The organism is Olsenella profusa F0195, assembly GCF_000468755.1.
Classification (GTDB): domain Bacteria; phylum Actinomycetota; class Coriobacteriia; order Coriobacteriales; family Atopobiaceae; genus Olsenella_F; species Olsenella_F profusa.
Window position 1 is genome coordinate 1 of record NZ_AWEZ01000017.1, and the last position, 57,376, is coordinate 57,376.

At 66.0% G+C, this 57,376-nt stretch carries 51 protein-coding genes (1 of these 51 cut by a window edge); 20 read left to right on the plus strand and 31 right to left on the minus strand.

What is annotated here, in order from left to right; all coding sequences use genetic code 11:
• Positions 1–76: 76 nt before the first annotated feature.
• The 13 genes from HMPREF1316_RS02135 to HMPREF1316_RS02195 form a co-directional block, all read right to left on the minus strand.
• Entirely contained in the window at positions 77–823 is a 747-nt protein-coding gene (locus tag HMPREF1316_RS02135) for a ComF family protein (RefSeq protein WP_021725273.1), read from the minus strand.
• A 315-nt stretch (positions 824–1,138) separates the two neighbouring features.
• Entirely contained in the window at positions 1,139–1,453 is a 315-nt protein-coding gene (locus HMPREF1316_RS02140) for a hypothetical protein (protein WP_232204395.1), read from the minus strand.
• Between the two features lie 295 nt (positions 1,454–1,748).
• Entirely contained in the window at positions 1,749–2,759 is a 1,011-nt protein-coding gene (locus HMPREF1316_RS02145; RefSeq protein ID WP_040650939.1) for a TatD family hydrolase, read from the minus strand.
• A complete protein-coding gene (gene rsmA, locus HMPREF1316_RS02150) occupies positions 2,752–3,606 on the minus strand; it encodes a 16S rRNA (adenine(1518)-N(6)/adenine(1519)-N(6))-dimethyltransferase RsmA (RefSeq protein WP_021725347.1) in 855 nt (284 codons plus the stop codon). Before rsmA ends, HMPREF1316_RS02145 begins: the two co-directional genes overlap by 8 nt.
• A 9-nt stretch (positions 3,607–3,615) precedes the next feature.
• Positions 3,616–5,229, minus strand: coding sequence for a methionine--tRNA ligase (metG, locus tag HMPREF1316_RS02155; protein WP_021725301.1), 1,614 nt, complete (start codon positions 5,227–5,229; stop codon positions 3,616–3,618).
• Between the two features lie 178 nt (positions 5,230–5,407).
• Positions 5,408–6,589 (minus strand): iron-containing alcohol dehydrogenase, encoded by a 1,182-nt coding sequence (locus tag HMPREF1316_RS02160; RefSeq protein WP_021725269.1) that lies wholly within the window; start codon positions 6,587–6,589, stop codon positions 5,408–5,410.
• 322 nt (positions 6,590–6,911) lie between these two features.
• Positions 6,912–9,035 carry an ABC transporter permease gene (locus HMPREF1316_RS02165; protein WP_021725271.1) on the minus strand — a complete coding sequence of 708 codons (2,124 nt, stop codon included), beginning with the start codon at positions 9,033–9,035 and terminating at the stop codon, positions 6,912–6,914.
• Positions 9,025–9,840, minus strand: a complete 816-nt coding sequence (locus tag HMPREF1316_RS02170; protein WP_021725349.1) for an ABC transporter ATP-binding protein — start codon at positions 9,838–9,840, stop codon at positions 9,025–9,027. Before HMPREF1316_RS02170 ends, HMPREF1316_RS02165 begins: the two co-directional genes overlap by 11 nt.
• 120 nt (positions 9,841–9,960) lie before the next feature.
• Positions 9,961–10,998, minus strand: a complete 1,038-nt coding sequence (locus HMPREF1316_RS02175; protein WP_021725309.1) for a sensor histidine kinase — start codon at positions 10,996–10,998, stop codon at positions 9,961–9,963.
• Positions 10,995–11,663 (minus strand): response regulator transcription factor, encoded by a 669-nt coding sequence (locus HMPREF1316_RS02180; protein WP_040650943.1) that lies wholly within the window; start codon positions 11,661–11,663, stop codon positions 10,995–10,997. The genes HMPREF1316_RS02175 and HMPREF1316_RS02180 overlap by 4 nt, the downstream gene beginning before the upstream one ends.
• A 216-nt stretch (positions 11,664–11,879) precedes the next feature.
• The gene (locus HMPREF1316_RS02185) at positions 11,880–12,764 is read right to left on the minus strand and encodes a hypothetical protein (RefSeq protein WP_021725295.1); all 885 of its coding nucleotides are present in this window, start codon (positions 12,762–12,764) and stop codon (positions 11,880–11,882) included.
• A gap of 156 nt (positions 12,765–12,920) precedes the next feature.
• A complete protein-coding gene (locus tag HMPREF1316_RS02190; RefSeq protein WP_021725336.1) occupies positions 12,921–13,973 on the minus strand; it encodes a Gfo/Idh/MocA family protein in 1,053 nt (350 codons plus the stop codon).
• A 3-nt stretch (positions 13,974–13,976) separates the two neighbouring features.
• Positions 13,977–15,137: a pyridoxal phosphate-dependent aminotransferase gene (locus tag HMPREF1316_RS02195; RefSeq protein ID WP_021725260.1), complete on the minus strand. Its 1,161-nt coding sequence runs from the start codon at positions 15,135–15,137 to the stop codon at positions 13,977–13,979.
• 210 nt (positions 15,138–15,347) lie between these two features.
• Here HMPREF1316_RS02195 and HMPREF1316_RS02200 point away from each other — a divergent pair, with 210 nt between their 5' ends.
• The 16 genes from HMPREF1316_RS02200 to leuB all read left to right on the plus strand — a co-directional run bounded on the left by HMPREF1316_RS02200 (position 15,348) and on the right by leuB (position 33,812).
• A complete protein-coding gene (locus HMPREF1316_RS02200; RefSeq protein ID WP_021725310.1) occupies positions 15,348–16,079 on the plus strand; it encodes an amino acid ABC transporter ATP-binding protein in 732 nt (243 codons plus the stop codon).
• Between the two features lie 9 nt (positions 16,080–16,088).
• On the plus strand, positions 16,089–16,973 hold the full coding sequence (locus HMPREF1316_RS02205) for a transporter substrate-binding domain-containing protein (RefSeq protein WP_021725297.1): 885 nt from the start codon (positions 16,089–16,091) through the stop codon (positions 16,971–16,973).
• An 18-nt stretch (positions 16,974–16,991) separates the two neighbouring features.
• A complete protein-coding gene (locus HMPREF1316_RS02210) occupies positions 16,992–17,753 on the plus strand; it encodes an amino acid ABC transporter permease (RefSeq protein ID WP_021725341.1) in 762 nt (253 codons plus the stop codon).
• A 3-nt stretch (positions 17,754–17,756) separates the two neighbouring features.
• Positions 17,757–18,407, plus strand: a complete 651-nt coding sequence (locus HMPREF1316_RS02215; RefSeq protein ID WP_021725268.1) for an amino acid ABC transporter permease — start codon at positions 17,757–17,759, stop codon at positions 18,405–18,407.
• A gap of 41 nt (positions 18,408–18,448) precedes the next feature.
• Positions 18,449–19,132 (plus strand): cytidylate kinase-like family protein, encoded by a 684-nt coding sequence (locus HMPREF1316_RS02220; protein ID WP_021725323.1) that lies wholly within the window; start codon positions 18,449–18,451, stop codon positions 19,130–19,132.
• 477 nt (positions 19,133–19,609) lie between these two features.
• On the plus strand, positions 19,610–21,148 hold the full coding sequence (locus tag HMPREF1316_RS02225) for a 2-isopropylmalate synthase (protein WP_021725335.1): 1,539 nt from the start codon (positions 19,610–19,612) through the stop codon (positions 21,146–21,148).
• 10 nt (positions 21,149–21,158) lie between these two features.
• Complete coding sequence (gene ilvB, locus HMPREF1316_RS02230; protein WP_021725288.1) at positions 21,159–22,850, plus strand: biosynthetic-type acetolactate synthase large subunit; 1,692 nt, start codon at positions 21,159–21,161, stop codon at positions 22,848–22,850.
• Positions 22,851–22,852: 2 nt separating this feature from the next.
• Complete coding sequence (ilvN, locus tag HMPREF1316_RS02235; protein ID WP_021725320.1) at positions 22,853–23,359, plus strand: acetolactate synthase small subunit; 507 nt, start codon at positions 22,853–22,855, stop codon at positions 23,357–23,359.
• Between the two features lie 71 nt (positions 23,360–23,430).
• Positions 23,431–24,450, plus strand: a complete 1,020-nt coding sequence (gene ilvC, locus HMPREF1316_RS02240) for a ketol-acid reductoisomerase (RefSeq protein ID WP_021725298.1) — start codon at positions 23,431–23,433, stop codon at positions 24,448–24,450.
• A gap of 125 nt (positions 24,451–24,575) precedes the next feature.
• The gene (gene ilvB, locus HMPREF1316_RS02245) at positions 24,576–26,279 is read left to right on the plus strand and encodes a biosynthetic-type acetolactate synthase large subunit (RefSeq protein ID WP_021725291.1); all 1,704 of its coding nucleotides are present in this window, start codon (positions 24,576–24,578) and stop codon (positions 26,277–26,279) included.
• Positions 26,280–26,363: 84 nt separating this feature from the next.
• Positions 26,364–27,563, plus strand: a complete 1,200-nt coding sequence (ilvA, locus tag HMPREF1316_RS02250; RefSeq protein ID WP_021725329.1) for a threonine ammonia-lyase — start codon at positions 26,364–26,366, stop codon at positions 27,561–27,563.
• A 71-nt stretch (positions 27,564–27,634) separates the two neighbouring features.
• Positions 27,635–29,290 carry a dihydroxy-acid dehydratase gene (ilvD, locus tag HMPREF1316_RS02255; protein WP_021725262.1) on the plus strand — a complete coding sequence of 552 codons (1,656 nt, stop codon included), beginning with the start codon at positions 27,635–27,637 and terminating at the stop codon, positions 29,288–29,290.
• Positions 29,291–29,407: 117 nt separating this feature from the next.
• Positions 29,408–30,622, plus strand: coding sequence for an ATP-binding protein (locus HMPREF1316_RS02260; protein WP_021725331.1), 1,215 nt, complete (start codon positions 29,408–29,410; stop codon positions 30,620–30,622).
• An 80-nt stretch (positions 30,623–30,702) separates the two neighbouring features.
• Complete coding sequence (leuC, locus tag HMPREF1316_RS02265) at positions 30,703–31,950, plus strand: 3-isopropylmalate dehydratase large subunit (RefSeq protein ID WP_232204396.1); 1,248 nt, start codon at positions 30,703–30,705, stop codon at positions 31,948–31,950.
• A gap of 217 nt (positions 31,951–32,167) precedes the next feature.
• Positions 32,168–32,671, plus strand: a complete 504-nt coding sequence (locus HMPREF1316_RS02270; protein ID WP_021725307.1) for a 3-isopropylmalate dehydratase small subunit — start codon at positions 32,168–32,170, stop codon at positions 32,669–32,671.
• Position 32,672: 1 nt separating this feature from the next.
• Entirely contained in the window at positions 32,673–33,812 is a 1,140-nt protein-coding gene (leuB, locus tag HMPREF1316_RS02275; protein ID WP_021725287.1) for a 3-isopropylmalate dehydrogenase, read from the plus strand.
• 82 nt (positions 33,813–33,894) lie between these two features.
• On the opposite strand, the gene HMPREF1316_RS02280 is transcribed toward leuB, so the two are convergent.
• The 6 genes from HMPREF1316_RS02280 to HMPREF1316_RS02305 all read right to left on the minus strand — a co-directional run bounded on the left by HMPREF1316_RS02280 (position 33,895) and on the right by HMPREF1316_RS02305 (position 40,980).
• On the minus strand, positions 33,895–34,518 hold the full coding sequence (locus HMPREF1316_RS02280) for a hypothetical protein (RefSeq protein ID WP_021725348.1): 624 nt from the start codon (positions 34,516–34,518) through the stop codon (positions 33,895–33,897).
• A gap of 249 nt (positions 34,519–34,767) precedes the next feature.
• Positions 34,768–36,381, minus strand: a complete 1,614-nt coding sequence (locus HMPREF1316_RS02285) for a peptide chain release factor 3 (protein ID WP_021725353.1) — start codon at positions 36,379–36,381, stop codon at positions 34,768–34,770.
• A 571-nt stretch (positions 36,382–36,952) separates the two neighbouring features.
• Complete coding sequence (locus HMPREF1316_RS02290) at positions 36,953–37,426, minus strand: flavin reductase family protein (RefSeq protein ID WP_021725330.1); 474 nt, start codon at positions 37,424–37,426, stop codon at positions 36,953–36,955.
• A gap of 250 nt (positions 37,427–37,676) precedes the next feature.
• The gene (locus HMPREF1316_RS02295) at positions 37,677–38,864 is read right to left on the minus strand and encodes an ABC transporter permease (RefSeq protein ID WP_021725340.1); all 1,188 of its coding nucleotides are present in this window, start codon (positions 38,862–38,864) and stop codon (positions 37,677–37,679) included.
• Complete coding sequence (locus HMPREF1316_RS02300; protein ID WP_021725313.1) at positions 38,857–40,020, minus strand: ABC transporter permease; 1,164 nt, start codon at positions 40,018–40,020, stop codon at positions 38,857–38,859. Before HMPREF1316_RS02300 ends, HMPREF1316_RS02295 begins: the two co-directional genes overlap by 8 nt.
• Positions 40,021–40,029: 9 nt before the next feature.
• Positions 40,030–40,980: an ABC transporter ATP-binding protein gene (locus tag HMPREF1316_RS02305; protein WP_021725333.1), complete on the minus strand. Its 951-nt coding sequence runs from the start codon at positions 40,978–40,980 to the stop codon at positions 40,030–40,032.
• A gap of 234 nt (positions 40,981–41,214) precedes the next feature.
• On the opposite strand from HMPREF1316_RS02305, the gene HMPREF1316_RS02310 reads away from it, so the two are divergent.
• Positions 41,215–42,318, plus strand: a complete 1,104-nt coding sequence (locus HMPREF1316_RS02310; RefSeq protein ID WP_040650946.1) for a sensor histidine kinase — start codon at positions 41,215–41,217, stop codon at positions 42,316–42,318.
• On the plus strand, positions 42,315–42,947 hold the full coding sequence (locus tag HMPREF1316_RS02315) for a response regulator (protein WP_021725325.1): 633 nt from the start codon (positions 42,315–42,317) through the stop codon (positions 42,945–42,947). Before HMPREF1316_RS02310 ends, HMPREF1316_RS02315 begins: the two co-directional genes overlap by 4 nt.
• Before the next feature lie 153 nt (positions 42,948–43,100).
• Here HMPREF1316_RS02315 and rsmI read toward each other — a convergent pair whose 3' ends face one another.
• Both rsmI and HMPREF1316_RS02325 read right to left on the minus strand, forming a co-directional pair.
• On the minus strand, positions 43,101–43,925 hold the full coding sequence (gene rsmI, locus HMPREF1316_RS02320; RefSeq protein ID WP_051332891.1) for a 16S rRNA (cytidine(1402)-2'-O)-methyltransferase: 825 nt from the start codon (positions 43,923–43,925) through the stop codon (positions 43,101–43,103).
• 35 nt (positions 43,926–43,960) lie between these two features.
• The gene (locus tag HMPREF1316_RS02325; protein WP_021725351.1) at positions 43,961–45,001 is read right to left on the minus strand and encodes a glycoside hydrolase family 5 protein; all 1,041 of its coding nucleotides are present in this window, start codon (positions 44,999–45,001) and stop codon (positions 43,961–43,963) included.
• A 172-nt stretch (positions 45,002–45,173) separates the two neighbouring features.
• On the opposite strand from HMPREF1316_RS02325, the gene HMPREF1316_RS14270 reads away from it, so the two are divergent.
• Positions 45,174–45,419, plus strand: coding sequence for a hypothetical protein (locus HMPREF1316_RS14270; protein WP_198009550.1), 246 nt, complete (start codon positions 45,174–45,176; stop codon positions 45,417–45,419).
• A gap of 92 nt (positions 45,420–45,511) precedes the next feature.
• Positions 45,512–46,996 carry an aldehyde dehydrogenase family protein gene (locus tag HMPREF1316_RS02335; protein WP_021725281.1) on the plus strand — a complete coding sequence of 495 codons (1,485 nt, stop codon included), beginning with the start codon at positions 45,512–45,514 and terminating at the stop codon, positions 46,994–46,996.
• A gap of 140 nt (positions 46,997–47,136) precedes the next feature.
• On the opposite strand, the gene HMPREF1316_RS02340 is transcribed toward HMPREF1316_RS02335, so the two are convergent.
• The 10 genes from HMPREF1316_RS02340 to HMPREF1316_RS02385 all read right to left on the minus strand — a co-directional run.
• Positions 47,137–47,556 carry a 6-pyruvoyl trahydropterin synthase family protein gene (locus tag HMPREF1316_RS02340; protein WP_021725324.1) on the minus strand — a complete coding sequence of 140 codons (420 nt, stop codon included), beginning with the start codon at positions 47,554–47,556 and terminating at the stop codon, positions 47,137–47,139.
• A 6-nt stretch (positions 47,557–47,562) separates the two neighbouring features.
• The gene (locus tag HMPREF1316_RS02345; protein WP_021725315.1) at positions 47,563–49,011 is read right to left on the minus strand and encodes a PSP1 domain-containing protein; all 1,449 of its coding nucleotides are present in this window, start codon (positions 49,009–49,011) and stop codon (positions 47,563–47,565) included.
• A complete protein-coding gene (locus HMPREF1316_RS02350; RefSeq protein WP_021725272.1) occupies positions 48,990–50,138 on the minus strand; it encodes a DNA polymerase III subunit in 1,149 nt (382 codons plus the stop codon). The genes HMPREF1316_RS02345 and HMPREF1316_RS02350 overlap by 22 nt, the downstream gene beginning before the upstream one ends.
• Positions 50,139–50,601: 463 nt before the next feature.
• Complete coding sequence (locus HMPREF1316_RS02355) at positions 50,602–51,306, minus strand: ATP-binding cassette domain-containing protein (RefSeq protein ID WP_084620805.1); 705 nt, start codon at positions 51,304–51,306, stop codon at positions 50,602–50,604.
• A gap of 128 nt (positions 51,307–51,434) precedes the next feature.
• Positions 51,435–52,214, minus strand: coding sequence for an ABC transporter permease (locus HMPREF1316_RS02360; RefSeq protein WP_021725339.1), 780 nt, complete (start codon positions 52,212–52,214; stop codon positions 51,435–51,437).
• 191 nt (positions 52,215–52,405) lie between these two features.
• The gene (gene tmk / locus HMPREF1316_RS02365; protein ID WP_021725337.1) at positions 52,406–53,053 is read right to left on the minus strand and encodes a dTMP kinase; all 648 of its coding nucleotides are present in this window, start codon (positions 53,051–53,053) and stop codon (positions 52,406–52,408) included.
• Entirely contained in the window at positions 53,050–55,590 is a 2,541-nt protein-coding gene (locus HMPREF1316_RS02370) for a DNA topoisomerase I (RefSeq protein WP_021725319.1), read from the minus strand. Before HMPREF1316_RS02370 ends, tmk begins: the two co-directional genes overlap by 4 nt.
• Positions 55,591–55,710: 120 nt before the next feature.
• Positions 55,711–56,505, minus strand: a complete 795-nt coding sequence (tatC, locus tag HMPREF1316_RS02375; RefSeq protein WP_021725280.1) for a twin-arginine translocase subunit TatC — start codon at positions 56,503–56,505, stop codon at positions 55,711–55,713.
• 3 nt (positions 56,506–56,508) lie between these two features.
• Entirely contained in the window at positions 56,509–57,099 is a 591-nt protein-coding gene (locus HMPREF1316_RS13020) for a twin-arginine translocase TatA/TatE family subunit (protein WP_021725277.1), read from the minus strand.
• A gap of 30 nt (positions 57,100–57,129) precedes the next feature.
• A protein-coding gene (locus HMPREF1316_RS02385; protein ID WP_021725267.1) for an STAS domain-containing protein crosses the window boundary here: on the minus strand, positions 57,130–57,376 show its 3' portion. It continues 65 nt past the right edge of the window; 247 of the gene's 312 nt are visible here — the last part of the coding sequence; the start codon falls outside the window, past its right edge — the gene reads right to left on this strand; the stop codon is at positions 57,130–57,132.

The window sequence follows — 57,376 nt, forward strand, 5'->3', positions numbered from 1 at the left end:
ATACCAGCCCGTGGGCGTTTCGATCCCTCTCGTATGATCCACAGGCCGTATCTGCGCATCGGTACAGAGACGACCCCTACCATACGCGGGCAAGCGCACAGGCGCTCACCTCCCGCGCACCGTGGTCGCGCAGGGCCTGCGCGCAAGCTCGTATCGACGCGCCGGTCGTGATGACATCGTCCACGAGGAGCAGGCTCAGCCCCGCCACGTCCGACACGACCTCCACGCTGTCACGAAGGTTCGCAGCGCGTTCGCTCCTGCCGAGTGAGCGCTGGTCCCGTGCCGGCCCCCGCGCGAGCACGTCCGCCATCGGGATGCCCTCGAGCGCCGAGAGGGCGCGAGCGACGCCCTCCATGTGATCGAAGCCCCTGCGCACAAAGGCGCGCTCGGTAGCTGGGACAAAGCAGAGCGCATCCGTTGCCGCAGGATCGAAGCGGGGACGGCCGTCGGGAGCGGGCCATGCGCGTGCCTCGTCCAGGGCGCAGGCGATGGCGACGGCGAGGACGGGGGCCAGGCGGCGCTCGTGCCCGTCCTTGTAGGCGGTGACCAGACGCGTGCCCACGCCGGCGAAGGGCAGCGCGCAGGCGACCGTGCGCGTCTCCCACGGCTCGTCGCATTCGGAGCAGGCAAGCCATCCTGCCGGGGCGCCGCAGTTGAGGCACGCCCAGCGCTGGTCTATCCAGGGAAGTGCCGCCCGGCAATGGGGGCACAGCAGCGTACCGGGACGATCACAGCCCACGCACCGCGTGGGCCAGAGCGCCTCCGCGGCACCATCGACGAGATGGGAGAGGATGAGCTGGGAAGAGACGGATGCGGGCACCATGGCACACCTCACTGATGGGGCGCGCGGGCAGGCATCCGATGTATACCTACGATAGCAGGCACGACGATCGGACGCAATGGGACGAGGCGGTCATGCCTCCTCCATGCATCCTGTGGGTGCCTTTTGCTGCGTGTGGGTGCGAATCGCATCCTGCCGCTTTCGCTGAACTGGGGTTTTGTCGACTGTGATAGGGAGATTGGCACCCACACGAATCAAATCGCACCCACATGAACCGATGGGATACGACGCAGGCATGCACGACAAGCGCATGCGACAGCCATATCGCATCAACCGGCACAGAGACAACCTCATCCGCTATACCGAAACCAACGCGGTTCCTGGCGTCGGAAGCCAGGTCGCACTTGTGTACTTGGGCGCGATCTGCCATGAGCCGTCAGGCCTTCCGATACCCCAGGGGCCGGCCTGGTGCGATGCCGCAGTCACCATGCCCGCACGCACCTCGCTTACATCAGCCCAAAGCGGCTCAAGGACCCACACGCCGCCCGGCTCGGCAATGCCCGTGAGTCCCTCGGCCGCAACGGCAAGTGAGGCGCCATCTGACGAGACGGCAAACATGCTGTAGGGATTCTGGTACCGTGGCGTCACGATCCATGTGCCCGCATCATCCACTATCCCTGCAAGGCCATGCCAATCCCACGGCATGCGAGCTGGAGCGACCTCACCCTTCTCAGTACCCTCAGACGTCTCTCCAGAGCAGCTGGGAAGCGTGATGGCACTGGCAATTGCCACGCTAAGGAGCGACCTTCTCGTGAGATTGCGTCTGCGTCCCACAGCCTTCCCCTTTCTTTCGGCCAGGGGGCACGCGGATGACCTGATGCGTGAGATACCAACCTAGCGTACGCGCTCTCTGTGTCTCTCGCAACATTTGTACGAGTGATGCCGTCCGAGCTGTATCCGACATCCGTTACCCCTGCAGACCAAAGAGCGTGCAGGCGTTGCGCCAGAGTGCCCGATAGGTCGCCGTGCGGGAGACACCCAGCTCGCGCTCACGCACATCGGCGAGCAATGACGAGGTCAGGGCCACCATGGCAGGCTCGCACTCCCGTCCGCGCAGCGGCACGGGTGCCATGTAGGGGCAGTCGGTCTCGGAAAGCATCCGCCCGGCGGGGCAGGCGGCAGCCGCGGCGCGGATGGCATCCGAGCGCTTGAACGTGACGGCTCCCCCGAAGGCGATGTGGCAGCCAAGCTCCGCGAACGGCCGCAGGACCTCGGGACCCTGCGTGAAGCAGTGAAGATCACAGCCCGCCTGGGGCACACCTTCCTCCGCGAGTACGTGCGCTGCGAGGTCATGCGCCGCCGTATCGTGCTCGCCATCGCGCAGGTGCAGCTCGACGGGCAGATGCCGCTCGCGTGCCACCGTGAGCTGCCAGCGGAGCGCCTGCTCCTGCCGCTCGAGCGCAAGCTCCGCGTAGGGGCCCGCGTCCAGCCCGATCTCTCCCACGCCCACGCAGCGGGGACTGGCGAGCAGGGCCTCGAGGCGCTCCCGCACCGCGGGCTCACGCACGCGCAGCGCACCGTACGGGTGGACGCCCGCCACGATGCGCACGTTGTCAAGCAGCTGCGGCACGTCACCGCCGTATGTGGGTTGCCTCAGGCCTGCGCGCTCGCTCGTGGCGAGCAGCACTCGCGCGCATTCCGCCTGTCCGTCCAGCCACGCGAGCAGCCCGGCCACGTCATGCCAGCGCGTCTCGTCGGACCCGAAGTCACCAACCGGGTCGATGGGCACCACCAGCAGGCGCACTCCCACGAGCGCCGCCCGGCAGAGCGCCTCGGCAACGTCCACCGTACGGAAGCAGGTGAGGTGCCCGTGGGTGTCCGCGAGCGGGACCTGGGGCTCAGGCACCTGGACGGGGCGCCCCGTGCGGTCGTGCAGGGGCATGCCATCCTCGAGCATGAGCCGAAACGCCTCACTCATGGCGCAGGGCCCCGGCAAGGCGGACGAGATCGTCGGGTGTGAGGGACTCCGCGCGCACCGTGGGCATGATACCCGTGCGGGCCAGGGCCGCATCGAGCACATCCCGCTCGAAGCCATTGGCCGCAAGGGAGTTGCGGATGGTCTTGCGCCGCTGGGCGAAGGCGGCATCGATGACCTGCGCGACCCAGGGGATCTCGGCGGCATCCAGCAGCGGCGCGCGATCGATGCGCACCACGGCGGAGTCCACGTGCGGTGGCGGCATGAAGCTGCCCCGCCCCACCTCGAAGCGGCCCGTCACCCTTCCCCACAGCCGCAGCTTGGCCGTGTAGGCACCGTACGCCTTGCTCCCGGGCGCAGCTGCGATGCGGTCGGCCACCTCGGCCTGGACCATCACCACCAGCCGCCGCACACTGGGTAGCTCCTCAAGCGCCTTGAGGACGAGCGTGGCCGCCACCTGGTAGGGCAGGTTGGCCACGAGCATGGTGGGGCGCGGCTCCTGCGCCACGCCCTGGGAGAGCACCTTGAGCGCATCTCCCCACGTCAGCGTCAGGCGCTCGCCGTCCCGCGCGCAGGTCTCTGCCAGCACCGGGGCAAGCGAACGGTCCGCCTCGATGGCACGCACCTCGCCGGCGCGCGCCAGGAGCGCAACCGTGAGCGTGCCGATGCCCGGCCCCACCTCGATCACCACGTCATCGCACGTGAGCTCGGCAAGCGCCAGGATGTGCGCGATGACGCCATCGCTCACCAGGAAGTTCTGTCCCAGCCGATGCTTGGCACAGAGCCCATGCCGCTCGAGCGTGGAGCGGGTCTCGCGCCGGTCGGCAAGGTATGAGCAGGGTGCCGTCATCGCACGTCCCTATCTCTTGCCACCCAGGCGCGGGAAGAGCGCAGCGCCCTTGGTGACCTCGACGCCACCTTTGATCTGCCCCCACGCGCACGCGGCGGCGAGGTCGTCGGAGTCCACCTCCGCGGCAAGGTCCATGCGGCGCAGCACCTCGGCAGATGTCTCGGGCATGAAGGGCGCCAGCAGGTGCGCGCTGATGCGGATGGACTCAAGCAGGTTGCAGATGATGTCGGAGAGCTCGCCAACGCGGGTGGGGTCCTTGGCCACGGCCCAGGGGGTGGAGTCCTCCACGTAGTGGTTGGCCGCATGCACGAGCTCCATGACCACGTCGCGGGCGCCCACGTACTCCATCTTGTCCATGTGGGCCGCGTAGCGTCCCGCGATGCCCTCCGCAATGGCGCGCAGGGGGTTCTCGCGGACGGCCCAGCCCCCGTCGAAGGCCGGCGTCCTGCCGCCGAAGTACTTGGCGCTCATGTTGAGGGCACGGCTCACGAGGTTGCCCCAGCTGTTGGCGAGGTCGGCGTTGTAGACCTGCTCCATGCGGGAGAAGCTGATGGCACCGTCCTCGCCGGGCACCACGTCGGTCATGAAGTAGTAGCGGTAGCCCTCCACGCCCAGAAGGTCGATGACGTCCTGGGGCGCGATGGCGTTGCCACGGCTCTTGGACATCTTCTCGCCCTGGCCGGTCTCCTCGTTCTTGACCATGAGGAAGCCATGGGCGAACACGTGCCCGGGCAGGGCCTCGCCCACGGCCATGAGCATGGCGGGCCAGATGACGCAGTGGAAGCGGATGATGTCCTTGCCCACCACGTGGTACTGGGCGGGCCAGCGGAAGGCCAACTCGGCGGCAGCCTCGTCGCCCCCCTGGCCATAGCCCACGGCCGTCATGTAGTTGAGCAGGGCGTCAAACCACACGTAGGTCACGTGTCGCTCGTCGAAGGGCAGCTTGATGCCCCAGTCGAAGCTCGTGCGGCTCACGGAGAGGTCCGTGAGGCCCCCTTCGACGAAGCTGCGCACCTCCCTCATGCGGAAGTCGGGCATCACGAAGTCCGGATGCTCGTCATAGAGTGCCAGCAACCTGTCCTGGAAGGCGGAGAGCCTGAAGAACCAGGACTCCTCCTGCACGCGTTCCAGGGGGCGACCGCAGTCGGGACAGAGGTGTCGACCCTCGGTGTGGTTCTCCTCGTCGGACTTGCACACCTGACTCTCGGTGAAGTAGGTCTCCTCGGGCACACAGTACCAGCCATCATAGGAGCCCTTGTAGAGGTAGCCAGACTCCCGCATGCGCTCCCAGAGGTACTGGACGGCACGCACCTGGCGCGGCTCGGTCGTGCGGATGAAGTCATCGTTGGAGATCTCGAGCGTCCGCCAGAGCTCCTCGAAGAAGGGAACTTGATTGTCGCACCACTCCTGCGGCGTCATGCCATGCTCGCGGGCGGCCTCCTCGACCTTCTCACCGTGCTCGTCCATGCCCGTGAGGAACTTGACGTCAAAGCCCCTGGCGCGACGGTAGCGTGCCTGCACGTCGCAGAGGATCGTGGAGTAGGCCGTTCCCAGGTGGGGCTTGGCGTTGACGTAGTAGATGGGGGTGGTGATGAAGAAGGACGGCTTGTCGGTCGTGGGCATGTGCTGCTCTCCTGATGACGGAAGTGGTGGCCAGTGGTGCCAGTGTGGCACACGGTGCCCGATTGTACATCAGCCAGGGACGGCCAAGCCATCCAGGCCGCCCACCCTACCACCCGAGCGTGCCCAGGGGGCCGCGGGCAAGCTGGCACGTGACCTCACGGCCACCCGCCTGCCACGCCTACCGCCACGCGCTCTCGTAGATGCCGGCGATCTCCTCGTTGGTGGTCTCAGCCGGGTCCGCCAGGTAGAGGACGCCCATGGTCTCGCGCGAGTTGATGGCGAGCGTCATGGCCTCCTCGCGCGCGATGCCATAGTCGCTCATCCTGAGCCCGTCCACCCCGCAGGCGCGCTGCAGGTCGGTGAGGGCACCGATGAAGTCCTGCGCCTCGGTCGCATCGGCCCTGCCGAGCGCCTGGGCCATGCGCACGAAGCGGTCGTCGCAGACGTGCCTGTCGACCCAGAACTGGAAGTACGCGCGGCTGATCATGATGAGGCCGGCACCGTGCGGAAGCGCGGGATGGTAGGCGCTCATCGCATGCTCCATCGAGTGCTCGGAGGTGCAGGAACTCGCCACCATGGAGTAGCCGCTCATCGTGTTGGCAAAGGCCACGTGCGTGCGGGCCTCGAGGTTGGATCCGTCCTTGACGGCCACGGGCAGCCACGTCCCGATGTTCTCGATGGCAGCAAGCTGGACCATCTCGGAGAAGGGGTTGGCGGGCTTGGAGATGTAGCCCTCGAGGCTGTGGAAGAGGGCATCGAAGCCCTGGTAGGCGGTGAACGTGGGGGGCACCGTGAGCATGAGCTCGGGGTCGACGATGGCGTAGCGCGCGAAGTCCGTGGGCGTGCCCACGCCGATCTTCTCGTGCGTGGCCTCGTTGGAGATGACACCAGCCGAGTCGACCTCGGAGCCGGTGCCAGCCGTCGTGGTGATGGCGATCCAGGGGAGCTCGGGATTGGCGAGCGGGAGGCCCTTGCCGGTCTTGCCCCCGGCATAGTCCCACAGGTCGTTGCTAGGCTGCGGGACGAAGAGCGCCATGACCTTGGCGGAGTCCATGACCGAGCCGCCGCCGAGCGCCACGACGAAGTCGCAGCCATGCTCGCGGGCAAAGAAGGCGCCCTCCTCGGTGGCCTCCTTGGTGGGGTTGGCTCCGACCCTGTCGAAGACGAGTGTCTCGACGCCAGCCTGCCTGAGCTGGTCGAGCGTGCGGTCAAGGGAGCCGTTGGCGCTGGTGGACTTCCCGTTGGAGATGACGACCATCGCCTTCTTGCCCGGCATGGGCAGCGTATGCAGGTTGTCGAGCTGGCCCGCGCCAAAGAGCACCTGCGTGGGACCCCAGAAACGGTAGCTGAGCTGTGCCATGAAACTCCCCCTTCTGTAACTGGGCGAACATGCCCATCGGTACCATAGGCAACACCAGATTCATGGTACTCCTGCCACACGGTATCTACACGCCGCACCCCCCTGGCCGCACTTCTCCTTGACCGTGCGCGGTTCCCCTACGGTCGTGTGAGGTCTCACCTCCGTCGTGCGAGGTTTTTCGGCCGATTTCGTCTCGCGTGCTGACTCTAGTCCGCACGCGAGGCGTTTCCATCGAAAAAACCTCGCATGACCGTAGGAGAACCTCGCACGACCGCATACGAGCATGGGATGAGAGGGATGGCAGGGAGGAAATCCCGTCTCCCTACCCCAGAAGGTGCCTGCCCAGGGCACCGCACACGACACTGCGGCAGCCCAGATACGTCACCACCAAGTACATGCCATAGATGCCGAGAGTGGCCAGGGCGGCCATCAGGATCGTGGGGCCCGCGTCGATGCCAAAGGCCGAGAACAGCGTCCTCTGGGAGACGGCGATGGCGCAGGTCGCATGGCGCGCCGCCACCGCCAGCGGGGCAAGGAAGTACACGAGCACCTGACGGCGCAGGCTGCCGAGGATCATGCGACGGTCACAGCCGATCTTTGCCAGCGTGCGATAGCGCGAGGTGGAGTCACTCGTCTCGGAGAGCTGCTGCACCGCAAGGATGGCCGCCGTGGCAACGAGCAGCACGAAGCCGATGTACACGGCAAGGTAGGTGGCCGTCATCTTGGTGCCCATGGACTGGGCCCGCACCGTGTTGGCCGTGAGGTCCGTGCTCACCGGCCAGGCATACGCAAGGCTTTCCTCCCCGCCCGCACCGTACCGGGAGTCGGGCAGGGCCTCGCCCAGTGCCGTCTCGAGCATCCGGTCGGCTGTGGCAGGGTCGAGCCCCTCCCGATAGTCGATGTCGAGAAAGCTCATGAAGGGCTTGCCACCCTGCGCCTTGAGCGTGTCGATGACCGCATCGGGCAGAACGAGGAGACAGGTCTCGCTGGCTATCTGTGCCACCTGGACGCCCTGCGCGACGACCTCGCCCGCGGGGTGCAGCTGGGTGCCGCTCACGGTGAGGGCAAGGTCCGAACGCACGACCGACGAGGCAAGCCCCGCCGTGATGGTCGAGGTGTTGTCCACCAGGTACTGATCGGGGGCAAGCGTGAGGGGCGCGCGCCCCGCAAGCGCACGGGCGGCGTTGAGGTGACTCAGGCTCATCGCCTGCACGGGCATCGAGCGGAACGTGTCGCTGGCCTCGAGCGCGGTACCCCGGGCATCGAAGCCGCTGTCGCTCGCCAGCTGGCCGTACGTGAGGTCGGGCAGGGCCCACAGGTCCACCTGGGCCGTCCGCCCCACCACCTGGTTCCACGTCGACGAGTGGCTGGAGAGGTAGGCCGCGATGTCGCCGTTCGTCGAGGCATATTCCTCCGCGCCCTTCGAGTTGGCGTAGAGCCCTATGTTGGCCGTGAGCCCAGCATCGAAGAGCGTGCTCTCGCTAAGGTCGCCCGAGAAGATGCTCGCCAGGCCCATGCCCTCGGAGAACACCGTGATGGCGAAGAAGAGCAGCACGCAGATGACCCAAAGCGAGACGAACGCCGTGTTGACCTTGCTCGCGAACTGACGGATGTCGAACATCGCGAGGCCGTGGCAGTACACGCGGCGCAGGTGCTGCGCGACGGCGATGACGAAGCCCGAGAGCGACCAGAACAGCAGGAGCGTGCCGGCGAGCATGAGCACCGTGGCGCGCTTGAAGTCATCGTCGCCCATCTCGACGAGCCCGTTCCTGATGAGCGCCTGGTAGGCACAGACCAGCAGCACGATGCTCACGACAAAGGCCGCAAGCGACACCAGGGGATTGCGCATCACGATGCGTTGGTTGTCCGGACGCGCCGAGAGCAGCGTGGCCAGCCTGCAGCGCCGCACCTCGATGACGTTGAATGCCGCGGCGACCGCGAAGATGAGGGCGAAGCAGAGGACGGTGCGCACGATTGCCTCGCCCGAGAGCACGAGGCGGTACTGCACCATGTCCACCTGGAAGAGTGCGGCCGTGGCAAACGAGAGCACCTGCGAGAGGGCGATGCCCGCACCCAGGCCGACGACCAGCGAGAGCAGGCCGACCGAGACGGTCTCCATGAGCACCACGCGCGCGACCTGCCCCGAGGTCATGCCAAGCAGCAGGTACATCCCGAACTCGTGCCTGCGCCTCCTGATGAGGAAGCGGTTGGAGTACACCACGAGGAACCCCAGCACGCAGGCGACCACGACCGAGAAGATCCCCATGAACTCGTTGACCGTGGAGAACACGCCGAAGTCCGCAGCCTTGAGGTCGAAGAGCACGCGCTGGCTGGGAATGGAGTTGAAGGCATAGAACACGGACACGCCCAGGAGGATGGTCACGAAGTAGATGCCGTAGTCGCGGGCGCTGCGGCGGACGTTGCGCAGGGCGAGCCTAGCCAGCATGACGGGCACCTCCCCCCAGGAAGGTGACGACCTCGATGATGCGGTCGAAGAACTCCTCGCGGGGCAGGTCGCCGCGGACGATCTCGTTGAAGAGGGCGCCGTCCTTGATGAAGAGCACACGCCTCGTGAACGAGGCGGCATAGGCGTCGTGCGTGACCATCATGATGGTGGTCCTGTCCATGCGGTTGGTGCTCTCGAGCGTCTCGAGCATGACGTTGGCATTGCGTGAGTCGAGCGCGCCGGTGGGTTCGTCGGCCAACACGAGCTTGGGGTTGCCCACAAAGGCACGCGCCGCCGCCGTGCGCTGGCGCTGACCGCCCAACATCTGGTTGGGGTACTTGTCGAGCACGTCGCTCACCCCCAGGCGCTTGGCCATGCCGCGCACGAGCGGGTCGACGAGCGCCAGGCGCTCGCCCTTGATGGTAAGCGAGAGGGCGATGTTCTCGAAGCCCGTGAGCGTCTCCACGAGGTTGGCATCCTGGAACACGAAGCCCAGCTGCTCGCGCCGGAAGCGGGCGAGGGCGCGCCCGCGCAGCCTGGTGACGTCCTGGCCGTCGAGCAGGATGCTGCCCGACGTGGGAACGTCGATGGTGGAGATGCAGTTGAGGAGGGTGGTCTTGCCCGAGCCAGAGGGACCCATGATGCCCACGAACTCGCCGGCGTCCACCGTGAAGCTCAGGTCGGAAAGGGCCGTGGTCGTCACGCCGCGGCTACCGCGGGCGCCGAAGACCTTGCCGATGTGGCGAACGTCCAGCAGGCTCGTCCGCGTGGCCGCATGGGCCGGCGTGGCATGCGTCTCTGCCATGCGATGCTCCTTTCAAGAGGGTGGCATCATCGTACGGGGCGCACCCACGGGCTTCCATCGAATGAGCTTACCGGGGGCTTACGATTCTGTAAGGTGGGACAGCGCTGGGACAGCGCGACCTCAGCGCGTCCGCTCCGCCAGGGTGAGCCGGCGGCGGTCATGGGGAAAGCTCACGAGCACGCGCGTGCCCCTGCCCTCCTCGGAGGCGATCTCCAGCCCCAGGCCCAGCTTCTCGCAGATGCGCGCCGCAAGGTAGAGACCCATGCCCGTCGAGCGCGCCTGCGCATGGCCGTGCTCGCCCGTGAAGCCCCGCTCGAACACGCGCGGGACGTCAGCGGCGGGGATGCCCCAGCCATCGTCGGCCAGCTCGAGCACGGTACGCTCATCGACGGAGCCCGCACCCTCGACGCAGGCAGACGCGCGCACGTGGCAGGCACCGTACTTTGCCGCGTTGACCATGGCCTGGGAGACGACGAAGGCCGCCCACTTGGCATCCGTGAACACGCGCTCCGTCTCGGCAATCGCCACCTCGACCGAGACGCCCGACTCGATGAGCAGGCGCGCGTTGTCCTTGCAGGCACCCTTGACGATGCGGACAAGCGGCACCTCGCGAATCGTGTAGTCAAGCTCGGCGGATTCGGAGCGCGCGTACCAGAGCGCCTGCTCGACCTGGGCGTTGATGCGGTCGAGCTCGCGCAGGACGGCGGGGCGCTCGGCCGCGTCCAGACGCGACACCACGAGGCCCGCGGCGGCAATGGGCACCTTGACCTCGTGGATCCATGCCTCGATGTAGGAGCGGTAGGCGGAGAGCCGCCGCTGCGCCTCATGCACGTCGTCCGCCGCCGAGCGCCCCTGGGCCGAGAGCGCCTCGAAGACCAGGCGCCCCGCACGCGAGTCGGGCTCCTCAATCACGAGGGGGAGCTGCCAGGCGTGCTCGAGCGTGGCGGCGTTGTCCGCAAGGTCGCGCAGGAAGCGACGGTCGCGCACGTATCCCAGCACCAGCGTGGTGGCACCACTCAGCACAAGGATGGCCGCGAGCACGGCGCGGACGTCCGTCGTGAGGCCGGCCGCCTGCGCGAGCAGGTCGGCGAGCAGGAGCGTCACCAGCCAGCAGGCCAGCTGCGGCGCATGGTCGGCCAGATAGTCACGCGGCCTCACAGCGAGTACCCCTGGCCGCGATGGGTCCTGAGGAAGCCCCTGGGGACGCCGATGGACGCGAGGCTCTTGCGCAGGCGGTTGACGTTGACCGTGAGGGTGTTGTCATCCACGAACTCGTCGGACTGCCAGAGCTCGAAGATGAGGTCGCTCCGGCTGACGATGGCGCCCCGTGCCCGCACGAGCGCGGCGAGGATCCTGGGCTCGTTGCGTGAGAGCTCGCAGGTGGAGCCGTCGTACGACGCCTGCGAGCGCGTGGGGTCGAGCGTGAGGCCCTGCCACTCGGACAGGACGTCCACGTCGGGGTGCGCGCGGCGGATGGCCGCCGCCACGCGCGCCAGCAGCACGGGCGGGGCGTAGGGCTTCGTCACATAGTCATCCGCACCGAGGTTGATGCCCATGACCTCATCGAACTCGCTGTCGGACGACGTGAGGATCACGATGGGGACGTCCGAGCGTCCGCGCAGCTCGCGGCAGACGGCCAGGCCGTCGGCGCCGGGCAGCTTGAGGTCAAGGAGCACGCAGTCGGGAACGGCGGCGAGCGCCTCGTCCGCCGCGTGGGAGAAGTCCGTGCAGGCGGACGTCGCATAGCCCGAGAGCCCCAGCAGGCGCGCGCACTCCTCGCGCAGCGAGAGGTCATCCTCGATGATGAAGACGCGCTGCGCCATGGATCCTCCCCCCGTCCCCTGCCTCATGGCCATGGCACCCGCCTACGGCCACTGTTCAGCGCATCAGGACCAGCAATCCCCACGCTGCCGGAAGGCCCCTGTCTCGCCCGTGAGCCGTGCCCCATCCAGTGCCATCCGAACGCAGGCAGGGAGCGGGCCCGCCACGCCGAGCGTCCCAAGCCACGCCCCAAACGTCGCGCATCCGTGTCGTACCCCCTACCGCACGGCCCTGGTCGCCTGCCGCGCGGCGTCGGCGCGCGCCCTGCCCACGCGCAGCACGAGGTAGGCAATCGCAAGTGCGACGTAGATCCAGAACTGGCCGGAGCCCTGTATGACGCGCGTCGGGAAGGTGGACAGGTCGCCAACCACGATCTTCGAGCCGCCGGCCCCAAACTGGGCGAGCCCCTGAGCCGTGTACATGAAGCCCACGAGCGCACCGCAGACCAGCGTGAGGCCATAGAACGGATAGGCGCAGATCCGCTGCACGCGCTTCCAGGTCCTTCCCCGCATCCTGCGGCGTACCACCCTGAACGAGGTGACCCAGCCCACGATGAGCGCGACGAACACGATCACGAAGAGGACGCCATAGATGACGAGGTTCATGACCGTGAACCACTCGGGCAGCCCCTCGGTGCCATGACTGGAGCCACCGCCCCAGTACCGCAGCACCGTGCTGACGCGCGAGAGGCCGTGTCCGAAGGCGGGGATGCCTCCCAGGATGGCTATCTCGGAATGTACGGCATAGAGGCATCGCACCCGCTCGGTCTTGGGCAGGGCCCCGATGAACATGACCACGGTGAACAGCGCCACGCCCGCCTCCGCGGAGAACAGTGCCGTGCGCAGGAGATAGCCGACGGGGTTGGTGGTGGCGATGAGCCCCTGCACCGCCTGCTGATAGCTCACGGCCCACGCCGGGACGTCCTTGCCCATGAGGAGCTGCAGCACGGAGACCCAGTACTCGGCAACGGTCAACACGCCGGCGACGGCGTAGAACGTGCGCGCATGACGCTTGAGCACCCCGTCGCAGCAGAGCGCAAGGGGGAGGACCACCGCAAGGGCGATGGCGATTCGGGGGATGGAGTCGAGCACGAGAGCTACCATGGCCTGTCAATCTCTTGTATCGCCGGCGCAGTACGTCCGAGCTAGTTAGACGTAGGCTACTTATTACGCATGCCAAGCGTAGCATGAGTGGCAGATAAGTTATATTAAGGTGACTTATAGACGAGGATGGACGCCCGTGCGGCGAGGCGCCCCTCCCTACTCGTCCCAGGGGAAGCGCACGCCTGCCTGCCGACGGGCCTCGTCCATGATGGCGAGCGACTCCACCGTCACGCGCTCGAAGTGCCGCACGCGAGCGGGCGCGTCGCCCACGCCCAGGATGGCATCGCGGAAGGTGGTGACCTCGCAGACCATGTCGTTCTCGGGGTCGGACGAGGCGAGGGGCTCCTCGACGCCGCCCACGGTCCCATAGGCCATGCCCACGTCCTCGTGGAGCACCAACGTGAGGTCGCGCGGGCAGTTGATCGCGGGAATGAGCAGCGTGCCCCTCTGGCCAATGACCTGCGAGGGCGCAAGGTCGTCTCCCACCTTGGAGAACGAGAGGTCGACCACCTTGTCCGCATAGCGCAGGGCGATGCTGCCGGCAACGTCCATGGTGGTGAGGGGCTCTGTGGTCCGCCAGGGAACATGACGCGTCACGAGCGAGGCGGAGACGGAGTCTGGCGTGCCAAACAGCGCGACGGCCGGCTCCACGCAGTAGACGCCGATGTCCGTGAGGGCGCCCTCCCCCATCATGGGGTCGAGTTGCCCCACGTACTCCCCTGCCTCGAGCCGCGCGATGCGCGACGTCACCTTGCCAAAGCGCAGCGACGCCTGCGTGACGGCACCCAGACGGGACAGGGTTCGCTCGATGGTGGCGAACCCCTGCGTATGGAGGTTGCGCGCGGCCTCGAGCGCAACCACGTCACCTCCATGCGCCGCGTCGAAGACCCTGCGAGCCTCGCGCTCCGTCGGCGCGAACGACTTCTCCACCAGCACGTGCTTGCCGGCATGGGCCAACAGCGACGCCTGGTCGGCATGCACGCCATTGGGCGAGGCGATGTAGACGGCGTCCACCACGTCGCTGGCGGCAAGCTCGTCCAGGCCATCAAAGAAGAGCGACGCACCATGCGGCTCGCCGAATGCGCGCGCACGCCCGAGCGCGCGGGAATAGGCGGCAACGTACTCGACGCCCTCCACCTGCCCCACGGCATCCACGAAGCGCTCGGCAATGGCACTCGACCCGATGGTGGCAATGCGCACGACGCCCATGGCCTACACCCCCGCCCTCTCGATGGCATGAACGGCCTCGCGCAGCTGGTCGGGCGGAAGCACGAGCGCCATGCGCACGTAGCCCTCGCCCGAGGGGCCGAAGCTCGCCCCCGGCGTGACGATGACGCCCGACCGCTCCATGAGCTCGAGGACGAAGTCCTGCGAGCTCGTACGCCCTCCCGGAATCCGTGCCCACACGAACATGGAGCCGTGCGCGTTGGGCCGCTCCCAGCCGATGGCCTCGAGACCGTCACAGAGGGCGTCACGCCGTGCCTGGTATGCCAGGCGCTGGCGCTCCACCTGCTCGCGCGGGCCCGTGAGGGCAGCGACGGCCGCCGCCTGCTCGGGGTAGAACATGCCGAAGTCAACCTGGCTCCGCAGCTTGCGCACGGCGGCGACGATGTCCGTGCGCCCCACCACGAACGACAGGCGGGCTCCCGTGACGTCAAATGACTTGGAGAGCGAGAAGAACTCCACGCCCACGTCGAGCGCCCCGGGATAGCCGAGGAACGACCCGCCCGCGGGACCGTCGAAGACGATGTCGGAGTACGCGTTGTCGTGGATGACGACGATGTCGTGCTCCTTGGCAAAGGCGATGATGCGCCCGTAGACCTCGGGCGTCCCCACCGAGCCCACGGGGTTGGCCGGCAGGGAGACCACCAGGTAGCGGGCGGCGCGGGCCACATCGGCGGGGATCTCGTCCACATCGGGCAGGAAGCCATTCTCTGCCGTGAGACGATAGTAGTGAGGCGTGGCGCCGGCAAGGAGCGTGCCCGCCTGGAACACGGGATAGCAGGGGTCGGGGATGAGCGCCACGTCGCCGGGGTCGGCCAGCGCCTCGCAGGCGTACCGCATGCCCTCCTGCGTGCCGCGGCAGCTCATGACCATGTCGGGCGTGATGCCCACAACACCAAAGCGATCCTGGTAGTAGGTGCATACGGCCTCGAGCAGCTCGTCGGTGTCATGCAGGGAGTACTTCCAGTTGACGGGGTCCTGGGCGGACGCGACGAGCGCATCGATGACGTGTTGGGGAGGTCGGAAGTCCGGCGTGCCCACGGAGAGATCAAACACCGTGCGTCCCTGTGCCTCGAGCGCGCGCCTCCTGGCATTGAGCGCCGCAAACACCTCGTCACCAAACAGGTCGAGCCGCCTGGAAAACTGCATGGGATCCCCCCGGTCTCGGATTGTCCCCGCCTATTCTAGCGTGGCGCCACGGCGCACCGCATCAGCGACCGGCAAGCTTTTCAAAATGATGGCGAGACGGAAAAGGCGTGATACAAAGGGGTGCAGGGTGGTGGGCTCGGCATGCTCCTCCCCTATCTCTTATAATTGGCACTTTCTGACCGACGTGTTCGCAGAAAAGAGGCGCGCATCATGGCCAACATGATCGAGATCAGCCATCTCAACAAGTACTTTGGCGACCTGCACGTGCTCAGGGACATAGACCTCTCCGTCGCGGAGGGCGAGAAGGTCGTGCTCATCGGGCCGTCCGGCTCGGGCAAGTCCACGCTCATCCGCTCCATCAACTGGCTCGAGGAGCCCTCGAGTGGCGAGGTGCGCGTGGGTGGGGAGCTCATGACCAAGAAGAACCACCTGGCCATCACGCGCACGTACACCTCCATGGTGTTCCAGCAGTTCAACCTCTACCCCAACATGACCGTCATGGGCAACCTCACGCTCGCCCCCATCAAGCTGCAGGGCAAGACCAGGAAGGAGGCCGAGGAGACGGCCATGGCCAGCCTGGAGCGCGTGGGGCTTGCCCACAAGGCAGGCGAGTATCCCCAGAACCTCTCCGGTGGCCAGCAGCAGCGCATCGCCATCGCACGGGCGCTCTGCACCAAGCAGCCCATCATGCTGCTCGACGAGCCCACGAGCGCCCTGGACCCGGAGATGGTGAGCGAGGTTCTGAACGTCATGGTGGAGCTGGCCCAGGAGAACATCACCATGATCTGCGTGACGCACGAGATGGGCTTTGCCCGCCAGGTGGCCGATCGCGTGGTGTTCATGGACGATGGCCAGATCCTGGAGACGGGCACGCCGGAACACTTCTTCACGCATCCGGACAACCCCCGCTGTCAGGCCTTCCTCGACAAGATCCTTAAGTAGGTGGTGCGCATGCGGAATGGAAACGCCAGGGCAGACGCCCGCCCCGCCCTTACGCGCAGGGGCTTCCTTGCCGCCTGTGGTACGGCGACGGCTGCGCTTGCAGGCTTCTCGCTGGCAGGCTGCGCACGCTCGGGCGGCGCGACGGCCATGGACGGGCTCTCCGCCATCCAGGGCCGCGGCACGCTCAAGTGCGGCGTCAAGACGGACGTCCCCGGCTATGGTTACCAGGACACCGCCACGGGCAGGTATCAGGGCATGGAGATAGACATCTGCCATGAGATCGCGGCCAGCGTCTTCTCCACGACGGCGGACGATGCCCGCGCCGACAACCTCGTGGAGTTCACGGGCGTCACGGCCAAGACGCGCGGACCCCTCGTGGACTCCGGCGAGGTGGACCTCGTCTGCGCCACCTACACCATCACGGAGGCGCGCAAGAAGTCGTGGAACTTCACCGATCCGTACTACACCGACTCGGTGGGCATGCTCGTGCTCAAGTCCGCGGGCCTGAGGAGCGTGACGGACCTTGACGGGCGGGTCATCGGTGTGGGCGAGGGCGCCAACACGCGCAAGGAGCTGCAGAAGATGCTCGAGGACCAGGGCCTCGTCGACCGGGTGCACCTCTCCTTCGCCGAGTACATGGACTACCCCACCCTGGCGGCCGCCCTCGCGTCCGGCAACATCGACGTCTTTGCGATCGACCGCTCCATCCTGGGCGGCTACATGAACGACAGCAACGAGCTCCTCGAGCCCGACCTGGTCTTTGGCCAGCAGGACTATGGCGTGTGCACCAACCTGCGCTCGACGGAGCTCTCCGCCGTGTGCGAGGACGTCGTCACCCAGCTGGTGTCGTCCGGCCGCATCAATGAGCTGGCCGCATACTACCATCTGCTCTAGGAAGGGGGCTGACCAACGATGAACGAGCTCTTCAACGCGGAGCGCTGGGCCACGACACCCGCAAGCTCCGACCTCCTGTGGCAGGGCTTCCTCTTCACGATCGAGGTCTCCCTGGCGGGACTCGCCGTCTCGCTCGTCATAGGCACGCTGATCGGCATATGCTCCACCACACGCTCACGCGTGCTGCGCGCCATCGCCCGCGTGTACGTGGAGTTCTTCCAGAACACGCCCATCGTGGTGCAGGTGTTCTTCGTCTATACCGCCGGTCCCATGATCCTGCAGGCCATGACGGGGGCAGAGCACGTGGTGCGCATCGCGCCGTTCGTGCTCGTGGTCCTCTGTGTGGGCCTGTACCACGGCGCCTATGTGGCCGAGGTCATCCGCACGGGCATCGAGGCCATACCACGTGGGCAGATGGAGGGCGCACAGTCGCAGGGCTTCTCGCGCGTGCAGGCGTACCGCTACATCATCCTGCCCCAGACGTTCCGCATCATCCTTCCGCCGCTCGCGAACCAGGCGCTCAACCTCATCAAGAACACCTCGGTGCTCGCGCTCATCGCCGGCGGCGACCTCATGTACCAGGCGGACATCATCGTGTCCGACACGGGCTACCTGCAGGGCTACATCGTCTGCTGCGTCATGTACTTCCTCATCTGCTTCCCTCTGGCCATGCTCATCACGTGGCTGGAAAGGCGCAGCAAGGCCCCCCGCAAGGCCAAGCCGACCGACACCGTCGAGGCGGCCGGCGCCACTGCCCCCCCGACCGCAGAGGAGGCGTAGCGCATGGCAGCGATCTTCTCCGCAAGCAACGTGGCCTTCATGTTGCAGGGCCTGCTCAACACCATCATCATCTCGCTCGCCTCCATCCTTTTGTCCATCATCGTGGGCACGGTCCTCGCCCTCGCGAAGTCGTACTGCACGGGCCGCCTGCGCTGGGTCAGCTGGCTCGTGAGCGCCTACATCGAGCTCTTCCGCTGCACGCCCAACCTGCTGTGGATCCTCATCTTCCGCTTCACGGTGCAGGGTGACAACGTCGTGATCTCCATCCTCGCGTTCACGGTGTTCACCTCCGCCGTCATGGCCGAGATCGTGCGCGGCGGTCTCAACGCCATGCCCACAGGACAGTTCGAGGCGGCACAGTCGCAGGGCTTCGGCTTCTTTGCCACCATGCGCTTCGTCGTGCTGCCGCAGACGTTCAAGATGATCGTGCCCGCGCTCTTCAGCCAGTGCACGACCGTCATCAAGGACACCTCGTACCTGCGCGGCATCGACGTCCATGAGTTCATGCGCAACTCCGCCGTGGTGATGGGCCAGGCCTCCACGCTGGGGGAGATCCTCGTGCTCTACGGCTTCGTGCTGCTCACGTACTTCGTGCTCAACTTTGCCATCTCGCTTGCCGTACGTGCCTACCAGCGTCGTATTTCCGCAGCGTAGGACTATGATGACGACAGACACCAACCTCCAGGGAGACATGTATGAGCACATCCTTTGACGACGCACGGCACGAGCTGTTCCTCCGGGGCGGGGATGACGTCCTGAACGCAGCCGCGGCCTCATCCCACGAGCCCGTGGTCATCTCCATCGCACGCGACTATGGCGCCGAGGGTCATGAGGTGGGCAAGCTCCTCTCGGAGCGTCTGGGGATCCCCCTGTACGACAACGAGCTGCTCGTGCGCTCCGCCATACGCTCGGGCATCGACGTGGATCAGATCGCCAGCTACGACGAGCGCGCCGCACACGGACCGCTCGCCTTCCTGCCCGACGCCATGGACCAGAGCACGAGGGGCGACCGCGTCTTCAAGGCCATCAGGCAGGTGATCATCGACCTGGCCAGCTCCCAGGACTGCATCGTGGAGGGACGCCTCTCCGACTACATCCTGCGCGGCAGCCCCAACCTCATCACCGTGCTGGTGACGGCCCCGCTCGAGTGCCGCGTGAAGATCGTGGGCGACAAGCGCGGGCTCAAGAGCCACGAGGCGCTGGCCCTGGTGAGACGCATGCAGCACCAGCGTGAGCGCTTCTACACGCGCTACTCCGCCGGCAAGTGGGACCTGTACATGGACAAGGATCTGATCGTGGACCGATCGGTGTTTGGCGTGGAGGGCTGCTGCGACATCATTGCCGCAGCGTACCAACGCAAGGTGCGGACGGTGCGCTGACGGCACGGAGGGTCGCGGCCAAGAGCCAGCGGGCGCGGATCGGGAAGACGCAGGGACGGGCACAGGGAAACCGTGTCTCCTTTGTTTCCAAACGGAAACGCTTGGCGCCCCTGCGTGACCCGCATGGCACCATACCCATAAGGTATCGGAGCGGTCGATACGAACGGTCGAGGGACTGAGCCATGTCACAGGTAGAGCTTGCATACGCACGGATTGCCGAGCGCGTCGGACGCGCCGCGAGCGATTGCCGTGCGCGAATTCTACCTGGCGTCCCCGACCGACTACTAGCCTAGCCGCTCGCATTCGTCGCCCTGTCGCGTCGCACCCCGCACGCAGACAAAAACGGCTCCCCGGCACCGAGCACCTCCTCACGTCACGACAAGACAAACGGCATACCGCGGTCCGCAGCGCCCTTGGCACCATGCCCCCGGTTCGGCAGGCGACCAGCGTCAGACTCATCTATCGGGAGGACCTACCATGACACGCAAGATCGACATCTTCGACACCACCCTGAGGGACGGCGAGCAGTCGCCCGGCGCGTCCATGAACACCGAGGAGAAGCTCGTCATCGCACAGGAGCTGCTCCGCATGCACGTGGACGTCATCGAGGCGGGCTTCCCCATCTCGAGTCCCGGTGACTTTCGCTCCGTGCAGGAGATCGGCAAGCTGGCCGGGGACGATGCCGTCGTCGTCGGCCTCACGCGCGCCGTGGACAAGGACATCGATCGTGCGGCCGAGGCCCTCGCGTGCGCCAAGCGTCCCCGCATCCACACGGGCCTGGGCGTCTCCCCTCAGCACATGCGTGACAAGCTGCACCTGACGGAGGATCAGGTCATCGAGGGGGCCATCCACTGCGTCACGTACGCCAAGCGCTACGTGGAGGACGTCGAGTTCTATGCCGAGGACGCCGGCCGTTCCGACCAGGGGTTCCTCGAACGCGTCATCCAGGCCGCCGTTGACGCCGGCGCCACCGTCGTCAACATCCCCGACACCACCGGCTACCAGCTGCCCGACGACTTTGGCGCCCGCATCAAGGGCCTCGCCGACAACGTCCGTGGCATCGAGAACGTCACCATCTCGGTTCACACCCACAACGACCTGGGCATGGCCACCGCACTCGCCCTTGCCGGCGTGAAGAGCGGTGCCCGCCAGATCGAGTGCACCATCAACGGCCTGGGCGAGCGGGCCGGCAACACTGCGCTCGAAGAGGTCGTCATGGCCCTCAGGATGCATGGGCAGGAGCTGGATGGCCACACCGACGTCGTGACCGGCGAGCTCACGCGCGCCTCCCACCTGGTGAGCCGCATCACCGGCATGCAGGTGCAGGCCAACAAGGCCATCGTGGGTGCCAACGCCTTCGCCCACTCCTCCGGCATCCACCAGGACGGCGTCCTCAAGGCGCGCGACACCTACGAGATCATCGACCCCGCCGATGTGGGCGCCGCCGGCTCCGAGATCATCCTCTCGGCACGCTCCGGCCACGCCGCCCTCAGGCACCGTCTGGGCGAGCTGGGCTACCGCTTCGACGACGCCGAGTTTGACGAGGTCTACGACCGCTTCCTCGAGATCGCGGACCAGAAGAAGGAGGTCTACGACGAGGACCTCGAGTCCATGGTGCAGGAGCGCCAGCGCGACATCGAGGCCATCTACACGCTGAACGCGCTGCAGGTGTCCTGTGGCGACCCCCTGGTGCCCACCGCGACGGCCACCATCACCGACGAGGAGGGTGACAGGCATGTGGTCTGCGCCACGGGCGCCGGTCCCGTCGACGCCGCCTACAAGGCCATCGACCAGGTCGTGAGCGTCCATGGCGACCTGCAGGAGTTTGCCGTCAAGGCCGTCACGCGCGGCATCGACGCCATCGGCGAGGTCACCGTGCGCGTGGAGGCGGCGGGTGGCAGGGTCTACACCGGCCGGGGCGCCGACAACGACATCATCGTCTCCTCGGCAAAGGCCTACGTCAACGCCATCAACCGCATGATCTCGACCACCCGCTCCAAGCAGCAGGAAGCCTAGGGGCCCGACCATGGAGAGGCTGACGGGAGCACAGGTCCTCGCCCGCTGTCTGGTGGAACAGGGGGTCGACACGGTCTTCGGCTATCCCGGGGGCACGGTGCTCGACATCTTTGACGTGCTGTACGACTACCGGGACCGCATCCGCGTGGTCGAGCCCACGCACGAGCAGCATGGCACGCATGCGGCGGACGGCTACGCCCGCGCCACGGGCAGATGTGGCGTCATGATCGCCACCTCGGGGCCCGGCGCCACCAACCTCGTCACGGGCATCGCCACCGCCTACCTCGACTCCGTGCCCATGGTTGCCATCACGGGCAACGTGAGCAACGCCATGATCGGCACGGACGCCTTCCAGGAGCTGGACATCACGGGCGTGACGCTGCCCATCACGAAGCACAACTACTTCGTGCGCAACGCGAACGACCTCCAGCGCATGCTGCGCGAGGCCTTCAAGCTCGCCTGCTCGGGTCGCAGGGGCCCCGTCCTCGTGGACATCCCCGCCGACGTGCAGCGCGCGCTCATCGGCTACCATGAGCTTGGCCCCGTGGAGGCGGACGATCCGCTCGAGCCCAGCGAGGGGTCGCTCGAGCGGGCGGCACGGCTCATCGACAAGGCCCAGCGCCCCTTCGTCTACTTTGGCGGCGGCGTCGTCTCGGCGGATGCGGGGGAGGAGGTCGTCCAGCTTGCCCGCATCATAGGGGCACCGATGGGCTGTTCGCTCATGGGCATCTCGGGCATCCCCACCGCCACGCGGAACTTCCTGGGCATGGAGGGCATGCACGGCCACTTTGCCAGCACGCGAGCCATGAACGAGTGCGACTGCCTCATCGCCCTGGGCGCCCGCTTCAACGACCGCTCCACGGGCGACCGCAGGACGTTTGCACCCAGCGGCAAGGTGGTGCATGTCGACGTGGACTCCTCGGAGTTCTCCAAGACCCTGGACGACATGGCCGACGTGCATGGGGACGTCAAGAGTGCGCTCCAGAGGCTCGTGGGGCTGGTCTCCCCCAACACCCACGAGGAGTGGCTCCGTCACGTCCACGAGCTCTCCGCCCAGGAGCGGGGCTATGCGGACTACCGCGAGGGCATCACGCCCAAGAACGTGATGGACGCCATCAATCGCGTGCGCCCCGAGGACGTTCCCGTCGTGACCGATGTGGGCCAGCACCAGATGTGGGCCGCCCAGTACCTCAGCTTCACGAGGCCACGCAGCTTCATCACGTCGGGGGGGCTGGGCACCATGGGGTTCGGCCTGGGGGCGGCCATCGGCGCCTCCCTCGCCACACGGGGACGATCCCTGCTCGTCACGGGCGACGGCTCCTTTGCCATGAACATGGCCGAGCTCGTCACGGCAGCCGACTATGGCGTGCCCGTGACCATCGTGCTGCTCAACAACGGGACCCTGGGCATGGTGCGCCAGATGCAGTCCCTGTTCAGGAAGGGGCGCCATGCCAACACCACGCTCGACCGCAGGGTCGACTACGTGGCGCTCGCCCAGGCGACGGGCACGGAAGGCACGCGCGTGGACACGATCGAGGACTTCGAGCGGGCCCTCGCCGACTCGCTCTCGGCGGACGGCCCCACGCTCATCGAATGCCCCATCGGCATCGACGAGTTCGTGACGCCCGTGCTGCAGATCGGTGCCTCGATGGACGACCTCATCGTCAACATGGACGACGTGCGCGCCAGGATGGGGAGGTAGGCATGAGCAGCTATAGCATCGCCATCATGGTGCGCAACGAGTACGGTGTCCTCAACCGCGTGACGAGCATGTTCCGCCGCCGGCAGTTCAACATCACGGGACTCACCGTCTCGGAGACCGAGACGGAGGACCTCTCGCGCATCACCGTGCAGTTCGAGGGCGAGCGGCGCGCCAAGAACCAGCTCGTGGCCCAGCTTGCCAAGCTCCCCGACGTCATCTCGTACAAGGAGTTCGATCCCGAGGACTCCATCAGCTGCGAGCTGCTGCTCATCAAGATGGCCAACGAGGAGAGCACGCGCTCCCAGGTGCTCGATGCGGCGGAGGCCTTCCACGCCAAGACCGTGGACTACACGCGCGACTCCATCGTCTTCCGCATCGCAGGAGGCACGAGACGCATCGACAACTTCATCGACCTCATGCGCGACTTCAAGATCCTCGAGGTCTGTCGCACCGGGGTCGTCTCGCTCGAGCGCGGCCCATCCGTCATGCGCGACGTGGCCACGCTCTAGGGGTAACTCCGCCGTACACCAGCGGCGTCGTTATGGATTGGTACTGTAGGAACGGCGAAAGGAAGCGTTTCATGGCATTCAAGATGTACCACGAGCAGGACGTCGACATGTCCAAGCTGGACGACAAGAAGGTCGCCGTCATCGGCTATGGCTCCCAGGGCCATGCCCATGCGCTGAACCTCAAGGACTCCGGCGTGGACGTCAAGGTTGGCCTGCGTGAGGGCTCCGCATCCAAGGGGCGCGCCGAGGAGCAGGGCCTCACGGTGGTCTCCAACGCCGAGGCGGCAGAGTGGGCCGACATCATCATGATCCTCATCAACGATGAGTACCAGGCCAGGATGTACCGGGAGGACATCGAGCCCAACCTCTCGGAGGGCAAGACCATCGCCTTCGCCCACGGCTTCAACATCCACTACGGCTGCATCGAGGTGCGCCCCGACTGCAACGTCATCATGGTCGCCCCCAAGGCCCCCGGCCACACCGTGCGCTCCACCTACGTCGAGGGCAAGGGCGTCCCCATGCTCGTCTGTGCCCATCAGGACGCCACCGGCGATGCCTTCGACCTGGCACTGGCCTATGGCGCCGCCATCGGCGGGGCACGGGCGGCCCTGCTCGAGACCGACTTCAGGACCGAGACCGAGACCGACCTCTTCGGCGAGCAGGATGTACTCTGCGGCGGCGTGACCGACCTCATGGAGGCTGGCTTCAACACGCTCGTCGAGGCCGGCTACGACCCCCGCAACGCCTACTTCGAGTGCATCCACGAGATGAAGCTCATCGTCGACCTCATCTACGAGAGCGGCTTTGCCGGCATGCGCTCCTCGATCTCCAACACCGCCGAGTACGGCGACTACACCGCCGGCCCCCATGTGGTGACGGAGGCCGCCAAGGAGGGCATGAGGTACAACCTCAAGCGCATCCAGAACGGCGAGTTTGCCAAGGAGTTCCTGCTCGACATGTCCGACGAGAGCCATCAGGTGCACTTCAAGGCCCTACGCCGCCAGCAGGCCGAGAGCCTCATGGAGCAGACGGGCAAGGAGATCCGTGCCCTGTACGCCTGGAACGACGAGGACAAGCTCCTCAACAACTAGCATGGTGGCGCCTGGGCATCCGGGGGATGACCAGGCGCCTGTGCGCGCGGACGTGTCAGACAAGGCGGTTCCTCGGGCACAAGGCGCCTCGCCGGCGCAGGAGAGACACGCGGGAAGGGGCGCGCATGGAGCTGACAGGTGCGCAGATACTCATCGAATGCCTCAAGGAGCAGGGAGTCGACAGCGTCTTTGGCTACCCGGGTGGCACGATCCTGGACGTCTATGACGCCCTCTTTGAGACGCCCGAGATCCACCACTACCTCACGAGCCACGAGCAGGGTGCCGCCCACGCGGCCGATGGGTACGCCCGCTCCACGGGTAGGGTGGGCGTATGCCTCTCCACGTCGGGCCCGGGCTGCACGAACCTCGTGACCGGCATCGCAACCGCCTACATGGACTCCTCCCCCATCGTTGCCATCACCTGCAACGTCTCCCGGAAGCTGCTGGGCAGGGACTCCTTCCAGGAGGTGGACATCACCAGCATCACGAGGCCCATCACCAAGTGGAACCGCGTGGTGGACGATGTGCACGACCTCGCCGACGTGGTCCGCCAGGCCTTCCTCGTGGCCAGAAGCGGACGTCCCGGTCCCGTGCTGCTGGACATCACCAAGGACGTCACCGCCGCCACCTGCGCGTACGAGGCCGTCCCTACCGAGGAGCATCGCGTCTTCGAGCTCCCCAACCGGCTCTCCAAGCGCCTCATGGGCAGCCTCAACACGCAGGAGCCCAACCCACAGGACGTGGACACGCTCGTCGCCATGATCGAGGAGGCCGAGCGTCCGCTCATCGTGTGCGGCGGCGGCGTCGTGCGCAGCCGTGCGAGCCGGGAGCTCAACGCGTTCGCCAACCTCGTGGATGCACCCGTCGCCATCACGGTCATGGGTGCGGGCGGCTTCCGTGGGAGGGACCCGCTCTCCACGGGCATGATCGGCATGCACGGCTCGCAGGCGTCCAACATGGCCGTGGACAACTGCGACCTGCTCGTCGCCGTGGGCTGTCGCTTCTCCGACCGCGTGGCGCTGCAGCCCTCCACGTTCGCGCACCAGGCCAAGATCGTGCAGGTGGACATCGACAGCACCGAGATCGGCAAGAACGTGCGCTGCGACCATTCCGTGCTGGGCGACGCCAAGACCGTGCTCGCCATGGCCAACGAGCGCCTGGGACAGCTGCACCACAGGCGCTGGAGGCAGTTCGTGCTCTCCTTCCCCACCGAGACGCAGTACGAGGAGGGCGGCGACCACCTCACCCCCAAGCAGGTCAACGAGATGGTCGCGCGGCTGTGTCCCGAGGACACCATCGTCGCCACCGACGTGGGCCAGCACCAGATGTGGGCCATCCAGCACTTCCACTATGACTACCCCGGGCAGCTGCTCACCTCCGGGGGCTTCGGCGCCATGGGCTTCGGCCTGGGCGCCGCCATCGGCGCACAGGTGGGCAACCCCGGCACCTGCGTGATCCATGTGACGGGCGACGGCTCCTTCCGCATGAACTGCAACGAGTTGGCCACCGTCGAGCACTACCGGCTGCCCATCATCACCATCGTGTACGACAACGCGGTGCTGGGCATGGTCCATCAGTGGCAGACGCTCATCTACGACGAGCGCTACTCCCAGACCACGCTCGACCGTCCGCCCGACTGGGTCAGGCTCGCCGACGCCTATGGCCTCACGGGCAGGCGCGTGAGCACGATGGAGGAGCTGGAGGTCGCCCTCACGGAGGCCCTCGCCTGTGGGCACGGCTACGTGATCGATGCCATCATCGACCCGGACGAGATGGTGCGTCCCATGGTTCCGGCGGGCCAGCACATTACCAACTTCCTGGCCATCTAGTGGTGCCGTCGCATCCGGCCAGGAAGGGCGATGCATCCGAGCGCCTCGCGCGCCGCAAGCGACCAGCCAAGGAGGACACGCCCCATGCTGTCACTCGACAAGATCTACCATGCCGCCTACGTCCTCAAGGGGGTCGCTCGCAGGACCGACCTCATCCCAGCCTCCAACATCATCCCCGAGGTGCCCGACCTCTTCCTCAAGACCGAGAACCTCCAGGTGACGGGCTCGTTCAAGCTGCGAGGCGCCTACTTCAAGATCAACCAGCTCCCCAAGGAGGAGCTCGCCCTGGGCGTCATCGCCTGCAGTGCCGGCAACCATGCCCAGGGCGTGGCGCTGGCCGCCACCCGCCTGGGCGTGAGGTCCGTGGTCTGCATGCCCGACGGTGCCCCCATCATGAAGGTGGAGAACACCCGGCGCCTGGGAGCGGAGGTGCGCCTCGTCCCCGGCGTCTACGATGACGCACACGACGAGGCCGTGCGCCTGCAGGAGGAGACGGGCGCCACCTTCGTGCATCCCTATGACGACGAGGACGTCATCGCGGGACAGGGCACCATCGGCCTGGAGGTCATGGACCAGCTCGAGCATGCCGAGGCCGTGGTCGTCCCCGTGGGCGGTGGCGGGCTCATCTCAGGTGTCGCCTGTGCGGTCAAGAGCCTGAACCCCGCATGCAAGGTCTACGGCGTGCAGGCCGAGGGCGCGGCGGCCATGGCCGCCGCCTTCCACGCCGGGGCCTGGTCCGCGTCCGACGAGGCCACCACCTTTGCCGATGGCATCCAGGTGAAGGTCCCCGGCGAGACCACCTTCCAGATGGTGCAGACGTACGTGGACGACATCGTGACCGTGAGCGATGACGAGATCGCCGCCGCCATCCTCGCCCTCATGGAGAAGCAGAAGCTCGTGAGCGAGGGAGCCGGGGCCACGCCGGTCGCAGCCTGCATGTTTGGCAAGCTGCCCGTGGAGGGCAGGCGCACCGTCTGCATCGTGAGCGGTGGCAACATCGACGTCAACATCCTCTCGCGCGTCATCAACCGCGGCCTGGCCATGAGTGGTCGCAAGGTGACGATGGGCATCAAGCTCACGGACAAGCCGGGCCAGCTCACCGAGGTCAGCGGCATCATCGCAGGCCTTGGCGCAAATGTGGTCTCGGTTGACTACGACCTCTCCGATCCCGACCTTCCCATCTCCTCGTGTACGCTACGCGTGGGCATGGAGACCAGGGACCAAGAGCAGATCGATCAGATTCGCACCAAGCTCCAGGAGTCGGGCTTCAGGCTCGTCGACTAGGGGGAGCGCCCCTGCGGGGCAAGAGGACGCGGTGGCACGGGAGTGCCGCCCACGCAAAGGAGAGCATGCACATGAAGAGTGACGCGATAAAGCTTGGACCGGAGGCGGCGGCCCACCGCTCCCTCTACAACGCGCTCGGTTGGACCGAGGAGGAGGTCGCACGCCCGCTCGTGGGCATCGTGAGCTCCTTCAACGAGGTCGTCCCCGGCCACATGAACATCGACAAGGTCTGCGAGGCCGTGCGCATGGGCGTCGCCGAGGCCGGTGGCATGCCGGTGGTCTTTCCCGCCATCGCCGTGTGCGACGGCATCGCCATGGGCCACACGGGCATGAAGTACTCCCTCGTCACGCGCGACCTCATCGCCGACTCCTGCGAGTGCATGGCGCTGGCGCATGGCTTTGACGCCCTCGTCATGATCCCCAACTGCGACAAGAACGTGCCTGGCCTGCTCATGGCCGCTGCCCGTCTCAACCTGCCCACGACGTTCGTCTCGGGCGGCCCCATGCTCGCCGGCCATATCGATGGCCACAAGACGAGCCTCTCCTCCATGTTCGAGGCCATGGGGTCCTACACCGCCGGCAGGATCGACGAGGCCAAGCTCCACGAGTTCGAGCGCAAGGCCTGCCCCAGCTGCGGTTCCTGCTCGGGCATGTACACCGCCAACTCCATGAACTGCCTCACCGAGGTCATCGGCATGGGCCTGCCGGGCAACGGCACCATCCCCGCCGTGTACTCGCGCCGCCTGCAGCTGGCCAAGCACGCGGGCATGGCCGTCATGCGAATGCTCGAGCAGGGCGTCACCGCGCGCGACATCATGACCCGCGAGGCCTTCCAGAATGCCCTCACCGTGGACATGGCCCTGGGCTGCTCCACCAACACCATGCTGCACCTGCCCGCCATCGCCCACGAGTGCGGCCTTGAGATCGACCTCGCCGCCGCCAACGAGATGAGCGAGAGGACGCCCAACCTCTGCCACCTGGCCCCCGCAGGCCCCACCTACATGGAGGACCTCGACGAGGCGGGCGGCGTCCCCGCCGTCATGGCCGAGCTCGACCGCGCGGGCCTCATCAACCGCGACTGCCTGACGGTCACGGGTCACACCGTGGGCGAGAACATCGCCCACGCGCACACCAACGACCCCGAGGTCATCCGCACCATCGACAACCCCTACTCCCCCACGGGCGGCATCGCCGTCCTGCGCGGCAACCTCGCGCCCGACGGCTCTGTGGTCAAGCGTTCCGCCGTGGCGCCCTCCATGCTCACGCACGAGGGCCCCGCCCGCGTGTTCGAGAGCGAGGAGGATGCCCAGGCCGCCATCAACGCCGGCAGGATCAACCCCGGCGACGTGGTGGTCATCCGCTACGAGGGCCCCAAGGGCGGTCCCGGCATGCGCGAGATGCTCAACCCAACCTCGGCCATCATGGGCAGGGGCCTGGGCGAGAGCGTCGCACTCGTCACTGACGGGCGCTTCTCGGGTGCCACGCGCGGCGCCTGCATCGGCCACGTCTCGCCTGAGGCGGCGTCCGGCGGCCCCATCGGCATCGTCGAGGAGGGTGACACCATCGCCATCGACATCCCCGCCTGCACGATCGAGCTCAGGATCGGCCAGGAGGAGTACGATCGGCGCATAGCCGCCTTTACGCCCAGGAAGAAGGAGCTCTCCGGCTATCTGCGCCGCTACGCTCAGCTCGTCTCCTCAGGCGCCACGGGGGCCGTGCTCGACTAGCGCCTTCGACGTGCACGCCTGCGTCACGTACGGAAATTCCCACCTGGGCACACGCAACATGAGACGACGAAACCGTACACTTTGCATCGAGCGCCCATATATCAGAGGGGACGAGGGATGACAGAGGACGAACGCAAGGAGCTCTGCATGCGCATGAGGACCCTCGTGGTCTTCCGCGCCGTGCTGGATGACCCCGTGATTGCGGCCCTGGTCGACACGCTCGGCATCGCTGCGGGCCTCGGCCACGATGACGCGCCCCTCGCCGAGGCCTACGCGGGCTTCGTCTCCGAGCTCTTCGCCACGGGCACCTGCTCGCTCGGTGCCCACGTGCAGGAGGTGGTCCTGGATGACGAGAACGTCTATCTCAGGCGCAGGGGCGCGCGGGCAGAGGTCCCGCGCGTGCTGGCGGATGCCGCCGACGCCGAGTTGCAGACGCTCGCGCGCCTTGCGGCGCTCACGCCGGACGACCTTCTGACACACGTGCCGACGGAACTGCGCGGCACGCTGGCGCGCTATGAGGTGGAGCGCACGGACCTGGTGGGCATCTACCGCGAGCGCCTGGCGGACATCCATCGCCATGGCTTTGGCGTCTATGCTCGCCACCACGTCTTTCGCATGGACGATGCCGGCCAGGTCGTACCCGTGCACCATCCCGACCCCATCCGCCTCGCCGACCTTGCGGACTACGAGCGCGAGAAGGGCATCATCCTCGACAACACGCGGGCGCTCCTCGCGGGCAGGCCGGCAGCCAACATCCTGCTCACCGGCGACGCCGGCACGGGCAAGAGCTCCACGGTCAAGGCCGTCGCCAACGAGCTGGCGTCCGAGGGCCTGCGCATCCTCGAGGTGCACAAGGAGCAGCTCCACCGGATTCCGGGGCTGCTCGACGAGCTCACGAAGAACCCGCTCTGCTTCGTCATCTTCATCGACGACCTCTCGTTCGCGCGCGACGACGACAACTTCGCCGCACTCAAGGCCATCCTCGAGGGATCCGTCTCGGCGAAGTCGGCAAACGTTGCCATCTATGCCACGAGCAACCGCCGCCACCTGGTGCGGGAGACCTTCTCGGATCGCGAGGGCGATGACGTCCACCTCAACGACACGCTGCAGGAGATCGTCTCGCTCTCGGATCGCTTTGGCATCCACGTCTCGTTCCACAGGCCCGACAAGGCCACATACCTCGACATCGTGCATCAGCTTGCCGAAGCGGACCACGTCACCATGGACGAGGGGGAGCTCGACCTGCTCGCCGAGCGCTTTGCCACGAGGCGGGGCGGACGCTCCGCCCGCGGCGCACGTCAGTTCGTCGACTCGCTCGTCGCACGCCAATAGGGCCACGTCACCGCGGCCCACCGCATGCGCACCACACAGGAAAGGGAGAAGATAGGAGACATATGCCACGCCCCATGACCATGGCAGAGAAGATCCTCGCCGACCACGCCGGCCTCGAGGAGGTCGTCCCCGGACAACTCATCGAGTGCGACCTCGATGGCGTGCTCGCCAACGACATCACGGCCCCCATCGCCATCAAGACGGTGCGAGAGATCGGTGCGGGCATCTGGGACAGGGACAAGATCTTCCTCGTGCCTGACCACTATTCCCCCAACAAGGACATCAAGAGCGCCGAGCAGACCAAGGTCACACGTGACTTCGCCCATGAGATGGGCATCACGCACTACTTCGAGCAGGGCTGCATGGGCATCGAGCATGCCCTCCTGCCCGAGCAGGGCATCGTGGTCCCCGGCGACCTCGTGATTGGTGCCGACTCCCACACCTGCACCTACGGCGGCATCGGCGCCTTCTCCACGGGTGTGGGCTCCACGGATGCCGGTGTGGGCATGGCCACCGGCCGCGCCTGGTTCAAGGTGCCCGAGACCATCCGCTTCGAGATCGAGGGCGAGCTGCCCGAGGGGGCCTCGGCCAAGGACATCATCCTCCACGTGATCGGCCGGATCGGCGTGGATGGCGCCCTCTACTGCGCCATGGAGTTCGCCGGATCCACCATCGAGCATCTCTCCATCGAGGGGCGCCTGACCATCGCCAACATGGCCATCGAGGCTGGCGGCAAGGCGGGCCTCTTCGAGGTGGATGACAGGTGTCGCGCGTACGTCGAGCGGCGCGCCGAGCATGCCCTGCGCGCGTACCACCCCGACGAGGACGCCTCCTACCGGCAGGTCATCCACATCGACGCGGCGGACGTCATCCCCACCGTCTCCTGGCCCCACCTCCCCTCCAACACCCACCCCGTCTTTGAGAGCCGCCACATCGCCATCGACCAGGCGGTCATCGGCTCCTGCACGAACGGTCGCATCGAAGACATGCGGGCCGCGGCAGACGTCCTGCGCGGACGCACCGTCGACCCCTCCGTTCGCTGCATCGTGATCCCCGCCACCCAGGGCGTGTGGCTCCAGTGCGTGCACGAGGGCCTCATGGACGTCTTCATCGACGCCCACTGTGTGGTCTCCACCCCCACCTGCGGACCCTGTCTGGGCGGCTACATGGGCATCCTGGCAGCCGGCGAGCGCTGCGTGAGCTCCACCAACCGCAACTTCGTCGGACGCATGGGTGACCCCACCTCCGAGGTCTACCTTGCCTCGCCAGCCGTCGCCGCCGCCTCGGCCGTCGCGGGACACATCGCCCTGCCGCAGGACCTGAGCTAGGGCCGCGGGAGGGGACCCGAGCGCGCCACAGCCCCCACCCGTAGCCTGCACCGGAACGATGACGCGGCGCGATGGCCGAGAGGGAGCAGCCCGGGGCTGCACGGGTCTGACACGTCTTGACATGAGCGAGGGGGACGTACGCTCCGTACGAGTTCGCGAGGCACCGTCTGAGTAGTACGGAGGGCACGCCTCCCCCCAAGACCAGAAGGGACACAGCATGAAGTTCAAGGGCACCGCATTTTGCTACGGGCGCGACATCGACACCGACGTGATCATCCCGGCGCGCTACCTCAACACGAGCGATCCCGCCGAGCTGGCCCGCCACTGCCTCGAGGACCTGGATGCCACGTTCACCAGCCGTGTGCGGCCCGGTGACATCATCGTGGCCGACGAGAACTTCGGCTGTGGCTCCTCGCGCGAGCATGCACCGGTGGCCATCAAGGCCGCGGGCGTCTCGGTGGTCATCGCCAAGAGCTTCGCGCGCATCTTCTACCGCAACGCCATCAACATCGGCCTGCCCATCCTGGAGTGCCCCGAGGCCGTGGATGCCATCCAGGACGGCGACGTGGTAAGCGTGGACGCCGACACGGGCACGGTGCGCGACGAGACCTACGGCCAGAGCTTCGACGCCCAGCCCTTCCCACCGTTCATCCAGGAGATCATCAACGAGGGCGGCTTGGTCGCCCGCACCAGGAAGCTGCTCGCCCACAAGGAGGCATAGCATGGCCCACACCACCTACAAGATCGTCACCCTGCCCGGCGATGGCATTGGCCCGGAGATCCTTGCCGAGGCCAAGCGCGTGCTCGCCGTCATCAGCACGGCCACGGACGTGGACTTCGTCTGCGAGGACCAGCTCATCGGCGGCGCTGCCATCGATGCCACGCGTGCCACGGGCGAGGAGGTCACGGCACTCCCCCCCGCGACGCTCGAGGCGGCCAAGGCGGCGGACGCCGTGCTCCTTGCCGCCGTCGGCGGTCCCGCGTGGGATGACCCCTCCGCGAGCGTGCGCCCCGAACAGGGACTGCTTGCCATCCGCAAGAGCCTCGGCCTCTACCTCAACCTGCGGCCCGTGCGCATCTACACGGCACTGCGTGACGCCTCCCCCCTGCGCCCGGAGCGGTTGGACGGCGTGGACCTGCTCATCGTGCGCGAGCTCACGGGCGGCCTCTACTTTGGCACACACGAACGCGTGCACGACGTCGACGGTGCCGGTGTGGACGGCACGAGCGGCGAGGTCGCCACCGACTCCATGGAGTATGCCGAGTACGAGATCGAGCGCGTGGTGCGTTGGGCCTACGAGGCGGCCGCACGCCGCAGCCAGGTCGTGACCTCGGTGGACAAGGCCAACGTGCTCGAGACCTCCCGTCTGTGGCGCGAGGTCAACCACCGCCTCAACGAGGAGTTCGAGGACGTCGAGGGCGAGGACATGCTCGTGGACAACTGTGCCATGCAGCTCGTGGCCAACCCGGCGCAGTTCGACGTGCTCGTGACCGAGAACACCTTCGGTGACATCCTCTCCGACGAGGCCTCCATGCTCACCGGATCGCTCGGCATGCTCGCCAGCGCCTCGCTGGGCGATGGCACGGCCCTCTACGAGCCCAGCCATGGCTCCGCGCCCGACCTCGCGGGCAAGGGCATCGCCAACCCGCTTGCGCAGATACTCTCCGTGGAGCTCATGCTGCGCTACAGCTTCCAGATGGACGAGGTGGCGGATGCCCTGGCCGGTGCCGTGGACGACGTGCTCGACGCCGGCTGGCGCACCGCGGACATCGCCGATGGGGCCTCGCCTGCCGATCACGTGCTGGGTACCACTGCCATGGGCGACAGGATCATCGGGGCCCTCGAGGCGCGCCTGGCGTAGCGCGTGAGGCGGGCCTGCGCGTCACAGTGCCTGGTCCGCCATCATGGCAGGCCAGGCACCACCGATTCCGTCGTGAGCTGGCCTATCGGTCCCTGTCCTGCGCATCGTCTTTCACGAGGACGTCCTTGTCCTCATGCTGGCCATGCTGCTGGTCGTTTTCCTGTGCGGGGCCAGCATACCTCGCACCAAATGCCAGGAAGCGAAAGATCCCCTGCGTAAAGGCTCCCTGCGCCGCGCAGATCAGAATGAGGTCAAGGATATATGAATCATCGGGCGACATGACATCAAGCAGGGCAAACGATGGGTATCCCTTGCCAGACGCGAGCATACGCACAACGACCACAAGTGCGAAGACGACAGAGTCCACCACATAGAGCGCCATGAAGATGCTCTGGAACCTCTTGGGTCTTCGTGGCATGCGCACAGGCCGCCTTCCACCAAGGCGGCCCTTGATGGAAGAGCCGAGCGTGACCACCTCGGTCGCCCCTCCGAGGGGAGCGCCGTCAGACCCGTCGCGCTCACGCGCATCAGACCCGCCCTCCACTGACCGAATGACAGCGGCCATCACCGCGAGGAGCGCCAGTGTGAAGAGGGTGCCCAGTATGCCAGGAAAAGACGTGATCAGATACAAGGTGGCGGCAAGCACGACGAACACCCAATAGAACTGAGCGGTCTTCTCAAACGGCTTGGAGGTACGGGCGGTCATGAGCGTCCCTTCGAATCAGGTGGCACGTACCGGATGGAAGGATGGAGTCGAGGCACCCTCACCATGCCCAGCTCCACCAGATGATCTTCAAACGTACGACGCGCTGCGTGTCCTCAGTGCAGGGTCCACCTTACCCTCATTGCAGAGCATGACAGGAAGAGAGCCTTATTTTGATACATAAACATCATGACATCCCGCACTCGCATAAGCGCACCGTCATCTTCCCTTGAGCGCAGGGCGGACGTGGCCTCACACCGAGACGTTGCCGAACTCGGAGAGCCTGAGCTTGGGGTTGCGCTCGATGGCCCAGTCGACGTTCCACTCGTTGGTGAAGAGCAGCAGGCGCGCGCCGCGCATGTCCTCCACGCGCGCCGTGTCGCGCGAGAGGTCGAGCGCGCGCACGTCCAGCTCGTCGGGTCCGTTCTGCACCCAGCGGATCTGCGTGTACGGCAGCGGGCTGCGGCTCACGGCCACGTGATACTCGCTCCTGAGGCGCCGCTCCAGCACGTCCAGCTGCAGCACGCCCACCACACCCACGATGACGCTCTCCATGCCTGAGCCCAGCTCGCGGAAGATCTGGATGGCACCCTCCTGCGCGAGCTCCTCCACGCCCTTGACGAACTGCTTGCGCTTGAGCGTGTCCACCTGCGTGACGCGAGCGAAGTGCTCCGGCGCGAACGTGGGGATGCCGGGGTAGCGCACGTGCTGCCTACCCGTGCACACGGTGTCGCCGATGGAGAAGACGCCCGGGTCGAAGAGGCCCACGACGTCGCCCGCAAAGGCCTCGTCCACGATGGCGCGGTCATCGGCCATCATCGAGGTGCCCGTGGCCAGCTTGAGGCGGCGGTCACCCTGCACGTGATAGGCGTCCATGCCGCGCTCGAACCTTCCCGAGCAGATGCGCACGAAGGCGATGCGGTCGCGGTGGTTCTTGTCCATGTTGGCCTGGATCTTGAACACGAAGCCCGAGAAGTCGTCGCACGTGGGAGCAACCTGCTCGCCCGTGAGCTCGTCCGTGTAGGGCAGGGGCGCTGGGGCCAGGCGCAGGAAGTCCTTGAGGAAGGGTTCCACGCCAAAGTTGGTGAGGGCCGAGCCAAAGAACACCGGGGTGAGCCGGCCCGTGCGGACGGCGTCGAGGTCGAACTCGTGGTCCGCACCGTCAAGAAGCTCGATGTCGTCGGTCAGCTCCTGGTGGTTCTCCTGCCCGATGAGCCCGTCGAGCGTGGAATCGCCCAGCTCCGCCTCGACCTCGGCGACCCTCTTGGTGACGTTGGCGTGGCCATCCCCCTCGAAGGCGAGCACGCGCCGCGAGGAGCGGTCGAACACGCCCCTGAAGCTGCGACCACTGCCGATGGGCCAGTTCATGGGGTAGGTGCCGATGCCCAGGACCGTCTCTATCTCCTCCATGAGATCGAAGGGGTCACGCGCATCGTGATCGAGCTTGTTCACGAAGGTGAAGATGGGGATATGACGCAGCGTGCACACACGGAAGAGCTTCTTGGTCTGCGCCTCCACGCCCTTGGCGCCGTCGATGACCATGACGGCGGCGTCGGCAGCCATGAGCGTGCGGTAGGTGTCCTCGGAGAAGTCCTGGTGACCGGGGGTGTCGAGGATGTTGATGCAGTAGTCGCCATAGGTGAACTGCAGGACGGAGGACGTCACGGAGATGCCGCGCTCCCTCTCGATGTCCATCCAGTCCGAGACGGCATGCCGGGCACTCGCCTTGCCCTTGACCGAGCCTGCCGTCTGGATGTTGCCAGTGTAGAGCAGCAGCTTCTCGGTGAGGGTCGTCTTGCCCGCATCGGGGTGACTGATGATGGCGAAGGTGCGACGTGATGCAATCTGGTCCTGCAGACTTGGCATGAAGGTCCCCTCGGAAACGAGCTCAGTGCTCTGTGCGATCAACCTTTTGCATTGTAGTGAGTGGTGCCGCGCGTCACCACGCGGTATCCCGGCCACCTCGAAGACTCCAGGCTGGGGCGTGCCATGGCCCGCGACCATCCGTCATGGGCGCCCGCCCGTGGGCACCCATGGACCAAAGGCGCATGGCGTACGGTCCCTATGATGCCGTTTACCAGCATAAAGTACAGGAACGTGCATAGTTGCAGTTCAGATGGGCCGTCTGCGGTAGACCGACGGACGCCCGTACCAAGACCCTGGCCCGAGGGCGACGCAGGCCACATCCCACGGCGAAAGGTGGCCTACGGCAGGCAGCTGTATAGACGCCCTGGTTCTTGAAGAGCGCGCACACGGAATCGCGGGCCAGCTCGTCGCTGCCCATGCCGAATACCCGTGAGGTGCGCTGGAGGTGGTGGCAAAGGTCTCCAGGTACATGATGAAGAGGGGCTCGAGGGCGACGACCGTCCCCATGGGCACGCCCGGGCCGCTGGCACACGGATGGCCCGGGCCGTCAGCCCATCCCCGCCGCCCCCACCTACTTGAGGGAACGATAGTAGCCGTAGGTCATTGGCTCTCCCTGCGCGAGAACCTGGGACCCCGTGACCTCGCCCAGGATGAGCAGGTGGTCGCCCTCATCCAGGATCGCCTTGACATCGCAGGATATCTGGGAGAGCGCGCCGTCCGCAACCCATGGGACGCCCTGCTCGTCGTGCCTGACCTCAAGGCCCGCAAACTTGTCGTTGTCCTTGCTCGAGCGCAGGCCAAACCCCTTGATGAGATCCATCGGTGCGTCCTTGGCAAGCACGGTGAGGCTGAAGTGGCCAAACGGCTTGACCACATGGGAGCTGTGGCCTCCCTTGTGCAGCGAGACGGTGATGATGGCAGGTTTGGCGTTCGCCTGCGAAACCGCATCGATCGTGCGGCCGATGGGCCGCTTGCCATCCGCATCCGTGCAGGTAAAGAGATAGACACCAGCACTGATGTTCCAAAGTGCCCTCTCATCGATCATGATCGTCTCCCATCTGGGCCATGGGATTGACCCCTTGTGGTGTCGCGTCATCCTTCTTCTACCCAAGGGGACCGTGGCCTAGCATCCACGACCGTGCGGGGCACCTCCCGAGTCGTATGCAATCACGCAGGTGCCTTCCGTTCCATCAGCGTAGGTATAGGGATGAGGCATCCAGATGCTGCCGCCCGAGAGGACCGAGATTTTGCATACGACTCGTCATCGCCATGCCGTCTAGGCACGATGGGGCAACCTAGGCCAGCTCGTCGCGGCCACGGTTGCGACCCACCAGCAGCGCCACGGTGAGCACGGCGCAACCAAAGAGCGCCACGATGCCTATCTGGCCCACGAGCGGCAGCACTGTCTGCTGACTCACGTCAACCATGCTCACGGCAGATGTCACCACCTCACAGCACCAGTACGCAGGTGTGAAGTGCGCAAGGGTGACCAACGCGTCCGGTAGGAGGCTCAGTCCCACCCAGGCACCACCGAGGAAGGACATCGCCATGCCCGCAATGTTGGCGAAGGCGTTCGCCGCGTTCGCCGAGAGACGCAGCTGTCCAAGCAGAAAGCCACTTGCGACGGAGAAGAACGCGTAGGCAGCGAGGGAGCCACCCACAAGCACCACCTGAGCCGGGGAGGTGGCAAGTTCCCCGCGGACGAAGAGGAGGACGTCGAGGCCAAATATCCATGCCCACACACCGACGCCGAGCAGGATGCAGACCGCAAGCAGGCCGCCGTTGCGCCGACGTGCTGTCGTGGGCGCCACCAACCTCCGGTCGAGCACGGCCTCGGCGTTGAGGCTCTCCATGAGGATGGCAATGCAGACGGAGATGCCGGCGAGCATCGGATAGGTGGAGAACTTGCATGCCAACTCGAAGGCATCGGAAAGGGGCGTCGCGTCCTGTCGGGCGATGCTCGTTGCCGTGCGCTCCTCCATGGCGCCGTCCGTGAGGGACGCCACCTCCTCCTGGTCGCCACCCATCGTGGCCGCGCTGCCATAGAGCCCCTGCGCATAGCTCACGGTCTCGACGTCCACGAGCGAGCCCTCGGCCGACTGGTATGAGACATAGGTTTCGAGGTCGGGTGCGCTCGTGCCCGCCGCCGCGGCATCCATGAGACCCTGGCCCCACCCCGCGGGAATCACGAGAATATACGAGACGCTCCCCTTGGCGATGGCATCCTGGATGGCAAGCGGGTCGTCCGCGATCGTCTCCGTGTTGCTGCCCCGTTCCACATGGGCCCTGAGCGCCTGCGAGAGGGCGGACCCATCGCGGTCTATCACGGCGACGTTGGGCACGGCCCGCTCGTAGGAGGTCGTGTCGTCATGCCCGGACCCCAGTCCCATCAGAAGCCCCAGCAGGGAGAGCAGCACGATGTAGACGAGGAGCACCACCTTGTGACCCCACAGGATCCTGAGGCAGGTCTTGAAGCTAGACATGGGACGCCCTCCTCATGTTGAGTGCCGCCAGGCAGAAGAACGCGAGTGCCATTGTCACCAGCATGAGGCAGCTCCACCAGAACGGCGCCAGGGTGTCGTAGTACAGCAACGAGAAGAAGCAGTGCGTCATCTGCCAGAGTGGGTTCGCGTGGGCAAGCAGGGGCATGCCCGCCTCAAGGCCATCGCTCACCTGTTGGGAGGCGGCGCCATAGAGCCCTGTGAAGAACGAGAGGCCACAGCTGACAGCAGACACCAGAGGCGTCCCGCCTCCCGTGAGACCCGCGAAGGTGCCGATGAGGCTGCCCAGCGCACAGGCCGTAAGGGTCGACATGAGCACCGCGAGCGTCACGAGCGGGGCGTTGCTCCCAAAGTCCACGCCACAGACGAGGCGCATGAAGGCGACCACCGCAAGCATGACCGCGAACTCGCAGAGCCATGAGCCCAGGATCGTGGCCGCTAGGATGCGCCAGCGAGGCGTGCCAGCCACCGCCACGCGAGCCCCGACCTCGCTGCACCGCGGAAGCACGCGGCGCAGCGCCTGGGAGGAAAGCATCATGCCCATGCCCGCGACCATGCCCAGAAGGGCGAAGTAGTAGCGCACCTTGCCATCGGGAGCCGCCTTCGTGGCCTGAAGGCGCACCGTCCGCACGGCATCCGAGCGGAAGGCCGCAACGGTGGAGGCATCCTCGAGTGCCTGTGGGTCCCGCTCGAGGAGTGTCGCAATCCCGTTCCTCGTGTGCAGGTAGCTGTCGAGCACGGCCTCGAGCACGGCAGGCTGCAGCTCGCCATTCAGGCGAGCCGCCACATGGAGCTGGGGCATGCCATCCCCATCCACCATGAGGTAGGCGTCAACGTCACCGGCGTTGGTGGCCGCCAGGGCAGCGTCCTCGGTGTCATAGGCCGTGACGTCGGCGACCTTGGGACTGGCATCGGGCGAGCTGATGGCTTCGATGGTCTCCGGCAGCCCGTAGACTCCCTGGTAGTTGGCATCCTCCACCACGGCAAGCCTGGTGGTGGCTTCGGCATAGCCGGCATCGAGGTGGGAGAACATCCCCATGAAGAGCAGGCACATCACGACGGGAAACAGGAAGGCCCACCACAGGAGCGTCTTCTCGCGCACGAGGGCGATGACGCAGGTCTTGAGGCTGCAGCGCATGGAAGCCCCCTATGCCTCGTCGCGCAGGGCGCGACCCGTGATATCGAGGAACACGTCATTTAGGGTCGGTGGCTCGGAGAGCACGCGCCCGTACGCAACGCCGGCATCCGTGAGCACGCCGAGGACGTCGGCCAGGTTGTGGCCGCCCGCCGTGCACCCGATGCGCAGTAGCATGCCGTCGACGGTGACGCAGCGCACGTGAGGGAGGCGACGCACCTGATCAACCACCTGCTCGGAAACGTCCGCAAGCTCCACCGTGACGCGCTCCCCCACCGAGACCATGGCCTTGAGCTCGTCCACCGTGCCGGCGGCCACCGAGCGGCCGTGGTCCATGATCATGATGCGACTGCAGAGCTCCTCGACCTCCTCCATGTAGTGCGAAGTGTAGATGATGGTGGAACCCGCCTCGTTGAGGCGACGGATGCCGTCGAGGATGGCGTTCCTGCTCTGAGGGTCCACTGCCACCGTGGGCTCGTCGAGGATGATGAGCTCGGGCCTGTGCGCGATGCCACAGGCAATGTTGAGGCGGCGCAACAGGCCCCCCGAGAGCCTCTTGGGTCGGAAGCCCTGGAACTTCTCGAGCCCCACGAAGGCGACGGCCTCGTTCACGAGCTGGCGACGGCGGGCATGGTCGCTCACGTAGAGCGCACAGAAGCTGTCGATGTTCTCACGCACCGTGAGCTCGTCGTAGACCGCAACCGCCTGCGGGACGATGCCGATGCGCCGCTTGAGATCGTAGGCCGTAGGTGCCATGGGTGTGCCAAAGAGCTCGATGGTACCGTGGTCGTAGCGCAGCAGCTGCAGGATGCAGTTGATGGTCGTGGTCTTGCCCGAGCCGTTGGGACCGAGCAGGCCGAAGATCTCACCCTGCTCGATGTCCAGGCTCAGGTGGTTGACGGCACAGAGGCCCCCATAGCGTTTGACGAGGTTATCCACGTGCACGACAGTCTGTGTTGGCATGTCCCGCTCCCTCGGCACTTCTCGATGCTCCCGTCGATGGGGGCGGCGCGACACGTGGCGATGCCACGTGTGGGCACCTGGCTTTTGCACCCATCGCGTACACCTGTCATTCTCGTGGGAAGGCCACGAAATGGGAAGTGCGGAACGTCATAAGGCCACCCCATCCGACCCATGACACCTGTCATGGTGGAAGGTCGATGGCAGGACACGCCATCACTCCCGTACAATGACACCATGGAACGTGCTGTGGACAAGACCTTCGTGCTCGTGCTCTGTGCCTGCCTCTCCGTGCTCGGTGGACGCACCGATGCCGTGGGCGTGGCGTGGCTCGTCGCCGCCATCACCCTCACGTCACTCGCAAGCCTCATGCGAACGCGAGGCGGGGAGGTGGCGCGAGCGGTGGCGATCGTCACCGCATGCGTCATGGCCCTTGCACCAGGCGCCACGGCAGCGCTTCCCCTCGCAACCTTCGAGCTCGCGCTCCACGTGCCCTGGCGGCTGCACGTCGCATGGCTGTGCGCCTTCGCCGCCGGACATGCCGCCGGCGACCCCACCATAGCTGCGGTCACGTTGGCTGCGGCTACGGTCTGTGCGCTGCTTGCCACAAGGGAGGTGCGCCTTGCCGAGGCACGCGGGCGTCTGTACGAGACCGAGGATGAGCTCTCGGACCGCCTGCTTGCGCTGCGCGCGCAAAACCGCGAGCTTGAGGACGCACGTGGTGAGGCGTCGCAGGCTGCCACCCTTGCCGAGCGCACGCGCATGGCCCGTGAGGTGCACGACGGCGTGGGTCATAGCCTGACGCGCCTTATCTACCAGGTCGCCGCGCTCAGACTCGTCCATCACGACGACGTATGTGTCACGGGTGAGCTGGACGAGCTCCGGTCCGGACTCGACGAGACGATGGATGCCATGCGTGCGAGCGTGCATGCCCTGGATGACCATGCGATGGACCTCCGCGTCGAGCTGGATAGGCTTGCGGTGCGCAGTCCCCATGCACGGGTGAGCGTGGAGTACGGCCTGAGGGACACGCCCAGCGCCGCGACGACGCGCTGCCTTGTCGCCGTCGCACGCGAGGCGCTCACCAATGCCGAGCGCCATGCGCACGCACGTGCGGCCACCATCCATGCGCGCGAGTTCCCCGGCCTGTGGCAGCTGACCATAGAGAACGATGGCGACATGCCCACGGGCAGCATGGAAGCGGGCGAGCTCTCGGAACGGGGACTGGGGCTGCGTGCCATGCGTGAGCGCGTGGAATCCCTGGGGGGCACGTTTCACACAGACTTCGATGCGCAACGCTTCCAGGTCTTCGCATCGATTCCCAGAAAGGTGGGCACATGAGGGTCATCGTGGTGGATGACGACGCCATCGTCGCGAAATCGCTCCGCCTCATCCTGTCTGCCGAGAAGGACATCGACGTCGTCGGTCTAGGCACCAGCGGCCCCGATGCGGTGCGCCTCTTTGAGGACGAGCTTCCCGAGGTGCTCCTCATGGACATCCAGATGCCCGACGGCGACGGCCTCACGGCCTCACGCGAGATCCTTGGCGCTCACCCCACCGCACGCATCGTCTTCCTCACGACCTTCTCGGATGACGAGTACATCACGGGTGCGCTGCGCCTTGGTGCCCGTGGTTACCTCATCAAGCAGGACATAGACACCATCGCCCCGGCGCTGCGCGCCGTCATGGCCGGGCAGTCCGTGCTGGGGGACGAGGTGCTGGAACGAGCCACGGCCTTGGGCGCCGCCTCGGCGCCAGTGCAGCCGGACGAGTCCGCCTTGTCGCCCCTCACCACACGCGAGCGCGATGTGGTGCGTGCCGTGGCCGATGGCCTCGACAACAAGGAGATCGCCGGTGCGCTCTGCCTCAGCGAGGGCACCGTACGCAATCACATCTCGGCGGTGCTGACGAAGCTGGGGCTCAGGAACCGCACGCAGCTGGCGGTGTTCTACTACCAGAACTGCCGCTGAGAGCCATTAGCCTTCAGCCCCTCCCCCATTGTGCGAGGTTTTTCGACCGATTTTGTCTCGCGTGCGGACTCAAGTCCGCACGCGAGACGTCTTCAGCGGAAAAACCAAGCACAACCCGTGGGGAAGTCAGCACGATCGAGGGGGAGTCGGCGGTCAACGTGCGCGGGACGCCTTCACCACCCGGTCGTACACCTGCGGCTTGGGAAGGCCATACTCCCTGGCAAGGCGCTTGGCAAGCGCGCTGGGGGGCTCGTCGGCCGCAAGGCCGGCAGCGATGGCATCCTCGAGTGGCCGCACGGGCACAGACGTGGCCTCGTCCGCCTCCGGTGCGCCGATGATCACGACGCACTCGCCCCGAACCTCCCCGCATGCCGCAAGCTCTGCCGCCACATGGGGGGCCACCCCCCGCACGACCTCCTCATGCAGCTTGGTGAGCTCGCGCACGAGGGCAACCCTTCTCATGGGAAACGCCTCGGCGATGGTGGCCAGCGTCGCGGCCACGCGATGAGGGCTCTCGTACACCACAAGGGCACCCGGCACGGACGCCAGCGCACGCAGGCGCTCCAGCTGGGCCTTGTGCCTGCGCGGGAGGAACCCCTCGAAGAAGAAGTGCTCCATGGGAAGCCCCGAGGCCACGAGCGCACAGGTGACGGCACTCGGACCGGGGATGACCTCCACGCGCAGGCCCGCATCGAGCGTGGCATCCACCAGGCGCTGTCCCGGATCGGAGACGCCCGGCATGCCCGCGTCGGACACGAAGGCCACGCGCTCCCCGGCCGCGATGCGCCCGAGCGTGGGCGCGATGCGGGAGGCCAGGGTGTTCTCGTCCGCACGCTGCAGCGACACGCGAACGCCAAAGTGGGACAGCAGCCTTGAGGTCACGCGCGTGTCCTCGCAGAGCAACACGTCCGCCTGGCGCAGCGTGTCCAGCACGCGCGGGGACGCATCGCCCAGGTTGCCGATGGGCGTGCCCACCATCGAGAGCACGCCGCCGTGCGGGACGCCAGACGTGCTCACGCGAGCATCGCCCGCTCGAACGTGGCGAGCGCCACCCGTGCGTCCCAACCAGACAGGCGACCTTCGGTCTTCCACGTCTGGAAGAACCACGCGGGGCACTTCCTGAACACGGCAAGCTGTTCGGAGACGAACACGCGCTCCAGGGCGATGCGGCCCTCGGGTGTGGTAGAGGAGTCCGCGAAGGGTAGCGAGGCGGACCACTTTCCCGCCATCACCGGCAGGCCGCACCTGCGTGCCGTCTCAAGCATCCTATGCGAACGCTGCGAGAGCTCGCGGATGCCCGTGGGGCCAGGCCCATCGACACGGTCGAGATAGTGGTAGAGGTGGCTGTCAAGCCATACGTTCTGGTAGCGTCGCGGTGCCATGAAGTGGCCCCAGGCACCCGGCTGGCCCGCATCGGGCAGGATGACCATGGCGTCCGGCGCGTTCTTGCGGACGGTGTCGTATGCCGCACGGTAGTAGTTTCGCAACTGATGGAGGGGCACGCCATCCGTGAGTGTGAAGCCATGGCGCACCTGCGGCACCACCTCGTCTGCAACCTCGATGCCTGCGAGCGCGGCACGTGAGCAGTAGCGCTTGGCGAGGGTTCCCAGGACCACCAGCATATCGTTGCGGTACCGGGAGAACTCATCATGATTGCGCACGAGGATGGCGCTAGAGCTACGCTCGCCGGGCGTGATGGCGAGGGCCAGCACGATCTTGAGGTCGATGTCCTCTGCCCAGACGAAGGCCTGGTCGACGTGGTCTATGCATCCCACATAGGGACCGGTCTCTGGGCCGGCGTCCCCAAACACGTACCATGGCACCTCCAGGCGCACGGCGTTGAAGCCACGCGCGGCAATGCCCCTGAAGTCCACCTGCGAGAGAAAGCCCCTGCGATGCTTCTCGACCATCTGCCGATAGGGCTCCTGCCCCATCGCAATCACCAGGGAGTCCTCGTCCAAGGCGCCAGAATCGGCAAAGAGGGAAGGCGTGACCCATGGCTCCAGCGTCAGCCAGCCGGTAAGGTTGACTCCATGCAAGGCCCGTCCTGCCATGACACTTCCCTCCGTCCCCGTGCCTCCCTCCCAACGAGTATAACCGCTCCGGTCGACACCAGAATCCGCTTCCACAGGAACCAGCGATTGACGAGATCGTCCCCTTCAACGGGACTCACGAGCTGAGCGAGGCGCGAACGTCATGCATGTCTCGCCGGCCAATCTCTTCCCCTTGGACATCGCCCCGCCCGACGCCCAGGTCAAACGCAATGCAGCCGAGCTTGGGATGAACGTTGCCATGCCCACCGACTACTGCACCCGACCCTCGGCCTCCTCGATCCACCAGGCGGTCGTCAACTACACGGGAATAGACGCCGCCTACATGCCCCGTGCCGCGGCAACTCTGGCACAGGCCTTTCAGCTGAATCGACGATTGGAGCTACCTTTCCCCTGCCGATATCGATATGTTCTTCCATAGGCCACCCACGAATGGTCATGGGGTATGATTACGGGATACCGACAGTCGGCAGGCAACCGGGACGACGGTTCCCCCAGAGAGGAGAGAGACCCATGAACGTAAAGCTGGACAAGACCTACGGGCTCTATATCGATGGAAGGTTCGTACCTGCCTCCGATGGTGCGACCTTCCCCACAACCAACCCCGCCACCGGCGAGAAGCTGGCCGAATGCGCCGAGGCCACCAGAGAGGACCTCGATGCGGCAGTCGACGCAGCCTGGAGGGCCTTCCCCTCCTGGAAGGAGGTCGAGCCCGCCAAGCGCGCCGCCGTCCTCCTCAGGATAGCCGACATCATCGATGCCAACGCCGACCTGCTCGCCGAGGTCGAGACCCTCGACAACGGCAAGCCCATCCGCGAGACCAAGGCCGTCGACATCCCCTTGGCCGCCGACCACTTCCGCTACTTCGCCGGAGCCATCCGCACCGAGGAGGGCTCCGCCAGCGTGCTCGACGGCGGCTTCCTGAGCCTCATCCTGCGCGAGCCCATCGGTGTCGTCGGTCAGATCGTCCCCTGGAACTTCCCGTTCCTCATGGGCGCCTGGAAGCTCGCCCCGGTGCTGGCCGCCGGAGACTGCACCGTCATCAAATCGTCCTCGTCGACGCCCCTGTCGCTGCTCGTCCTCATGCAGCTCATCGGCGACGTCGTCCCCGCCGGCGTCATCAACGTGATCACCGGCAGGGGCTCGAGGTCAGGCCAGTGGATGCTCGAGCATCCCGGCTTCCGCAAGCTCGCCTTCACCGGTTCCACCGAAGTGGGCCTCTCGGTTGCGAAGGCTGCCGCGGAGAGGCTCATCCCCGCCACGCTCGAACTGGGCGGCAAGAGCGCCAACATCTTCTTCGACGACTGCAGCTTCGAGCAGGCCATCGATGGCCTGCAGCTGGGCATCCTCTTCAACCAGGGCCAGGTGTGCTGCGCCGGCAGCCGCGTCTTCGTCCAGGAGGGCATCTACGACAAGTTCGTGGCGGCGGCCGTCGAGCAGTTCAACAAGGTGAGAATCGGCGATCCGCTCGACCCCGAGACCCAGCTGGGGGCCCAGGTCAACGAGGCACAGGCCAAGAAGGTCATGCGCTACATCGACATCGCCCGCAAGGAGGGCGCCACTATCGCCTGCGGCGGTGAGCCCTGCACCGAGGGCGCCTGTGCCAACGGCACCTTCTTCAAGCCCACGCTCATCACCGACATAGACAACAAGGCCACCTGCTCCCGCGAGGAGATCTTCGGCCCCGTTGCCGTGGTCATCAAGTTCAAGACCGAGGACGAGGTCGTCGCAATGGCCAACGAGTCGGACTACGGCCTGGGCGGTGCCGTGTGGACGCAGAACCTCAACCGCGCCCTACGCGTGGCCCGCAGCATTGAGACCGGCCGCATGTGGGTCAACACCTACAACCAGATTCCAGCCGGCGCACCGTTCGGTGGCTACAAGAGCTCCGGCATCGGCCGCGAGACGCACAAGGTCATCCTCGATCACTACACGCAGGCAAAGAACATCATGATCAACCTCAGCGAGGCGCCGTCCGGATTCTATCCGCACAAGTAGCACCGCAGCATGCCGGAGGGCACCCATCCGCCCCTGTGCCCTCCGGCATCACACTCGTTCCACCCTGTGCGCAAGGCGTCTGCCCCGTCCCACGCCATCATCTAGGAGAGCCTCATGCTGTAAGGGGCTTGGAGACTCAGCTAGACGACGTAGCTCGCGCGGTTGTTGGGCGTCTCGTCGCAGTCAACCCTGCTGATGGGCAGTCCGCGGTCGCGGAGACGCTCGGCCAGGTAGCGCGCCAGGTTCTCCGCCGTCGTGCGGAAGGGTAGCATCGTGAGCGTAAATCCCTCGTCCTCGAGGGCCGCGATGGTCTGCGGCTTGAGGGAGCCCTCCTCCACGAGAAAGGTATGGTCGAGCCTGTCGCATTCCTCGCGCACGATGCGCTTGAGGACCCCAAAGTCAACCACCATGCCCCGCTGCGTGCCGGCCTCCCCGAGGGACTCGGCGGTGACGTAGGCCGTCACGCGCCACTGATGGCCGTGCAGGTTCTCGCACGCACCATGGTAGCCCGTCAGGAAGTGGGCGCTGTCAAACCAGTACTCGGTCGAGAGCTCGTACATGATGATCTACTCGCCCGAGGGGGCCGTGCCGACAGAGGGGCCACCCACCGCGCCACCACGACCGCGACCGCCGCGATGGCGCCGCCGGCGCGGCTTGCGCTCTCCCGCCGTCCGGGCGGAGGCACCATCGCCCTCCTGCGGGCGTTGGTGCTGCTTGGCCTGCTGTCCACCACGGTCACCGGGCCGGCGGCGCTCCGAACGTCCTCGGCCCTGAGCCTTGCCCCCTGCCCGCTTGGCTTGCGTATCGCCCTGCGCCTCCGTGCCCTCATGATGACGGCGGCGATGGCGCGTGGCATGCTGTGCGCCGCCCTGTTCGTGGTGCGCCGCCTGCGGGGCGACGTCGTTCGCATGCACCTTCTTGCGGCGGTGGCGCTGTCGCCTGGATCCCTCCGAGGCCCCCCCACCCTCGCCGCGCGCCTCGGGCGCGCCCTGTCCCTTCCCCCCATGACGGCGACGGCGGGATCGGCTCTCCACAAAGATGTCGGACTCGTTGAACGTCTCCTGGGGGATCACGCCGTTTGCACGGTCAAGCTCGGCAAGGGCCATCTGCACCTCGGGTGACTGCAGGCGCTCCAACGCCTCGCGCGACACCGTGTCGGGACGGCAGGGGCACGAGAGCTCCTCGCTCTTCCTGACGGCCGCCTCCGACGTGTCCATGTCGACCAGGGGGACACGGATCTGCTTGCCGCTCTCGAGACGCAGCGCAAGCTGCTCCTTGGGCGTGTCATACTCCACGATCTTGGCCTTGCCCAGCGGCGTCTCGATGACGGCATTGCGCTTGGGGGCACGACGCTTGAAGTCGCGGTAGGCGTCGAACTCGTAGCGCAGGCAGCACATGAGACGGCCGCAGGCGCCCGAGATCTTTGACGTGTTGAGGGGCAGGTCCTGCTCCTTGGCCATGCGGATGGAGACGGGCTCGAACTCGCGGCCCAGGCGGGCGCAGCAGAGCTCCTGGCCGCAGTGGGCATAGCCACCGGCAAGCGCCGCCTCCTCACGCACGCCGATCTGGCGCATGTCCACGCGCTCGTGCAGCTCGCGTGAGAGCTCGCGCACGAGCTGGCGGAAGTCCACGCGCTCCTCCGCAGAGAAGTAGCACACCACGCGGCCACCCCCAAAGAGGTATTCCACCCCCACGGGCTTCATGTCCAGGTCAAGGCCATGCACCAGGCGACGGAAGGTGGGCAGGGCGTCCTCGCCACGCTCCGCAAGCCGCTCGGCATGCTTGAGGTCATCGGGCGAGGCGATGCGCACCACCGCACGCAGGGGGGCATCGCCCACGGTGTCCCTGAGGGTGTCCGCATCGACCTCCCGGGCATCCATGGTCACCAAGCCAATCTCCTGGCCACGCTCCGTGGAGCATATGACGTGGTCACCCTCCTGGGCACCCGTCTCCTTGGGATCGAACCACAGGTCGTGCGTTACATAGTGAAACCTTACCGGTACGACGGTGGGCATGCGAGTGCCTCCTTGACAGAGAGGAGCATGGTCTCGATGACCAGCTGAGGTGTTACGTTGTGGGCGAGGTCGTCCCGTGCCTGCGCAAGCGCCTCGAGCGCGCGGAGACAGCCCTCCGAGGATGCGGAGCGCGCGATGCGGTCGATGGGGTCGTTCACGTCCTCGTTCACCACCGGCTCGCCGATTTCCTCGATACGCACGAGCACGTCGCGCAGGAGTGAGTCGGCAGCAGCCAACGCCTCCATCATACCCGAACGCTCGCGGGCACTTATCTCGCGCTTGTTGGCGGCCTCCACGCGCTTGAGTGCCGCGGGGCTCAGATAGTCGGCACTCTCGTCACGTGACGCCTCCTGGCGGGACCTCACCTGGTCGAGCGTCGCGTGCACTGCATCGACGATGTCGCGCGCGGCGCACAGCACGTCCCACGCATCATCGCGAGCCAGCTCCCCCAAGGTGCGCACCACTTTGCGGCGCACCTCGCGACGACTGGTCGAGGCGAGAAACTCGGCCGCACGTCCGGGCGCTCCCGTGATGGAGAGCGCCACGCGCGCCTCGTATCCCGTGATGCCGCTCGCCCGCTCCACGGCGCGCGCCGCGGCATCCGGTGCCACGATGCGGAAGGGGACCTGCTGGCAGCGCGAGACGAGCGTGGGCAGCACCGACGCCGCAGAGCGGGCGATGAGCACGAAGTACGTGCCCTCGGGCGGCTCCTCAATGGTCTTGAGCAGGGCATTGGCAGCCGCACCGCGGAGCAGCCCCGCCTCGTCCAGGATATAGACCTTGGCCTGGGCGCGCACGGGTGCCAAAGGGACGTCGTCAATGAGCTCGCGCACCTGGCCCACGAGGTACCCCGTGGCGCTCTCGGGCTTGAGGTAGCGCACGTCGGGATGGGTGCGGTGGGCCACGCGGATGCACTCGTCGCAGCTCGCGTCGCCGCCGCGGGGACAGATGATGCACGTCGCCAGGGCAAAGGCGCCCTCCACCATGCCCGCGCCAGGGGCGCCCAGAAAGAGATAGGCCTGGCTCAGCCGGCCCTCCGCAAGGGCGCGCGCAAGGAAGTCGCGCACGCGGGGCTGCTGGTCGAGGACGGAGAGGGCCTGGGGATATGGCGATGCCTGCGTACCCATGTCAGTTGCCCCCTGCCAGGTTGCTCGCATCAGGCTGCGAGGTGGCAGCAGACGACCTTTGCGGGGCAACCTGACCTTGCAAACTGAGCATGAAAGTCCTTATCAGAGAAAAGCACGTTTTTTGCATGACAGTCTCTTGAATTGTAATGAGGGCGTACCGAAGTGCCAAGCCAGACTGCAAGTACTCCGAAGATCGTAGGCTGACACCCACAGGTACGTCAACAGGCCGTCAACGTCACACACCCATCCCCAAAGAGGCAGATTGCAACGCTCACCGAGATACTTTAGCTCAGATAGCCCATTGACAAGGGGACGGTACATCACACTCACCACCTGCTCTAGACTGCGCCTCTACCTAGACTTAGAGGAGCGAGGCATTGGAGCGCGGCAAAGACGCTGGACACTTTTATAGTTGTACCGACAATGAGCCCACCTCGCCCCTTCTAATGACGCGACCAGAACTCTACGCAGGTTGAGAGAGCAGCTGCGTATGAGCGAGGTTGCGATAGAGTGGCGATGTCTGCAATAGTTGTACGTGAGTGCCCTCGTCAACCACCCGCCCACCATCAAGTACCAGTATGTCGTCCGCATCCACAACTGTCGAAAGACGGTGCGCCACAATACTGCGAGCGCTGTGTGGTGCGTAGCAATCGATCAGGTTTTGGGCAAGCTCCTCGTTTGCCCCATCAAGATTGGATGTTGACTCATCGAGCAGGAGCAGTTCGGGTTCCCTCAGTAGGGCCCTCAGCAACGCAAGCCTCTGACGCTCCCCACCAGAAAGCAGCACTCCATGCTCACCAACGTCGGCATCCAATCCATCGTGTGATCCATTGCACACGTCAATGAGGTTACATGCCTGAAGCATGCACATGAGCTTGGCATCATTCACCTGTGAGATTCCAAGGGTCAAATTGTCTCTGATGGTTCCTGACAGAATGGGGGCATCCTGCTCCACATAAGCGATATGGTTGCGCACGATGCGACGATCGAGGCTAGCGACGTCAGCCCCTTTGAAAAAGATCGTTCCGCCCACAGGATCATAGAGTCGCGAGATAAGATCGAGCACGGTACTCTTCCCGGCACCCGAGGGTCCCACTATTGCAAGCGCCTCTAAGAGAGAGGTGACACCAATGCAACGTTTTTTGCCACCTTGAACCCCGTTTGCCAGACGTTATCACACTGCTCCTCGATTTAATAGGCCAAGTATGACAATTGCTACTAGCAGCTTTGTTTGTTTGAGCACCCCATAGAACAGCTCTCCCAGGGCGGCTCTCCTGTCAAACCCATTGGGTGCATTCACGTCTGCACCCCCCTCCTCTGAAAGAGAAAGCCGGCCAACGCCATGAAAACCACGACCCATATCGTGAGGACAAGGAGTGCGACACCAGGCCCAAGGCCGGCAGAGGGGGTCTCTGCCACAATAGAAGAGGGGTCATACAACTGCACTCCCGCAGAAAAGGGCAAGTACTGCGCTCCAGGCATGAGATGCACCAAGACCAGCGTGAACTGTGATGTAACGATCAGGATCAGGAGAGGCGTCAGAGCCTGACGACAGATTATCGTAAGCGCAAAGCTTAGCAGCGCTATGGCGGCCCAGCTGACTATCGCCCCACCCAAGCTCAACAGGTAGGAAACAGTAATTCCACCATGCAGGATGCCAACCTCCCCAAGCTGCAGTTGGCTTATGAACGCAACAAGGGGAACGACGACCATTCCCAAGAGCAGCGAAACAACGCCAACGGCAAGCGCCTTGGCCCCAAGGAGACGCAGACGATTCGGAACCGCAAGTAACGACACCTTGAGCTGGTCAAATTGATACTCACTACTGACAGATATGCTTCCCAGAAGTATGAGAAAAACCTGGCCCAGCTCTATGCCGTCAAACCCAACGGACTCCGGTGTTATGCCCGGAGCAAGTGTGGGGTCACCGGTACTGATCGCGTCTCTCACGGAGGGCGTTGTCAGCAGCGCATAGAGTGGCAGAAGCACGGTTGTTGCCGCAACTACATACCGAATAAAACGCAGAGTGAGCAACTTCTTGAATTCTGATGAGACCGCACGTGCAAAAGCCCTCATCCCACCATTCTTACCAAGGCAAGAAGGGCCATGTAAGCCAGTCAAGACAAGGCGAGACACTTCGATCGCGCGATATGAGACACATGCCAGCCAACGCTGCAGCATCTTTCATCTTTGATTCCCAAACAAGCAAAGGGCCCTGAGATACAGGGATACCCACGCACCTATGTCAGTCTCCTCCTGCCAACATGTCACAACGGGTGGAAGTCAAGCTGCGGAAACGTATGACGGACAAGGGACGCGACACGCAGGGAGACCTCATCCTCCGAGGCGTCGGCATCCACCACCATCACGCGACCAGGCTCCATCCCCGCAAGCTCGAGATATGCATCGCGGACCCGCTCCTGAAACTGGGCCCCTTCGGCCTCAAGCCTGTCTACGCCGCCCTTGGTAGCACGACGCAACGCGAGCTGGGGGTCAAGGTCAAGAAGGAACGTGAGGTCCGGCACAAGGCCACAGCTCCCCAAGAGATTGCAGGACAGCGTGACGTCCCTGTCCACCCCTCGTCCGCCATACTGGTAGGCAAACGTGGAATCAAAGAAGCGGTCGCTCACGACGATGGCCCCCCGCTCCAGCGAGGGCTGGATTACCTGTCGCACGAGCTGGGCCCTAGACGCGTTCATGAGCAGGAGCTCGCACTCGTCTGCCATCTCGTCGCTACGGGGGTCGAGCAGGATGGCCCGTATCCGCTCGCCAATGGGCGTACCACCGGGCTCACGCAGGAGGATGACCTCCATGCCGGCGGCCTCAAGCGCATGTGCCAGGCGATGCGCCTGAGTAGTCTTGCCAGAGCCATCGATGCCCTCGAACGTTAGGAAGATGCCACGCTCGCCGTTCATGACGCACTGCCCCTTCTTGAACCCGCGCGTGACGCGCTCCTTTTGGCCGAGGTCCCCCGCTTGCTCCCGCGTCCGCGGGCGGGCTTCTTCTCCTTGCCCGGACAGTCCATGTTCACGCAGATGCGCCAGGGGCCACGCGCCGTCACGACCTCCACGATGGGCGCGCCGCAGTGGGGGCAGGTCTCGCCCGTGGCGTGCAGCTCGCCGCGCTGCGGCAGGGGGTAGCTCACTCCACACTCGTCGTAGTTGGTACAGCGGATGAAGCGCTTGCCCGTCCTCTCGCTCTTGTGGGCCACGAGGTCCCCGTGGCGCCCCGCCTCCCTGCAGACGGCGCACTCCCCCACCACCACATCGGGCTCGCGATTGGTCTCGCAGGCGGGGTTGACGCACATCTCGAAGGCCTTGGAGCGGAAGGGCTTGCACTTGATGCGCGGTGCGCCGCACACGGGACACACGCCCGCCTCGCCCTCGAGGGGCTCCACCCTCACGTTGGACGGCACGGGATAGGTGACGTCGCAGTCGGGCCAGCCCATGCAGCCGATGAAGCTTCCGCGCGTCTTGGCGGAGCGCTTCATCACGAGGTCCTTGCCGCATCTGGGACATACGCCCACCTTGGCGTCGGCCGTCACGGCATCCGCGATGGCCTCGCCGAGATCCTCCTTGTGCTCGATGAGCGCGTCCACCATGCCCGCAAGCAGCGCGCGCGAGTGCGTGACGACCTGCTCCTGGGTGTCGGCTCCCTCGGCGACCTTGGTCATGTCGGCCTCGAGCTCCGCCGTCATGTCGGGCGTGGTGATGTGCGGGGCATAGGCATGCAGCGCCTCGATGACGGCCATGCCCAGCTGGCTGGGTTCCACCGGATCGTTCTTGATGTACTTCACGTCCAGGAGGCGCTGGATGATGTTGGCGCGCGTGGACTTGGTGCCCAGGCCGCGGCGCTCCATCTCCTGGATGAGACGACCCTGGCTGTAGCGCGCGGGCGGCTCCGTCTGCTTGGCCTCAAGGCCCAGGGAGACCACGTCCACCACGTCACCTTGGGCGAGCGCCGGCAGCACCTCGTCCTTGCGCTGGCCGAAGGGGTAGATGCCGCGGAAGCCCTCCTTCACGATGACGGTGCCCGAGGAGGTGAAGGGCTCATTGGCGATGTCAAGCGAGAGCTTGGTGGACTCGCTGACCGACGGCTCGGAGAGCGTGGCCAGGAAGCGGCGGGCGATGAGGTTGTAGAGGCGCCAGGCCGCACCGTCGAGACGGTCGGGGTCCGCCGCGCCCGTGGGGTAGATGGGCGGGTGGTCGGTGGTCTCCTGCTTGCCGCGGGTGGCCGTGAGCCTGCCCTTCCCGAGCAGCTCCGTGCAGCAGGGCCGGTACTGCGGGACGGCCGAGAGCGTGCGCACGCAGCCCTTGAGGTCGAGCGATCTGGGATACACGGTGTTGTCCACGCGCGGGTAGCTGATGAGGCCGTCCATGTAGAGCGACTCGGCCAGCCGCATCGTGCGTGCGGGCGAGATGCCGATGGAGGCGGCCGCGGCCTGCAGCGAGGTGGTGTTGAAGGGCGCGGGCGGCCGCGTGGTGCGACGCTTCCTCTCCACGCCCGTCACCGTGGCAGTCGTCGCGCCCCTGACATGCGCATAGGCGACGTCCGCGGCGGCCTTGTCCTTGAAGCGCGCCGTGGCGTGCGTGGCCTTGAACGCCACGTCCTCGCCGCGCTGGCCTTGGGGTGCCAGCAGGCCCGAGAGCACCCAGTAGTCCTCCGGCACGAAGGCCTCGCGCTCGCGCTCCTTCTCCACCACGAGGGCCAGCGTGGGCGTCTGCACGCGGCCGGCCGAGCGCACGTTGCCAAAGCCGCCAAAGCGCGCCATGGTGAGGTAGCGCGTGAGCACGGCGCCCCAGATGAGGTCGATGCACTGGCGGCTCTCGCCCGCATCGGCGAGGTCCTGGTCGAGCTCCACCAGGTGGGAGAAGGCATGGTCGATCTCGGCCTTGGTGAAGGCGGAGTAGCGGGCGCGCGAGACGGGGGTGCCGGGCGCCACCTCGCACATCTGGCGCAGGGCGTCCGAGCCGATGAGCTCGCCCTCGCGGTCGAAGTCCGTGCCGATGACGATGGAGTCCGCCTTCCTGGCAAGGTTCTTGAGGGCGCGGATGATGCCCTTCTCGGCGGGGAGCTTCTCCACGGGAGCCCATACCAGATAGGGCAGGCTCGGCACCTTCCAGCCCTTGATGTCGATGCCGTCCTTGAGGAAGGGCTTGCGCTTGGTGTCGTACGGTGGCCGGGCCAACGTCTCCGGCACGGTGGCTGGCATCACCTCGCCCTCCGCCGTGACGGCAAACCACCCCTCCTTCTTTGAGTAGTGCAGCTCATGGGGGAAGTCGGGAGCCATGATGTGGCCCCTCAGGCCGATGGTGACCCACTCCTCCCCCTCATGCGTGAAGCGGTAGACTGGCGTGTCGTACACCTTGTCGGCCGTGGGCTTGCCAGAGGTCGAGAGCAGCCGTGCGATCTGCTGTGCGGCATCGTTCTTCTCGGTGACAACGAGCTTCAAGATCAGCTCCTTCGTGCGTGTGTTGCAGGGACGTGACTATAGCAGAGATGACAGCGCAGCCGTGGGGCGCGCCGGCACGGCAGGACCCAGACACCAAAGATGTCCCACGGCACACCGAGGCTACTCCGTCCCCTCCTCGTACCTGTGCTCCTGGTACTCCTCGCGACTCCACTTGAGAGACTCCTTGCCGTCACGCGCGACGAGCACGTAGCGGGCCACGAACAGGGCAAGCTCGTAGAGGGCGACGAGGGCCGCGAACATGAGGATCATGGTGACGGGCGAGGCGTCGGGCGTGACGATGCTGGAGATGACGAGCAGCGCCACGTAGATGTAGCGCCACTGCCCGCGGAACGTCTTGTAGGGCACGATGTGCAGGATGGACAGGTAGAAGATGATGAGCGGCAGCTGGAACGCAAAGCCAAAGCCAATCTCCAGCAGCATCATGATGTTGAGGAAGTCCTCGGCATTGGGCATGACGGCCGCAAACTCCAACGATTGCTGCACCATCCATCCGATGGCCGCGCGCTGGATGACGAAGTAGCAGAACAGCATGCCAAAGAAGAACAGGAAGACCATGGCGGCCACCGTCGGCACCACCCACTTGCGCTCGTTGGTCTTGAGCGCAGGCAGGAAGAACCCCATGACCTCCCAGATGATGATGGGCGTACAGATGATCATGCCGAAGAACAGCGCCACCTTGAAGCGGATGGTGAAACCGCCCAGGACGCTGAACACGGTGAGGTTGGCCCCGGCAAGCTCGTCGCGCACGGGATCCATGAGCATGTCGATGAGCGTGGGCGTGGCGGCATAGACCACCACGGCCGTGATGGCGAGCGACACCACGATGATGGTGAGACGGCGCCTCAGCTCCCCCAGGTGATCCATGAGGGGCATGCGGGCTGGTCCGATGGGCATGGGCTACTCCTCCCCCTCGGTCGCCCCGGCAGGGCTGCCGTCGTCTAAGCCCATGCCGTCCGACGCGACGGGTTCGGCTCTCTCGGGCTTGAGCGCATAGAGGGCGGCGGCGCTCGTATCGGGCATGGCCTCGTGCGGCGACGCCTCCGCGGGCGCCTCATGTGGGGTGGCCGACGCAGGGGTGTCCTCAGGGGCCTGTGCGACGGCGGGCGGCTCGGGCGCGGTGGGAGCGGCACCAGCCGTCCCCTCAGCCTCCTCCTTGGCCGTGCGCTCGGCCTCGAGACGTGCCTTGCGTTCGGCGAACGTCTCGTTCGCACGCCTTGTGGGCACCGACTCGTTCTCGAGGTCCGCGTCCTCCTCCAGGGCCGCCGCACGGCGCCTGCCCTTCTCCTGGGCCTTGGGATCGGCCATGGCATCGTTCAGGGGGTCCATGACCTGGTTCTGGACGACCTCGGAGAAGCCCTCCTGAGCGTCTCGGAACTGTCTGAGCGCGCGCCCAATGGTCCTGCCCATGCCGGGCAGCTTGTCGGGCCCAAAGATCAGGAACGCAAAGAGCACGATGATCGCGAACTCGGTCTCGCCTATTCCAAACAAGTGGTACCTCCTGGCAATGAGAACCCGTCGCTACTCGATGACGCCAAGTTCCTTGGAGACCCCCAAGAGCCCCAAGACGCGGGACACGTTGGGCTGGGGATGCAGCACGTTGAACGTGCGCGAGAGCTCGCCCGCACGATGGGCGGCACCCACGAGCACGCCAATGCCCGTGGAGTCGATGTAGCTGACCTGCGAGAGTTCGACCTCGATGGATGCGGAGGGACCCTCAAGCACCCTGTTCAGCTCGTCGCGAAGATCAGATGCATTGGAGACGTCA

What these genes read in the sequence shown, in the direction of transcription:
- HMPREF1316_RS02135 (WP_021725273.1), bottom strand. Translation starts at nt 823, where the DNA reads ATGGTGCCCGCATCCGTCTCTTCCCAGCTCATCCTCTCCCATCTCGTC.
- HMPREF1316_RS02145 (WP_040650939.1), bottom strand. Translation starts at nt 2,759, where the DNA reads ATGAGTGAGGCGTTTCGGCTCATGCTCGAGGATGGCATGCCCCTGCAC.
- rsmA (WP_021725347.1), bottom strand. Translation starts at nt 3,606, where the DNA reads ATGACGGCACCCTGCTCATACCTTGCCGACCGGCGCGAGACCCGCTCC.
- metG (WP_021725301.1), bottom strand. Translation starts at nt 5,229, where the DNA reads ATGCCCACGACCGACAAGCCGTCCTTCTTCATCACCACCCCCATCTAC.
- HMPREF1316_RS02160 (WP_021725269.1), bottom strand. Translation starts at nt 6,589, where the DNA reads ATGGCACAGCTCAGCTACCGTTTCTGGGGTCCCACGCAGGTGCTCTTT.
- HMPREF1316_RS02165 (WP_021725271.1), bottom strand. Translation starts at nt 9,035, where the DNA reads ATGCTGGCTAGGCTCGCCCTGCGCAACGTCCGCCGCAGCGCCCGCGAC.
- HMPREF1316_RS02170 (WP_021725349.1), bottom strand. Translation starts at nt 9,840, where the DNA reads ATGGCAGAGACGCATGCCACGCCGGCCCATGCGGCCACGCGGACGAGC.
- HMPREF1316_RS02180 (WP_040650943.1), bottom strand. Translation starts at nt 11,663, where the DNA reads ATGGCGCAGCGCGTCTTCATCATCGAGGATGACCTCTCGCTGCGCGAG.
- HMPREF1316_RS02185 (WP_021725295.1), bottom strand. Translation starts at nt 12,764, where the DNA reads ATGGTAGCTCTCGTGCTCGACTCCATCCCCCGAATCGCCATCGCCCTT.
- HMPREF1316_RS02190 (WP_021725336.1), bottom strand. Translation starts at nt 13,973, where the DNA reads ATGGGCGTCGTGCGCATTGCCACCATCGGGTCGAGTGCCATTGCCGAG.
- HMPREF1316_RS02195 (WP_021725260.1), bottom strand. Translation starts at nt 15,137, where the DNA reads ATGCAGTTTTCCAGGCGGCTCGACCTGTTTGGTGACGAGGTGTTTGCG.
- HMPREF1316_RS02200 (WP_021725310.1), top strand. Translation starts at nt 15,348, where the DNA reads ATGGCCAACATGATCGAGATCAGCCATCTCAACAAGTACTTTGGCGAC.
- HMPREF1316_RS02205 (WP_021725297.1), top strand. Translation starts at nt 16,089, where the DNA reads ATGCGGAATGGAAACGCCAGGGCAGACGCCCGCCCCGCCCTTACGCGC.
- HMPREF1316_RS02210 (WP_021725341.1), top strand. Translation starts at nt 16,992, where the DNA reads ATGAACGAGCTCTTCAACGCGGAGCGCTGGGCCACGACACCCGCAAGC.
- HMPREF1316_RS02215 (WP_021725268.1), top strand. Translation starts at nt 17,757, where the DNA reads ATGGCAGCGATCTTCTCCGCAAGCAACGTGGCCTTCATGTTGCAGGGC.
- HMPREF1316_RS02220 (WP_021725323.1), top strand. Translation starts at nt 18,449, where the DNA reads ATGAGCACATCCTTTGACGACGCACGGCACGAGCTGTTCCTCCGGGGC.
- HMPREF1316_RS02225 (WP_021725335.1), top strand. Translation starts at nt 19,610, where the DNA reads ATGACACGCAAGATCGACATCTTCGACACCACCCTGAGGGACGGCGAG.
- ilvB (WP_021725288.1), top strand. Translation starts at nt 21,159, where the DNA reads ATGGAGAGGCTGACGGGAGCACAGGTCCTCGCCCGCTGTCTGGTGGAA.
- ilvN (WP_021725320.1), top strand. Translation starts at nt 22,853, where the DNA reads ATGAGCAGCTATAGCATCGCCATCATGGTGCGCAACGAGTACGGTGTC.
- ilvC (WP_021725298.1), top strand. Translation starts at nt 23,431, where the DNA reads ATGGCATTCAAGATGTACCACGAGCAGGACGTCGACATGTCCAAGCTG.
- ilvB (WP_021725291.1), top strand. Translation starts at nt 24,576, where the DNA reads ATGGAGCTGACAGGTGCGCAGATACTCATCGAATGCCTCAAGGAGCAG.
- ilvA (WP_021725329.1), top strand. Translation starts at nt 26,364, where the DNA reads ATGCTGTCACTCGACAAGATCTACCATGCCGCCTACGTCCTCAAGGGG.
- ilvD (WP_021725262.1), top strand. Translation starts at nt 27,635, where the DNA reads ATGAAGAGTGACGCGATAAAGCTTGGACCGGAGGCGGCGGCCCACCGC.
- HMPREF1316_RS02260 (WP_021725331.1), top strand. Translation starts at nt 29,408, where the DNA reads ATGACAGAGGACGAACGCAAGGAGCTCTGCATGCGCATGAGGACCCTC.
- leuC (WP_232204396.1), top strand. Translation starts at nt 30,703, where the DNA reads ATGGCAGAGAAGATCCTCGCCGACCACGCCGGCCTCGAGGAGGTCGTC.
- HMPREF1316_RS02270 (WP_021725307.1), top strand. Translation starts at nt 32,168, where the DNA reads ATGAAGTTCAAGGGCACCGCATTTTGCTACGGGCGCGACATCGACACC.
- leuB (WP_021725287.1), top strand. Translation starts at nt 32,673, where the DNA reads ATGGCCCACACCACCTACAAGATCGTCACCCTGCCCGGCGATGGCATT.
- HMPREF1316_RS02280 (WP_021725348.1), bottom strand. Translation starts at nt 34,518, where the DNA reads ATGACCGCCCGTACCTCCAAGCCGTTTGAGAAGACCGCTCAGTTCTAT.
- HMPREF1316_RS02285 (WP_021725353.1), bottom strand. Translation starts at nt 36,381, where the DNA reads ATGCCAAGTCTGCAGGACCAGATTGCATCACGTCGCACCTTCGCCATC.
- HMPREF1316_RS02290 (WP_021725330.1), bottom strand. Translation starts at nt 37,426, where the DNA reads ATGATCGATGAGAGGGCACTTTGGAACATCAGTGCTGGTGTCTATCTC.
- HMPREF1316_RS02295 (WP_021725340.1), bottom strand. Translation starts at nt 38,864, where the DNA reads ATGTCTAGCTTCAAGACCTGCCTCAGGATCCTGTGGGGTCACAAGGTG.
- HMPREF1316_RS02300 (WP_021725313.1), bottom strand. Translation starts at nt 40,020, where the DNA reads ATGCGCTGCAGCCTCAAGACCTGCGTCATCGCCCTCGTGCGCGAGAAG.
- HMPREF1316_RS02305 (WP_021725333.1), bottom strand. Translation starts at nt 40,980, where the DNA reads ATGCCAACACAGACTGTCGTGCACGTGGATAACCTCGTCAAACGCTAT.
- HMPREF1316_RS02310 (WP_040650946.1), top strand. Translation starts at nt 41,215, where the DNA reads ATGGAACGTGCTGTGGACAAGACCTTCGTGCTCGTGCTCTGTGCCTGC.
- HMPREF1316_RS02315 (WP_021725325.1), top strand. Translation starts at nt 42,315, where the DNA reads ATGAGGGTCATCGTGGTGGATGACGACGCCATCGTCGCGAAATCGCTC.
- rsmI (WP_051332891.1), bottom strand. Translation starts at nt 43,925, where the DNA reads ATGGTGGGCACGCCCATCGGCAACCTGGGCGATGCGTCCCCGCGCGTG.
- HMPREF1316_RS02325 (WP_021725351.1), bottom strand. Translation starts at nt 45,001, where the DNA reads ATGGCAGGACGGGCCTTGCATGGAGTCAACCTTACCGGCTGGCTGACG.
- HMPREF1316_RS02335 (WP_021725281.1), top strand. Translation starts at nt 45,512, where the DNA reads ATGAACGTAAAGCTGGACAAGACCTACGGGCTCTATATCGATGGAAGG.
- HMPREF1316_RS02340 (WP_021725324.1), bottom strand. Translation starts at nt 47,556, where the DNA reads ATGTACGAGCTCTCGACCGAGTACTGGTTTGACAGCGCCCACTTCCTG.
- HMPREF1316_RS02345 (WP_021725315.1), bottom strand. Translation starts at nt 49,011, where the DNA reads ATGCCCACCGTCGTACCGGTAAGGTTTCACTATGTAACGCACGACCTG.
- HMPREF1316_RS02350 (WP_021725272.1), bottom strand. Translation starts at nt 50,138, where the DNA reads ATGGGTACGCAGGCATCGCCATATCCCCAGGCCCTCTCCGTCCTCGAC.
- HMPREF1316_RS02360 (WP_021725339.1), bottom strand. Translation starts at nt 52,214, where the DNA reads ATGAGGGCTTTTGCACGTGCGGTCTCATCAGAATTCAAGAAGTTGCTC.
- tmk (WP_021725337.1), bottom strand. Translation starts at nt 53,053, where the DNA reads ATGAACGGCGAGCGTGGCATCTTCCTAACGTTCGAGGGCATCGATGGC.
- tatC (WP_021725280.1), bottom strand. Translation starts at nt 56,505, where the DNA reads ATGCCCATCGGACCAGCCCGCATGCCCCTCATGGATCACCTGGGGGAG.